The following is a 47,397-nucleotide window of genomic DNA, read 5'->3' as shown; positions in this document are numbered from 1 at the left end:
AACGTTTCGGGGTGTTTTCTTTTTGAAGCAAGCATTATTTTTGCAAGAATGCGTCCTGGACGATGACTCGGTCCTTCCCTGTTTCCTTAGCAATATACAGCGCTTTGTCTGCACGCTTAAAGAGTGCATGGTAATTCTCCTTCTTATGTCTCATCCAATAGGAGACCCCGCAGGAAATAGTCACAGGCGGGGCAGAGCTTTTCCTGACTTTTTCCACAAGTCTTTCTGCAATAGCAACCCCTACTTGGAGCGGAACTCTTGGCAAGTAGATTGCGAGCTCCTCACCGCCCCATCTTGCTCCAATATCTGTCGCTCGAATGTTTTCTAAGATGATATTAGCAACCTGAATAATAATTTCGTCACCGACTTGATGTCCATACGTATCATTAACTGCTTTAAAGTTATCAATATCAATGAGAATGAATGTACCTTCTGCATCCTCTACAAGGGACCTTTCTAGCTTTTCATCTAAGAAGCTTCTGGAATAAAGTTTTGTTAGATGATCTGTGACGACCATCTTTTCTAGCTCTTCTCTAAGCATAGAATTAGTCAGTGCTAATGTAGAATGATGGATAAGTGATTGCAGCAGCTTAAAAGTATCAAATGAAAAATGATACGGCTTTTGATGCATCACGATAGAAAAACCTTTTAAAATGCCTGTTTGCATCATCGGCACTGCCATAATCGATTTGAAAACAGCATCCTCTTCGGCAGGCATACTGAAATCTCCTAAAAACAAAGAGTCTTTTTCTTGTTTAATCTTTTCTTTAAAATACTGGATATAACTTTCAGCAGCTTTTGAGCAGAAAAAGTCCGTGCTTCCGTTTAAGACAGTCACTGTATTTGATTCAGCGGAAAATAAAATAAATCCTACCTCTTCAGCCTCAAAGCTTGTTGATATTCGATTCGACATATATGTCATCATTTCATTAAGCCTTAGATTAGCGTTTAACCGATGGGACGCTTCATTAATAAGCTGAAGATCAGACACCAGTTTTTTCGACTGCTGATACAGCTGTGCGTTTTCAAGTGCACCACCCGCAGTATTAGCAAGCAGAGAAATGAACTCTACTTCTTTTTTAGGGAACTTAACCGAGTTTTCAGCAATTACTTGCAAAACACCGTATACCCCTTGCTTTCCTTTCAAAGGAGCATATAGTATCGAATTTCTGCCCTCTTGAAGATACTCAAACTGGATCTCACCAGTTACGTAGGCTTCCATCGCAGCAAGGTTTGAGCTGTCATATTCCAAATCCTTAATGAGCAGATCTCCATGTGTGTTATTATCATGAGACAATAACAGATAATAGCCGAGCGATGGATAGATATCCTTTAAAGTATTGATAATCGCCCGCAAAACCCCTTCTGTATTCATGGAGGAGTGGAATTTTTCGGTTACCTTGAAGAGTTTTTTATATCTTTTCTCCTCTGCAACCACTTCCAGTAAATTTTGAACCTTTATTATATAGTAACTAAATTCTTCACTTATCAGCTTATACAGACAGTCATCACCAAGTGATTTGCTTTGTTCGGATTCATTTAATCTCACAACAAAAAAATTATAAAAGCCATCTTTATTTTTTAAAGGAATTAACAAATCATACTCTTCTAATTCATCAATACCAATTGGCTTTTTGCTGACTGCTCTTGTCAGCAGCCTGTTTTTTATATCTACTGTATACGGAAGGATGGATGCTGCAACTGTTGGGTTTGTTGACGCCTCCACAGCCCATTCATCGTTCCACTCATTAGCACTATAGTAAGTCACTTCTGCAGCATGCAAAAAATTTTTAATAATATAAAGCATTTCTCGCAGAATTATTTCGTAATTAAAGCTTTTACTTTCTATATCAAAGAGATCAAAGAAACGACTTTTTAGCTTTACTATTGATTGGTGGTCAAGCATATCCATCTAATTATCACCTATTCATCTAACTATTCATTGTATTTTTCCCAATTTATCCAAAGATATTGCCGCTGTCTTCTATTTAATTTTATAATGACAAGACTTAGTGCTAGACTAAAGTTAGCAACATCCAGTCCTATATAAACAACAGATACTTTTCGCCTAATCCAAAAGTAGGAATTTTATATACTTAAATTATCGGACAATTCTTATAGTAAAGTAAAACAATTATATCACAAGGCGCTGTAATGAGAATACAAGAGCATAAAATTTTCCTGCTCCTATAAAGGTAAATTTCTACTAGCATAAAATTAATAAATCTTAGCTTGACTTTTAGGCAGTTGAAATCATATAATATTCTTTGTGTAAAATATTGCAGCATATGCAAATCACTTTGTTGCTTTATTTTGTTCCTCAAAAGCTTTTTTGATGGTGTATTGTGTAACCCTTAGCTGCTAGGGCGAAGGTACATGAAGACAAAATAAACATAAAGGCTAGTTGCATCTGTTTTTATTTTACAAAATAAAAACATGAAGGAGGAGTCATCAATGGCTCGTTATACAGGTCCAAGTTGGAAACTTTCTCGTCGTCTTGGAATTTCTTTAAGCGGTACTGGCAAAGAGTTAGATAAACGCCCTTACGCTCCAGGACAACATGGTCCAAACCAACGCAAAAAATTATCAGAATACGGTTTACAATTACAGGAAAAGCAAAAATTACGTCATATGTATGGTGTAAATGAGCGTCAATTCCGTAATTTATTCGATATTGCTGGCAAAATGAAAGGTAAACACGGTGAAAACTTCATGGCGCTTCTAGAATCTCGCCTTGATAACGTTGTTTATCGTTTAGGTCTTGCTCGTACACGTCGTCAAGCACGTCAGCTTGTTAACCACGGTCACGTTATCGTTGATGGTGGACGTGTTGATATCCCATCATACCGTCTAAAAGCAGGTCAAACAATCACATTGCGTGAAAAATCACGTAATCTTGATATTGTTAAAGAAGCAGTTGAAGTGAACAACTTCGTACCTGATTTCTTGACTTTCGATGCTGATAAATTAGAAGGTACATTCACTCGTTTACCAGAACGTTCTGAATTGCCAGCTGAAATTAACGAAGCTCTTATCGTTGAGTTCTACTCTCGTTAATAGATTTGCTAATACAGCATTATCAAACCCTAGAAACCGCGTTGTATCAACGCTTTCTGGGGTTTTTTTATTACGCTTCGTAGAATGATGTATTGGGGCTTATATTGGGACTGAATTATTAGTGTGGACAGACACATCCTCTATATTTCAGTAAATAGTTTAACTTGAAAGCTAAAACCCTTCCCTTTACACCATTTCTCTAATTTGTTTTTCCTATCTTTAGTTGTTGTGAAAAATATCAATACTGGAACTGCATTTTTTATCAATGCATTAATTCTTTATATCGTTGTATCTTCTTTTTGTTATCGATCATGTTTTATCCACTTTGACTAAATGACTTGTATAATTAATAGGTACATTATTGTAACAGAAAGCTAATTTTGCCTAATAATTTTTTAGAAGTCACATTCTCCTTATTAGGTAACTTCTTGCTGTTTGTTCATTTCAAGAAATTATTAGCTTTTAAAAAAGAACATAAAAAGACCTTCACAACTTTTGTGAAGGCTTAAATCATGAATCCTTTATAAGAAAGTACAAATAATTCTGTTAATAAAGCATCTAAAAGACCCAGAAATTACTGCAATTTCTGAGGCTTTTTTGTCATCTTCTTTGATACTGCCCAATGTTTAATTCCGAAAAATACGGCTATAAGTCTAATAAGGAGCAAAGGCGTTTTAGCGATCCCCAATTTTCTCACCACTGCCTTTGCTCCTTCCCCATAAAAAAAAGACCCCCCCAGGTCTTCTGCATTCCAATTATTTTATCAAGCCTATCGCTATAGTCTCGATTAATGTCCTCACAGAAGCATTTCGTTTTCTGATGGCTTTCATCATTGTCACAAGCTTCCTTATTTCATCCTTGGACTGTTCTTCTATCAGCCACTCAACTAGCTCTGTACTTTTAATTCGAAGCGGACCACCTTTAGCAGGAACCTTAAAATCTCTTTCCCGTTTCAATACATTTCTTACATATGCTTTGTCATAATCATATAATGTCATTAAGTTTTCTTGCAACGTTCATCTTCCTTCGATTTATTTTTTATATGTAAGCCTCAATTCAAGAAGCTGCTTCTCCTTTATGTATCATCATTTGTAAATTCATTAAATTATCTAATCTCTTACTAAGTAAAATTGTTTCTTTAGAAGTGAACCCCTTTGCCATTCCTGTTGAAATCATATTCTCTCTCAGCATTTCAATTTGTTCATTTAAATGAATACTCATATGTAAACTACCCCTTTAATAATTTCCATAGAAATTTATTCTAACAAGGGTAAACGGATACAAAAAAGGATAATCTTTCTTCAAATGTCGACAATATATAACAAATTTTGACTGAATCTACCTGTAAATTCAAGCTGTTTAGATAACATCAGTTATAAAGAACTATAAATTTCCTCCTTCAATAGTTCTTAATTCCTACTATTCTTTTTGTAAGAATATTCTTTTATTTAATTCAAGGTCTTCAGCTATATAAAATATTAAAAAAGTTACATCCTTCTTCCATCCTTAAAAATAAAGGAAGGCAGGATGCTTCTCCTACCTTCCTTTATTTGCTTATTTTTTATGACCGTCATTTTGAAGGGGAATATCTTCTCCAGCGACATTTTCCATCACGCCGTCAATAGTGCCTTCTGTATAGGTATCTGATGATTGCTCATGGGTCTCAGCAAGCCCTTTTGAGACAACATCGTTCTTTTGATAGTCTTCTGTTTCGTAGGTTTTTCCCGCTACAGGAGCATTCTGTGTTTTTTTCATCGTAATTCCTCCATTTCTTCTATTTATTATTGTTGATACATGTTGTTAGAAGGATAGGAAGATGCTTTTGAATTAAGTGTTGAACAATCTGTCTGCATTGGTTTATTTGCTGCATTCCATTGATTGAGTTTTGCATCATTATCCTCCTAGAACTTCCGGCTTTGTGTTTTCTGTGATACAAAACATATTTTGCATGGATTTGAACAATCCATGCAGTCAATCGTCTGTTTACAAAAATTTACCTACTCAGAATAAAGCCTTATATGCTTGGTAAGCAAAATAAAGTCCGAAACCAATCATTGATAAAGATGACAAAACAGAAATTACATACAGCATATTAGAATGAAGCAGCCTTCTTGCAATGCCTGAAATGAGGGCCATTATGAGATCCCATAATAAAATCCCTGAGATAATAGCCAAGCTGCATAATATGAAGGACTTATTAGAAAAGCTCTCTGCTGATTTTGCCAATACAGAGCCATATATTCCAAGCCAGAAGAGAATGGTTAAAGGATTGGAAATAGACATTAAAAACCCAGAAAAAAACGACTTAAACAAAGAATTGTCCTGTTTATTCCTTTCTGTCACATTAATTTTGGCTGTATTAATCAAGCTTTCTATTCCGGTATACGTCAGTACGAAGAAACCGAACAAATACAAAAAGGTTTTCATAAATGGTGTGTTTATAAACTGACTTACTCCAAAATAAACCATCATCATATAAATGACATCAGCCGCCAATGCACCAAGCCCGAACACCCAGGCATGAAAGAAACCATTTCTGATTCCCTTGTCCAATTGTGCAGCGTTAACAGGACCAACAGGTGCCGCCAATGAAACACCTAATAATATATAAGGAAAAAAAGTACCCATAAATCCCTCCGCATATGTATATTTACTTCTAATGTATTCAGCGGCAGGGACTTGTACCACAGAAAATTATTTTCTATTTAGAGAATAAGTCGGCACTATAAAAAAGCTTCTTGGACAAACAGTCCAAGAAGCTTTCATTTATTAATATTGAATTAAGTAGTATTTCTTTTTCCCTCTTCTAATAACGGTGAACTGTCCTTCAATACGATCCTCTTCACCTAAAACATAGTCCAAATCCTGCTTTCGCTCACCATTGACGTACACAGCACCATTTGTTATGTCCTCACGAGCTTGCCTTTTCGATGATACAATGCCAGCAGCTACTAACAGGTCAACTAGAACTGCATCACCTTCTTCATGCTTGTATGTTGGAACATCCTTAAAGCCTTGCTTAATCTCAGATGCTGTCAGGTTTTTAATGTCTCCGCTGAAAAGTGCTTCCGTAATTTTCATGGCCTGCTCTAACGCTGCTTCGCCGTGAATCATTTTTGTCATTTCTTCAGCTAGAGCTTTTTGCGCCTTTCTTAAATGAGCTTCAGCCTGTAATGATTGCTCCAATTCTTCAATTGTTTCTTTTGAAAGGAATGTAAAGAATTTCAAGTATTTAATCACATCAGCATCTGCTGTATTAATCCAGAATTGGTAGAACTCATATGGTGTAGTCTTTTCCGGATCAAGCCAAATAGCACCACTTTCTGTTTTACCAAATTTAGTTCCATCAGCTTTCGTTACAAGCGGGATCGTTAATCCGTAAGCTTTTGCACCTTCTGCACTATTTTTACGGATAAGCTCTAATCCTGTCGTAATATTTCCCCATTGGTCACTGCCGCCAATTTGCAGCTTACAGTTATGGTTTTCGTAAAGATGCAAGAAATCAAGGGCCTGTAAGATTGTGTAAGTAAATTCTGTAAAGGAAATACCTGTTTCCAATCTTGAGGAGATTGTGTCTTTTGCCAGCATGTAATTGATGCCGATATGCTTGCCGTAATCTCTTAGGAATGTAACGATATCCATCTTGCCAGCCCAGTCATAGTTATTAACCATCACCGCACCATTATCGCCACCGAAATCAAATATTTTCTCGAGCTGTTTTTGCAGACATTTAACGTTATGTCCGATTGCATCTAGTGTTTGCAGATTTCTTTCTTCGCTCTTTCCGCTCGGATCACCAATAAGACCTGTTGCTCCGCCGACAAGCACGATTGGTGTATGTCCTGCATTTTGGAAGCGTCTCAATGTCAAAAACGGCAGCAAGTGTCCGATATGCATGCTGTCTGCAGTCGGGTCCACCCCGCAGTATAAGCTGATTTTTTCGTCAGCTAAAACATCTTTTAAGCCCTCTTCATCTGTTTGCTGGTAAACGATGCCTCTCCAATGTAAATCCTCAAGTAAATTCACTATAATTCCTCCATTCGTTATTCCTTTTGATTGTTATTAACAGCGCGTGCTTTTTGTGCGGCTCTTTTTTTCTGGAACAAAAAAAAGCGTCCCTGCATGAATATGCAGGGACGCTTTTTTAGCGCGGTACCACCCTAATTGAGAAAAGAAAACTTCTCTCCACTTAAAAAAGATAACGGCTCACAACCGTCTGCTGCTACTAACCCATATGAGGATTTCCCAACAGAAGCTACGGGAGGTAATTCATCCTTTTATATATGCCATTTCACACCAACCAATGGCTCTCTTAGTATAGTGATAAAAGAACTACTTATTCCCATCAACGCAATAACGAATCAATATTAGTTTGAGTTATTTTTACCATAAAAGAACGTAGCATGTCAAATGCTTTTGCGAAAAAGGTTGGAAATTATCGAACATTGTCCATATTGCCCATTGCTTTATGCTATAATGTATGTGATTTTAGGGGGAATGATACCATATGAATGAAAGCCCGAAGTGGAAAAACTATCTCCATGGTTTCCTAAGCTTCTTCACCAATAAAAAAACCGCCAAAAGAGCTCGTATCACTTATGAAGTCTCTTGGAATATTATATTGATATTCATTATTCTACTGATAGTCGGCGGTGCTTTTGCTGGAGGAATCGGTGCAGGCTATTTTGCTTCTCTTGTTAAGGAGGAACCTATCCGCTCCTACAAGACGATGCAAAAGGACATTTATAATTATGAAGAAACGTCCGAACTGTATTTTGCCGATAACGTTTATTTAGGAAAACTGCCGACAGATTTAGAACGAGAAGAAGTGCAAATAGAGGATGTATCACCATATTTAGTGGATGCGATCGTTGCCACAGAGGACGAGAACTTCTATAAGCATGATGGTGTAGTTCCTAAAGCGATAATGAGAGCATTGGTTCAGGAAGTTTCTAACAGCTCCACACAGTCTGGAGGAAGCACCTTAACACAACAGCTTATCAAAAACCAGATTTTAACGAATGAAGTTTCCTTTGAACGAAAAGCAAAGGAAATATTACTCGCATTAAGGCTGGAGAAATTTTTCTCTAAAGAGGAGATTCTTCAAGCATACTTAAATGTGTCTACTTTCGGCAGAAATGCCTCTGGCAGAAATATTGCCGGTGTACAGTCTGCTGCAAAAGGAATCTTTGGGGTGGAAGCAAAAGATCTTACATTGCCGCAGGCAGCATTTATCGCTGGACTGCCGCAAAGTCCGTTCGGCTATACTCCGTTCACCCAAGATGGAACAGTCAAAAAGAATTTAGAACCTGGTTTGGAAAGACTGCAGACGGTTCTGACAAGAATGTACAACCAGCATAAAATTACAAAAGAAGAGTACGAAAAAGCATCTGCCTATGATATAACAAAGGATTTCGCGAGCCCTGAGGCAAGTCCGACTGAAAAATATCCTTGGGTTACTTACGAAATTGAAAATAGAGCGACCCAAATCATCGCTGAAATGCTTGCAAAAGAAGACGGCTATAATGCGAAGGATTTAGAGGAAGATGAAGTTCTGGAAGAGCAGTATTATGAGCTGGCTGATCGCCAAATCCATCAGAACGGCTATGAAATTCACAGTACAATCAATAAAAAAATGTATGATAAATTTCAGGATGTAGTAGCTAAATACCCATATTACGGTCCTGATAAACCACAAACTGTTACAAACAGCGAAACAGGAGAAAAGAAAACTATCATGGAGCCTGTAGAAACAGGTGCGGTGCTGATTGATAATAAGACTGGTGCTATTATCAGCTTTGTCGGAGGAAGAGATTATGACAGAGAAGCTACAAACCATAGCACAGCCCCAAGACCGAACGGTTCCACAATGAAGCCGCTGCTCGTATACGGTCCTGCCATTGAATTAGGAACACTTTCACCTGGAACAGTTCTTCCTGATGTACCTTTGGCTCTGGACCCAGCAAGACCTGGGACAGTCTGGCCGAACAACTATGACTTCCAGTTTCATGGTCTTGTAACAGCAAGGGTTGCACTCGCTAAATCTTATAACGTCCCTGCGGTAAAGGCTTATGCTCAAATTCTGCCGCAAAAGCCTGCTACCTACTTAGAAAAAATGGGCTTTTCAACATTAACAGATGCCGATTATTCTAACAGAGCAACCTCTATTGGGGGAATAACAAACGGCGTCTCTGTTGAGGAAAATACGAATGCCTTTGCAACATTTGCAAATGGCGGAGAGTTCGTTGATGCTTATATGATTGATAAAATTGTTGATAAAGACGGAAAAGTTATCTATAAGCATAAAGCAGACAAAGTGAAAGTATTCAGCCCGCAAACATCTTATTTAACTATCGATATGATGCGGGATGTTATTAATCAAGGAACCGCTACGGCAGTTAAAAGCCGCTTGAAGTTCAGCTCTGACTGGGCTGGAAAAACAGGAACAACACAGGAATTTAAGGATTCCTGGTTTGTGGCTACTAACCCGAATGTTTCCTTCGGGGTATGGACAGGTTATGACACACCTAAATCACTCCAGAGTTCCGGGACGATGAGCTACAGCATGCGTAATAACTATTTATGGGCAGATTTAATGAATGCTGCTTACGATGTCGATTCGAAGCTTGTAGACCCGTCTGAAAGCTTTACAATGCCAGGCGGAATTGTCAGACGATCTGTCTGCTCCCTTTCTGGTTTGCTTGCCTCAGAGGGATGTTCAAAAGCGGGACTTGTTACAACAGATTTATTTAAAGCAAATGCTGTTCCGAACAAGACAGATGACAGTATCGTTGCAGGGAAATATGTGCAGATTGGCGATACGAAATATATGGCTTTAGACTCCACACCAAGTGAATTTGCTGAAAATGGAGTTATATTAAATCCTGACTATATTGAAAAACTGTTTGGAATTACTGTAACGGATCCTAGTACCTTGATTCAAAATAACACAGCGCTGAAAAATGTCGTTGTTCCATCAAATAAAATAACGGACAACGGAAAAGCTCCAGGAGCTCCAAAAATCAGCAGCAGCGGTAACACGATCACCTGGTCAAGATCCGGGGAAAAAGATGTTATCGGCTATCGTGTGTATCAAAACGGCAAAAAGGTCGCAAGCATTAAAGCGAGTGACAGTCTCTCCTATAGAGCTGGCAGCGGGGCTTATATTGTGAAAGCAGTTGATATTGCTGGTAAAGAATCTTCTAACTCTAATAAGATAGAAGTCGGCAATAAGACAAGCGCTAAAAAAGATGAAAACTCTAAAGCGAAAGCAGATACGGCGAAAAACACAGAGAAAAAGGAAGAGAATAAAACAGAAGCTTCGAACGAGGATAAAAACAAGCAAGAACAGACAAATGATGAATCAACTGATTCAGATAAAGAAGACTCTAACGCTGCAAGTGAGGAAGAAAAAAGCGATAATACTTGATCTTGCTGCAAAAAAGACGTTCCGTTTAACGGAACGTCTTTTTTTATTTTAATACTGTTATATATTTAGCAGAAACATAGCCGGTCTTTGAGCCTGATTTCACCTTATACCATGTCCCTTGCTGTGAAAGAATGATAACTGTTTGCTTTTTCTTTAGTTTTGTCATCACTTTTGAAGAGGTGCTTGGCTTTTGTCTTACATTTAGCACTGATGCCTTAACACTGCCTTTTTTCTCTTTAGCAGGCTTTGAAATCGTTACTTTTTGTTTAATGGTTTTCTTATATCCGTCCAAGTTTGCTGCCGTGATTTCAGCAGTATAATTGCCATTTGCTATTTTGCTGATATTCCAATCAGCATAAATAGAGCCAGATTTCACTGCTTTATTATTGGCTAATGTGGAGATCGTCTTTCCTTTTGAGTCTTTCATTATAATGGTCGTTTTGCCAGCTTTATTAATCTTCATGGACAGCTTAACTGTATTCTTCTTGTAATCGGTATTAGCTTTAAAGCTTGAAATAACAGGTGCAACAGTATCTTTCTTTACTGTTTTGTTAGTTGATGTGTTCGAGTTACTGCTTGCATTACTATATTCCTTAACAAGAGTGGTACGGGGATAATAGAACTGTAGTATTTGTTTATAATTGTGTCCAGCCTCTGCTCTGTTTTTGGCGCCATACTGACTAAGGCCTACACCGTGACCATTTCCGCGGCCTTTAATAAAAATTATTCCGTTCTTTAATTCAGAAACATCAATTAAATAGCTTGGCATTTTGTCGATGCCAACCATCGCCCGAATCTTTGATGCTGGAACACCATTTAATTCTAGTGTTTTCTTTTCAGCAGTCTTGCCATCAGCTTTTATCAGCAGATATTCAACCTTTACAGATCCTTTAGAAACTCTCCCACCAGCTGACAATGCTTTTAAATCGAGTTCCAGCTTTGAAATTGTGGAGATTTTTATCTTGTTAACATCACTTGTATAGCCTTCTGTTTTCAACCAGGTTTTCATATTTTTCAGCACTTGCTGGTCTGCATCTGCTTCCTTCACAGATGTCCACCATGTGTCAGCCGCATCCAAATCCAGCTTGTCTGTCACCTGCTGCTGTTTTAGTTGGATTACCCAAGGGAACTTTTCCTTTGTAGATGGGTGAAAATCATACGCATCCTCTTCTACTGCAAAATAAGGAACTGCATTTCCTCCCCAAACACTGCTGTTTAGTTCTGTTTTGCCCCCATTGCTTGCAGAAAATACTGCATCTATTAACGTATTATTGTATTTCAGGACAAGCCCTTCTGTTTCCTTGACAGCTGTATCGCTGCGAGAATGACTTCCTGTAATCCCCCCATACACTTGCTTTGCAATAGTATCCACCATATTTGCATCATTTATATGTTTTAAGGCGTATGTTCTTGCTGCTACTGTTTGCGCCTTTAACGCTTCCATGGTCCACAGTGCTGGCATTTCTTGCGGAACGACACCCCTTAAATATGTTTCTATATCAATTTTATTGATTGGACGAATATACAATTTATTATTCTTCGTGTCTTTTTCTAATACAAATTGGAAGGACCCATAATAGCTGCGGCCATTTAATGCTAGAGAGCTATCTGTTTTCAATGGAGTTGCTGTGATTGTTCCATTCTCTAGAAGAACCTGTCCTTTGCTTGTAGACAGTTTTAACGCATTGTTAACAATACTCATGACAGTCTCTGTTCCTGCACTGACTTTTTTACCGTTGGAAAGGGTATATTCTCCATTAAAAACAACCGTAATGGAAGAATTATTGCCGAGATAATTGACAAGCTTCACTTCTAACATTGGGACTGTTTCCGCCTTTATTTGTGGTGAAAGGACAGAAATTACAACAGCACAAATAAGCAACATACACATTATCTTTTTCATCTATTTCCCCCTATTACCCATGACTATCTATCTATTAGTTATAAAAATAGTAAAATAACAATATAATACTTCTTCATTTTATAAATCTAAAGACATGATTACTAGGTGTAATTAATGGGAAATAAGACATGCAAAACAAAAAAAGATGGCATCTACCAAAGCCATCTTTTTTTGAAAAATTATTATTTTGTTGATCCTCTAGACTCAATACGGTGAGGCAATACAACGATGCCATCTTCCACTGTTTCTTTGTTCATATACTTAGTCAACAACCTCATTGCCACTGCGCCAATATCATAAAGCGGCTGAACAACAGTTGTTAATTGCGGTCTTACCATTAGTGTAAGCTTTGTATTGTCAGAACTGATAATTTCAAAATCGTCTGGAACCTTAAAGCCTTTATCTTCTGCACAGTGGATAACGCCGATTGCCATTTCATCTGATCCAACGAAGATAGCAGTAGGCTTTTCAGCCAATTCCATTAGTTTGTCAAATGATTCCATACCAGATTCGTATGTGTAATCTCCTTCTACAACAAGATCTTCATTAAAGGCAATGCCTGCATCCGCCAATGCTCGCTTATATCCTTCAAGCTTATGCAACTTGTTAATAGGCTCTTCTAATGAACCCAGCACTAGTGCAATAACCTTATGTCCTTTTTCTACAAAAGAAGTAACAGCATCATAAGTTGCTTGCGCATAATCAATATTAACAGAAGCAATCTTTTTGCTTGATTCAACGCTTGCTGCAAGTACAATCGGCACTGGAGACTTTTCAAATTCCTGAACATGCTCCTCTGTAATGTTACCGCCCATGAATACAATCCCGTCAACTTGTTTTCCAAGCATTGTATTCAGAAGGTGAAGCTCTTTATCTTTATTTTGATCTGAGTTGCTCAAAATAATATTATATTTGTACATTGTTGCAATATCTTCAATCCCTCTAGCAAGCTCTGCATAGAAAGTGCTTGAAATATCAGGTATAACGACACCTACAGTCGTTGTCTTTTTACTTGCTAAACCGCGCGCTACAGCATTAGGTCTGTATCCTAAACGGTCAATTACCTCAAGGACCTTCTTCCTTGTTGCAGGTTTCACATTCGGGTTTCCGTTTACAACACGGGAAACAGTAGCCATTGATACACTCGCTTCCCTAGCGACATCATATATTGTAATATTCATGTTCTACACTCCTTTTAAACGTACATTCACTATATTTATTTTACGGCAAGTAGCTAGAACCTAAACATTGTTTGTTTCAATTTAGCTAATCTTGTCTGATTATGTATTTAATCATACGATAACGTTGCAAATGCCGCAATGACAAGCTTTCATTTTTTTTCAAAAAAGCTGTTTTTTTTAATTAATTAAGGTTAGCCCTGTTGTCAGAGCGTTTTCATTTCTAAATATTCTAACATATATGAATCTAAAATGCCCGTGATACCTATTATCACTACTCATTTTATAGACATTTTCCAACAAACTTATACCTAATGAAAGAGCAAACAAAAAAGCAGATGGTATCATCCATCTGCTTTTTTCAAAAAATTATGCTCTTACGTATGGTGACTCAAGAATTGATTTGTAGAACTCATCGAATTGCGGAATATCCATTTGCTGTGCAGAATCTGACAGAGCAACTGCAGGATCCGGGTGAACCTCAGCCATAACGCCGTCTGCTCCGATTGCAAGTGCTGCTTTAGCACAAGGCAACAGCAAATCTTTTCTTCCAGTTGAGTGTGTTACATCAACAAATACAGGAAGATGTGTTTCTTGTTTTAAGATTGGTACTGCAGAGATATCAAGGGTATTTCTTGTAGCACGTTCGTATGTGCGGATACCGCGTTCACAAAGCATGATTTGGTCATTACCTTGAGAAATAATATATTCAGCTGCGTTAATGAACTCCTCAATTGTGGCAGCAAGTCCTCTTTTTAGCAATACAGGCTTCTTCACACTACCAGCTGCTTTTAATAACTCGAAGTTTTGCATGTTACGAGCACCGATTTGAATAACATCAATGTAATCCAATGCTTCTTCAATATGCTGTGGGCTTACGATTTCACTGATTACACGAAGATCGTATTCATCAGCAACACGCTTTAGGATTTTTAGACCTTCTACACCAAGACCTTGGAAATCATAAGGAGATGTTCTTGGTTTAAACGCTCCTCCACGAAGCAATGTTAAACCTTTTGCTTTTACACTTTCAGCAACTTTTGCAACTTGCTCATATGACTCAACTGAACATGGACCAAAGACGAATTTAGGTACTCCATCGCCAATTTTTGTTCCTCTAATATCAACAATTGTATCTTCCGGTTTCTTTTTACGGGAAACAAGAAGTGCTTTGCTGTCATCTTCTTGCTGCAGCTGCAGACCAGCTTTGAAGATTTGTTTGAACAAGTGGGCAATCGTTGCATTATCGAACGGCCCGTCGTTTTTAGCTAAAATATCGTCAAGCATTTTGCGTTCCCTTACAGGGTCATAGCGATGTGCTCCATGTGTCACTTTTGTTTGTGCGATTTTTTGGACTAAGTTAGCTCTCTCGTTAATCTTCTCTAAAATTTCTAAGTTTAACTCATCAATTCTGTCACGAAGCATTTCCAATTCTTTATTGCTCACTATCTCCATCATCCCTTCTATCAATAATCCAAATCAGTATTTTCTATAACCTGTTTGGACAACTGCCGATTATTCTTTATACCAACTAAAAAATATGTTACATTTCTTTTAATTGGGTTTATTATAAAACAACTTTATTCGGTTGTCACTACTTTTCTTTATTAATTAAACGCTTTTAAGCACTAAAGCGTTTTTATTCATATTTTTTCTGTAAATATAAGTTAAACAATAACATTTATTATGTACACAATAAACCCATTTTTTATCATTTTCATTAAAAGAAGGTGTATTTTTTGCAAAATAAAGAAAAATTATTTGCATTAGATATTGGTACACGATCCGTAGTTGGCATTATCATTGAAGCTGATAGTGATAATTATCATGTTTCAGATATTCTTTCCATTGAGCATAAAGAAAGAGCAATGCTAGACGGACAAATACATGATGTCCTTGCAGTAGCTAAAATCATTCAGGAAATTAAAACTAAAATGGAAGAAAAACATGGTCCTCTCCGCAAAGTCAGTGTAGCTGCAGCAGGGAGAGCACTAAAAACAGAAAAAGCTGCTTATACGGTAGAAATCGCAAGAAAACCAATGATGACTAAGCAGGATATTCTACATATGGAGCTTGCGGCCGTCCAGCAGGCACAAAGTGCGGTTGCTGAAAAAAACAGTCGCGAAAACAGTCAATTTTATTATTGTGTTGGTTATTCTGTGCTTCGTTACACACTTGATGAACAAGAAATGGGGAGCTTGATTGACCAGCAGGGGAATGTTGCAAAGGTAGAGATCATTGCTACTTTTCTGCCAAAGGTTGTCGTAGAATCATTGATTGCCGCATTGCACAGGGCAGATTTGGAAATGGAGGCTTTGACACTTGAACCGATTGCCGCCATTAATGTATTGATTCCTCCATCTATGAGAAGATTAAATGTCGCTCTTGTAGATATTGGAGCAGGAACATCCGATATTGCTATTACTGATGAAGGCACTGTTATCGCTTATGGCATGGTTCCTGTCGCTGGGGATGAAATAACAGAAGCAATCAGCGATCAATATTTATTGGATTTTCCATTAGCAGAAGCAGCCAAAAAACAGCTCTCTGAACTGGAGCAAATAACGATTACTGATATTCTTGGCTTTTCTACAGACATAAGCAGAGCAGAAGTTATCAAGCAAATATCTCCTGCATTAGATAAGCTTGCAGACGCCATTTGCCGGGAAATACTGCTCCTGAATAACCATCAGTCACCAAAGGCTGTCATGCTTGTCGGCGGAGGTAGCCAAACACCTGCACTTCAAGAAAAAATAGCAGAGCTGTTAAATTTGCCTGCGAACCGAGTTGCAATTAGAGGCATTGATGCTATTAATAACTTAACCTTTGAGGATTCGGCTATTAAAGGACCTGAGCTTGTTACACCAGCAGGCATTGCGATAGCGGCAGGTCAATCTCCTGTGCAATATAAAACTGTTTATGTGAACGAACAGCCTATCAGGCTGTTTGAAGTAAATAAGCTGACAATTGGAGACTGTCTGCTTGCCTCTGGCCTCTCCGTATCTAAACTGTACGGCAAGCCGGGAATAGCAAAAATCATTTCTTTAAATGGGCAAAAAATTACTATCCCAGGAAGCCATGGGGAAGGACCTGTCATTACAAGAGATGGGGAAATTTGTTCATTAGATGATTTAGTCGAAAACGGGCAAAGTCTGAAAGTGGTAAAAGGCAAGGATGGAGAGCAGACACAAGTACAGATTAAGAGCTTGCTAGATTCAGATACTGGCAGAAGTGTGCGCATTAATGGCAAGGATTACACAATTTGTGACAGAGTTTTCTGCAACGGGCAAGCAGCCTCTCTCGATAAATGGATAGAAGATCGTGATGTAATTGATGTAGTAACAGTCTATACCATTCAAGAGCTCTTGGAAGGTCTTGAATTATACGATATTTTGGAGGAATTGCGTCCTTTCCAAATAAAAATCAATGAAAAGGATACTGTCATTCCAGCTTTTTCCGGAAAGCTTTATCGAAACGGACTGCCCTCCAAGCTAAATCACAGCTTTGATACTAACGATGAAATCATGATTGAAAAAAGGCAGATTCCAACAGTCTCAGAATTGGCGGAAAGAAGACAGGTGCTGTTTGTTCAAGTGCTCCCTGTCACCTTTAATGGAAAGAAATTGACCCTCTCCAAACAGCTAGCTCAAGTTTCAAGAAATGGGCAAGCATTAAACCTAGAGGATAAAATTTATCCTAACGAAAAAATTCAAATTGAACAGAAACCTTTTGAAGGCTTCTTATTCCAAGATTTATTTGCATATGTGCAAATAGATATGCCAAAAAGTAACCAAGGAAGCTTTGAACTGATGAAAAATGGGGAAAAAGCAACCTTTTTAACACCTATCGACAAAGGTGACGACCTTTCCATTGTCTGGAAGGTTGCTGCAACATAAAAAAAAGATGGCATGGGGAGTATCCCGTTGCCATCTTTTTTTATGCTTGTGCACTTGCTTCTTGAAGAGAGTCGACTGTAATTCCACCGTGTGATGCATTCCATACAACAGAACGGTCAGAGAACAACAAAGCTTGCGGCGATTCATGTCTAACTCCGAATGTTTCAGCAATATAGTTAGATAGCGGTCTAGCCTCCTGTACAGCCAAATAATAGGTATCGATATCTTTATTTGTGTCTGCATATTGGTTATATTCGTCAAATGCTGCCGCACTAATCGGACATGTTAAACTATGCTTCACAACGAATGCTTTCTTGCTGCTGTTCAAAACCTCTTCCAATTGTTCTACTGTCTCAATTTTTTTCATGGATTTCCCTCCAGTTTTTGTATTTACATAAAAAGGCAGCCCCATTAGCTGGGGCACCTTATTATTGGTTATATCTGCTTTCTGTTTCATCAAACGCTTTTTTTGTTTCTTCCAGTTTCTTTTGGATTTCATCATACTCGCCCTTGAAAGGGTCGTCAGTTTCCGTACCTGCAGCAGCTTCTGCATTATCTGTCTGCTGTTCGTCTTTCCCTCGATTTTTTACTTTCTCCATTAAACCATTGGAATGCTTCGTTACCGTATTGCCTAAGCTGCCTGTCTTATCTTTAGCAATGCTGATATACTCAGTTCCTTTATCCTTAACTGTGCCAGAGAGCTCAATTCCTTTTTCTTTCAGAAGTCCTGCCTGCTGATTCAAATCCTGAATCAGTTCCTTACCAGGCTTTGGAGCAAGGAATAGAGCTGTCGCTGCTCCAACAATTCCGCCTACAATGGCACCTAGCAGAAAGTCTTTTCCGTTTGAGCTTTCATTTTCTACAACTGTTGTTTCGTATTCCCTTGTCATCATTACCCCTCCTAAAAAATTAATGAGCTTTTACTTTTATGTTACTCTCAGCAGCTTTGCGAGCTTTCCACTGATCTCTGATGTTAAAGAACATCTTGCTGTATTGAAGTACTTGGGCAATCTTGTCCTGATTGTGGACAAGCTTTTGCTCCACATTTTGATTGATGTTTTGAATAGAATCATTAAATCCTTTAACTGAAGTGCCAATACCTTTAACAGCATCGACAACACTGTTGAGGCTTTCTGATTTTTGCTGAATATCCTCTGCCAAAACATTTGTCTTATGCAGTAAAATGGTCGTTTCCTTCGTGACACCATCAAGCTGTCTTTCAAGGCCAACTAATGTTTTGGAGACACTATCAAGTGTGATATGTAACGATTTCAATGTTCTGGCAACATAAATTACCAAAATAGTGAAAGCAATGGCAATCAATGCAACACTGCAATATAAAATAATAATCATTTACTATACACCTCCGCTTTTTCAATGTTTTTCCCAATTTGGCGAATGCCTAAACCTTTCTTCTATTATAGTTGGAAAAACAGTCAGAAACAAATAAAACAGGTAAATTCATCCTATAACTTTTGTGTCAAAAGACTCCCCTAGTTTAGGTTATTTCAGACAATATTATTTAAGAAAAATATTTTTTAGGGTACAATAATATAGTTGACCACATAATCGGGGGTTCGACGTATCTACATACAAAGAAGAGTCGAAATTTTTTAATAATATAGGAGGCATTTTATGAAAGATCCACGTATTGAGCTGTTAGCTAAAAACTTAATTAATTACTCTATTCGATTGCAAAAAGGAGAAAAAGTACTTATTGAAAACTTCGGTTTGCAAAAGGAGCTAGTCAAAGCTCTTGTGAAGGAAGCATATGCTGCAGGCGGATACCCATTTGTTTCATTAAAGGATAATGATGTGAACAGATCATTGCTATTAGGTGCCCAAGAAGAACAATATGAAATGATGGCTGCCTTTGAAGCGAATGTAATGAGCCAAATGGATGCTTATATTGGACTTCGTGCAGGTGACAATATTAATGAACATGCAGATGTTCCTGCTGAAAAAATGAAAATCGAAGGCTCTACAATCGGAAAGAAAGTCCACAGGGAAATTCGTGTTCCGAAGACAAAATGGGTTGTGCTTCGTTACCCAAGTCCATCTATGGCCCAGCTTGCAAAAATGAGCACAGATGGATTTGAAGATTTCTACTTTAATGTCTGCAATCTAGACTATGGCAAAATGGATAAAGCAATGGATAGTCTTGTTGATCTAATGAACAAAACGGATGAAGTAAAAATTACTGGCCCTGGAACTGATTTGACTTTCTCTATTAAAGATATTCCTGCCATCAAGTGCTCTGGCCAAATGAATATACCTGACGGGGAAGTTTATACTGCTCCTGTGCGCAATTCTGTAAACGGAACGCTTACCTATAATACACCATCTCCATACCAAGGATTCACGTTTGAGCAGGTTAAGCTTACATTCAAGGATGGCAAAATCATTGAAGCAACTTCTAATGATACAGAACGCTTGAACGCAATCCTTGATACAGATGAGGGCGCAAGATTTATTGGGGAGTTTGCGATTGGGGTAAATCCATATATTCTTCATCCAATGCAGGATATTCTGTTTGACGAAAAAATTGATGGAAGCTTCCACTTCACACCAGGACAATGCTATGATGATGCATTCAATGACAATCATTCTAATATTCATTGGGATATGGTCAATATTCAAAGACCTGATTATGGCGGAGGAGAAATTTATTTCGACGGTGTGCTTATTCGTAAGGATGGAAGATTTGTTATACCTGAACTGGAGTCATTGAATCCAGAAAACCTTAAATAAAATGACAAAAAAAAGATGCTGCTTTTAGCAGCATCTTTTTTATACTATTTACACAAGCGATTTTTCATACGCCTCTTGGAATTTCTGAACATCTCCAGCACCCATAAATAGGATAACACTCTTTTCGTGTGCTTTCAGTGCTTCAATTTTTTCTTCTGAAATGACTTTGCTGCCTGGAATTTTCTCTGCCAAGTCTTCAATGCTAAGCTTGCCATGGTTTTCTCTTGCAGATCCGAATATTTCACACAAATAAGTGGAATCAGCCAAGCTTAAGCTTTCAGCAAATTCATTTAAGAAAGTTTGCGTACGTGAGAATGTGTGCGGCTGGAATACTGCCACAATCTCTCTGTCCGGATACTTCTGTCTTGCAGCTTCAACCGTCGCTTTGATTTCCGTTGGATGATGTGCATAATCATCAATGATTACTTGATCTCCGATTTGTTTTTCAGAGAATCTGCGTTTTACACCTTCAAATGACATTAAGCGTTCCTGCACAATGCTTGCATCCAAATCTTCGTAATGACTTAAAGCAATAACAGAAAGTGCATTTAAAATATTATGGTTGCCAAATGTCGGAATTGAGAATGTATTATAGTAAGTATTTCTTACATATACTTCAAACGTCGTACCTTCTGTTGACTTTACAACATTTCTTGCTTGGAAATCATTTTCATCGTCAAATCCGTAGAACACAACAGGCACTTTTGCTTGAATTTTTTGAAGCTGTTCATCATCACCACAAGCAAAGATTCCTTTGTTCACTTGCCAAGCCATTTCCTGGAAGGCAGAAAATACATCATCAACATTCGCAAAATAATCAGGATGATCAAAATCAATATTCGTCATGATGGCATAATCTGGGAAGTAAGATAAGAAGTGTCTTCTGTACTCACATGCTTCAAATGCAAAGTACTCCGCATTCTCCGTACCTCTTCCTGTTCCATCCCCAATTAAATATGCTGTCGGCTTCGCGCCTTTTATCACATGAGCAAGCAGCCCTGTTGTGGATGTTTTACCATGGGCGCCTGTCACAGCCACACTCGTGAACTGCTTCATAAAGTCGCCTAAAAAACGGTGGTAGCGGACAACTGGAAGACCCAGTGCGTTTGCTTCCACAACTTCTTCATGCGTATCAGGGAAAGCATTGCCCACAATGACATTCATTCCCGGCTGAATATTTTCCTTTGAGAAAGGAAGAATTTTAATTCCTGACTGTTCTAAAGCCACCTGTGTAAAAAATCTCTTTTCTACATCTGAACCTTGAACTTTTAATCCCATATCATGCAGGATTTGTGCAAGTGCACTCATCCCTGACCCTTTAATACCTACGAAGTGGTAAATAGTCATATAAAGAACCTCCAACTATCGTATATCTTTTACACAGTATATGAAATGAACCTATAATTTGCTCATAGCATAAATTTCGCCACTATGGGCCTCATAAAGGGATATTACCTTTTTAAAGAAAATGCTAAAACAAGGTAATATCCAATCAGGCCAGATTTAACTTTTTTTTCCTTTTTTCACTCACATTTATTCATTATACCATCTTTTATGGAGAAAAACTATGTATCAATCATATTCCCTACTGAAAGGATTTATATTAGTGATACAGACAGTTTATGAAAAATTAATGTTGTTCCGTGTCATGAAGCTGCAAAAATTCCATTTCCGTAATGAGTACATCTCTTGGTTTTGTGCCTTTTGCCTCTGAAATATACCCGTGTTTCTCCATCATGTCAATAAGTCTTGCTGCACGATTATAGCCGATTTTGAAGTTTCTTTGCAGGCTTGAAGTTGAAGCACCGCCTTGCTCAATCACAAATTCGCATGCCTCATAAAACAGCTCATCTTCCTCTTCAGACATCTGGACTTTTTTAAGAAGCTCTTCTTGCTCAAACAAGTATTCCGGTTTTCTTTCTCTTCTAGCATGTGCAACAACCTGATCAATTTCCTCATCTGAAACAAATGTCCCTTGTAAGCGGACTGGCTTTGATGTCCCGTTTTCTAAGAAAAGCATATCCCCTTTACCGAGGAGCTTTTCTGCACCGCTTATATCAATGACTGTTCTTGAGTCGATTTGAGACGATACAGAGAATGCGATTCTTGTCGGTACATTTGCCTTAATCAGTCCTGTAATAACATCAACAGACGGCCTTTGTGTCGCGATTAACAAATGGATACCGCATGCTCTTGCTTTTTGGGCAATCCTGCTGATGGCTTCCTCTACATCTGCAGGGGCCATCATCATTAAATCTGCAAGCTCATCAATAATGATAACAATGTACGGCAGCTTATCCGCATATTGTTTATGCTCCTCTGCAAGCTGGTTAAATTTAGTTATATCCCTTACACCTGCATGTGCAAGCAGCTCATATCTCCGCTCCATCTCCTCAACGGCCCATTTTAAGGCAGCTGTTGCTGTTTTAACATCTGTTATAACAGGGCTTGCCAGATGAGGAATGTAATTATATGGAGCAAGCTCCACCATCTTAGGATCAATCAGCAATAGTTTAAGCTCTTCTGGCTTCGCCTTATACAGCAGACTTACTAACATTGTGTTAATACAAACACTTTTACCAGAACCAGTTGCTCCTGCAATTAATCCATGCGGCATTTTGCGCAAATCAGTAACAATCGGCTTACCTGAAATATCGAGACCTAACGCAACTGTCAGTGGAGACGCAGACTCTTTAAATTCATTGCTATTAAGAATCTCACTTAACAATACAGGTCTGCTTGTCCGGTTTGGAACTTCAATCCCAATCGTATGCTTGCCAGGAATCGGCGCTTCAATTCGAATATCCTTTGCAGCAAGGCTGAGCTTTAAGTCATCTGAAAGATTGGTGATCTTGCTGACTTTCACACCAGGCTCTGGCTGTACCTCATATCTTGTAACAGACGGCCCTTGTGTGACATTAACAACTCTCGCATGAACATTAAAGTTCTTAAATGTATGATTCAAGAGCTCAGTCTGTTCTTCGATCCAGCCGTCATGCTCCACATCGAAAATCGGCGGGTTTAATAAATTCTCTTCAGGAAAGACATAGTACGGCAGCTCTTCCTGCACCGCAACAGACTCAAGTGAAGCTGCTGTTTCTTCTGTCACAGGTTCTTCTGCCACATCGTTAACAGGCTCAGGCTGAGGCACTGGTTTGCTTATTGGCTGTTTTCTTTTATTTTCAAGAGATTTCCGATCAGTATTTAGCATTAACACATTAAAAGGAAGAGCCTTTTTCTTGGCAGGCGGAGCTTGGTCAGCCTCGTTAGCCTGCTTATCTCCCACTTCCTGTTCCTGCTGTCCATGTTTGGCTGTCTCTTGCTCACTTGAAGAGTTTTCATCTAACCTAACAGCTTCTGAATGATTAGAAGCCTTATTTTCAGCAGCATTTAGAACAACAGGTTCCACCTCTTCTGGAACGCTTGCCACTTTTTCCATTTCAAGTAATATTGTCTGCTCTGCTGGCTGAATTGCATTTGCCTCTCGCAATTGTTCGCTTACTGGGTTGGAAATACTCAGCTCTTCTGCCTCCATGACAGGTTCTTCGGCCCTTTCGGTAACTACTGCTTCTGCCTCCATTACTTCCTCTGCCTCTAGTGCAGACTGAACTTCCGACTCAATTGTGTACGGCTCCACCTGGACAACTGATTCTTTCGCCATTTCGACAACAGCGGCTTCTTCCTCTGGTGCAGTCTGAACTTCTGTCGCTACTGTATCCGACTCCTCTGCCTGCATGAATGGTTCTTCCACCATTTCGACAACTGCTGTTATTTCTGCTTCAACCACTTCTTCCTCTGGCGCAGATTGGATTTCCGACTCAGCTGTGTACGGCTCTTCCGCCTGCATGACTGGTTTTGCCGCCATTTCGACAACTGCTGTTATTTCTGCTTCAACTTCATCTTCCTCTGGCGCAGATTGGATTTCCGACTCAGCTGTGTACGGCTCTTCCGCCTGCATGACTGATTTTGCCGCCATTTCGACAACTGCTGTTATTTCTGCTTCAACCACTTCTTCCTCTGGCACAGGCTGAACTTCTGTCTCAACTGCATACGGCTCCTCTGCCTGCATGACAGGGTCTTCTCCATTTTCAATAACTGCTGTTATTTCTGCTTCAATCACTTCTTCCTCTAGCACCTGCTGGATTCGAGCGTCTAAAGTATCCGGCGCTTCTACCTGAAGGTTTGTTTCCTCTATCAGCTCCACAACGAAAGGCATTTCTGCTTCTGCCTCTTTTGACTCCTGCATTGCTATGCTTACTTCCTGTTGTTCTTCATGAGGAATTGGTTGCTCCGCAAGCTCTAAGGTTGCAGCGGATTCGATTTGCTGTTTTTCTTCTGGGAGAAGTGCTGTCTCTGCAGCATATATTACTTCTTGTTCTTTTGCTTTGTTTCTTTCTGTTACTTCTGTAAGAAGATGTTCGGCTTTTTTCTCTATTGCTTCAGGGGTGAGTTCAGCTTTCGTTTCCTCACCACTGTTTGGGCGCACTAATGATTCTTTATCCAGCAATGAGCTCTCGATTGGCTCTTCTTTCTGCTGTGCTCGTAAGGCTGCTTGTTCCGCCTCTTTTCTTCGCATAATAGATGTCAGAAAATCGCTGCTGTCCATAACGGGACGGACCGATTTTGGTTCCATCTTTGGTTTAGCTTGAACTGCCGGCCGATTATATCCATAAATAGGAGACGGTATTTCTGTCGGTTTAAACGGCATTTTTGACTGATAGCTCTTCGGACTGCTTTCTGGTATTTCCCGTGGCTTTGTTCTGTTATGTAAGGCATCGGAGCTTGGTTTTGTTTCAGCAGGCTCCTGCCTATTTGAAACAGCAGACTTCCTTCTGCCTTGTTGAAATTCAGATCTTTCCTTACCTGCTGAACCATACTGTCTTCTTTCTAGCGGGCGCTCTTGTTTGCCTGCATTGGCTGCCCCTTGCAGGGTTCTTTCACCTGGCTTCTCAAACCTGCCTGCAGTAAATGCATTTTCTTCGGGCGGTGTTTGCCTGCCTGTAAAAGCTGGTGTGCTTTGCTTTTCCTCTTCCGGCGGTGATTGCCTTTTAGCATAGGCTGAACCACTCTGCCTTCGTTCAGCTGCGTTCTCCTGTCTGGCTGGTCTGCCGGAAATGCCTATTTCATCATCTGATATAACAGGAAAACGAAACTTCCCCTTTGGATATTGATAAATAATCTTTGAATCTACTTCTTTTTTCCACTCATTATTCCAATCGTTTTGTACATGCGGTGCTTCGCTTTTTTCTTCTGCAGCTTCAAATTGGTCCGTTTCTTCTTGGTCCTCTTTAATAAACTGCTTTATTACTTTCTTGAACCAACTCACTGTAAATCACTCTTTCCATCTTTCTCTCTACTATTTTAACAGTTTATTAATAAAATCGAGATAAAAATCGCTATTATCCCTGCTTTTTCTATTATATTTTACAAAATTTTAATTGCAAGAAGGCAAAACATTTATTCGCATCTATTATTTACCAAATATCCTATTGAAAAAGGGCAGTTGCTTGTTAATAAGACCCTCTTAGTCTTAATCAACACGCACACTACCCTTATTGTAGATAACGAATATTACATCCTGTTTTCATTCAGGCAATATTATCAAATCAAATTGATTAAGTTTTGCATACAAAGCACTTAATATTATTGCTCTTTTTTCTTATTTTTACCTAATATAAAAACAGGCTCAAGGCTGCCGTCTTCATACAAGAAGGACAACGCAGTGATTGGCACTCTGCCGCTGGCAAAGAAACTCATCGTCATCTGTGCCAAAATATCATAACCAGTCTCATTTTCAATATCCGCTATAATTAATACGTCTTGATGAGGTACTGCAACTGCCATCGTCCCCTTCACTGTCTCGCTCATTTCCTTCAGGAAAGAGTCATTAAGGATGCGGCTAGCATCATATCCGTCATTTGTATTTAGGAAATAAAAAGTGTTGCCTGCTACAACATCTTTTTTAAGGGCCGTGCTTAAAGAGCGAGCATTAAACAAGGCTACTTCCTTAATTCTGCTATGTTTCCAGTTTTCCTTCGCCATGATTTTCTCATCAATGAGTCTATACGTATTTCCCATATCCAAGGCATAATATATTCTTGTTTCTGCTGTATGTTCATCTACTACAAAGGGTATTTCTTCATTCGTTTGAACTGGAAACGAAGTGGAACGAATAACAGGGTAAATATTTTTTTCTTTCCCCTCAAGTGTAGGGTCATCCACTAATGCTGTTAAACCATTTTCAATATAGTATACAACCTCGTCAACAGCCTTTTCCTTTTCCAGCTCCCATTTTGCAATAATTCCTGGCAGAGAAACGGTTACACCCTTTCCTGTATCCTTGCTTTCTATTCGAAGTTGATCCTTTTTAGAATCAAACGTAAATACTCTTCCTTCGGCTTTAAGCCTGTCCTGTAAGAGATTTTTCATTTTTTTGCTATCCATCTTCATTAATGCTTTTTCCCCCTTTAAGAGTGGGTAATGATCTATGCTGTTCCTATTATAATAGCAGTTGACCGTCTTTTCAAAGAATGTAGAATTTTGTTGTGCAGAAAAAAACAGCGTTTTTACAGAGACACGCTGTTTTTCATTTTTCTCTTATATGATTATAACGACTCAATAAACTGCTCAATTTCCTCTTGCGTTTTACGATCTTTGCTGACAAAACGGCCTAGCTCTTTCCCGTTTTCAAATGCGATAAAGCTTGGAATTCCAAATACATCTAACTCAATGCAAGTATCGATGAACTTATCGCGGTCAATGTGAATAAATGTATACTCACTGTATTTTTGCTCTACTTCTGGCATGAATGGTTCAATGAAGCGACAGTCTCCGCACCAGTTAGCAGAAAATAGGAAAACATGTTTATTGCTGCTGTTTTTCAACTCATTAAATTCTTCTTGTGACTGTAGATCTCTCATCGTCTTAATCCCCCTGATTAAAGCTTTTTATTAATTGATACTAACAAAATCTCTGCTGTTTCACTACTATTATGCTTACTCTTTATTATGAACGTGACTTAGCATCATATTCGTATTGCCCAACCAATGATTCGATAACATGTGCAAACATTTTTTGTCTCGTAATTCTGCCGTTCGTAAATACGCCAATAGCACCTTCATGATGACGGACATTCTTTTTGTTTGCATAACGATCCATTACAGGACCAAGCTCTTCCCCTTCCAACAGAGCATCTGCCACTTCCGTGGGCAAAGGAATGCTCGCACCTCCGCCAATATAGGTTCTGCCGTCGCGAAGTACAAGGGCTCCCCAGTTGCAGACGAACAGGCCGTGTTCTGTTTGCTTCACACCGCCTTCAAGACCAATGCCAATGTCGCCTTTTCCAGCAGCTAAAGCATTTTTTGCACGATTAATTGCCCCAGTCATTGTTTCTTCATCAGAGAATGGCTGGGCACTTACCTCTGAAGAGACATCTATTTCTATGAACTCTACGTCTGTCATTGTGCTGAATCCTTCTTTAACAGCACTTGTTTTTGCTGGGTTTCTTGTTCCGATGCAAACAATCATTTCCATCCGCCTCTCTTTAAAAACCTTTTTCTTCATGGAAAAAGAGACAGTCTAATTGTCTGCCTCTTGTTACTCTCCTCATACATTTGCTTTAATTGAATCCACCATTGCTTTATCTGTCGCTTTTACAAGCTTCACAACCAGTTCCTTTGCAGCTGCATAGTCATCAATATGAATGATGGATGCACTTGTATGGATATATCGTGAGCAGATGCCGATTACAGCACTAGGCACTCCATCATTTGCTGTATGCACTCTTCCTGCATCTGTACCGCCAGGGGAGATGAAGTATTGATACGCAATATTATTGCTTTCAGCTGTATCGAGGATAAATTCTCTCATGCCTCTATGCGTTACCATTGTCCGATCGTAGATGCGAAGCAAAGCACCTTTACCTAATTGGCCAAACTGGTTTTTATCACCAGAAGTATCATTTGCAGGACTCGCGTCTAATGCATAAAAAATATCTGGCTGAATCATATTGGCAGCTGTTTGCGCGCCGCGCAAGCCAACCTCTTCTTGAACAGTTGCACCAGAATACAAAGTATTTGGCAGCACTTCTCCTTGCAGCTCCTTCAGCAGCTCAATTGCAAGACCGCAGCCATAGCGGTTATCCCAAGCCTTGGCCATAATTTTCTTTTTATTAGCCATTGGAGTAAAAGGACAAATTGGAACAATAGGCTGCCCTGGCTTGATGCCGATTGAAACAGCATCTGCTTTGTCGTCAGCACCGATATCAATAAGCATGTTTTTAATATCCATCGGTTTATTACGCTGTGCGTCATCAAGTAAATGTGGAGGAATTGAAGCTATTACACCGATAACTGGACCGTTGTCTGTCATTACCTGAACTCTCTGGGCAAGCAAGACTTGGCTCCACCAACCTCCCAGCGGCTGAAAACGCAGCATTCCGTTTTCTGTGATAGAAGTAACCATAAAGCCAACTTCATCCATATGTCCTGCAACCATTACTTTAGGACCATCAGTACTTCCTTTTTTCACACCAAAAATGCTGCCAAGATTGTCTTGAATGATTTCATCGCTGTAAAGGGCAAGCTCCTTACGCATAAAATCACGTACTTCATGCTCATTTCCTGCAACACCGCGTAGCTCAGTCAGTGTACGGAATAATTCCAATGTTTGCTCATTCATCGTATTGCTCCTCTTTTTTTAAAAATTATGTATATATTTATTTTATCGAAATATTAATTTCCTTGCCACCATTAAACATATTGCTCGCTAAATAGATTATTATTAATATAACCAAAATAGGTTTATTACTGGTTTTTTTGGTTTTATTTCACTTATCTCTAATATTTTGGCTATAATAAGAACGAAAGAAAGGAGCTAAAATCATGAACTGGAAAACGATAGTTGCAGGAGCAGCTGTAGGATTTGCAGCAAGCTATGCAGTAAAGGAAGCTGTTTCCAGAAATTATTCCCTGTCAAGTGACCGCGTTCTAAAAATAGTTAAGGCTGTTTTTAAAGAGCAAGGACCTATTACAGGCAGCTGGATCAACATGCAAAAAGAACCCTATGAAACAGCCGGTACAACACAGCTCATTTATCGCGGTGGAATCACGAGAGATAATGATGGCAAAAATGAGTCTTTCGAATTTCTAGCAGACAGCAAAACAGGAAATTTGCTTGATATATATGAGCTTTAAAGATACATAAGTCCATTGCGATACTTGCAATGGACATTTTTACTAATCCCGCTTTATTGCTTCTGTTATTTCTCCTGCTTCATTCCATTTAACACTTCGGTATAATGCATCATGATAAAATGTAAACCAGGCATTTTTGTCTGCTCCCCATTTAAACCATTTTTGTTTTTCTGATATGGATGTCATCGGGTAATCATCATATGCTGTCACCCACAGAACATTTTGATGTGCATGTGTTGGCAATAAATCTGCCATATGGATGGCTGTCTCGCCTCCGTCTTCGATAAGAAGAATAGAATGACCATCACTATGGCCTCCCGTATGAATAAGCTTTAACGGACCCATGCTCCATTCTGTTTCAAAGGTTTTGACTTGTGCTTCAATCGGCTGCCAATTTTGTTCCCAATATGTATTTCTAGAGCGGATATTCGGGTTTTTCATTTCCTGCCACTCCGTTTCTGAAGTAATGATTTCTGCATTCGGAAAAATAGACACCAATTTGTCATTTTCTAACTTAGATAGTCCGCAAGCATGATCAAAATGCATATGTGTCATCAGCACATAATCAATTTCTGTTGGAGAAACCCCAAGTGCTTGTAAATCTCTTTCAAGAAAAGATTCTTCATCAACACCATAATTGCGCATTTGCTTTTTCGTAAGCTTCCCATTTCCAATTCCTGCATCAATCAGTATTCGTTTTCCATCCCACTCAAGAAACATCGGGTCTGAAGGAAGTGTTACTTGATTTACCTCATTGCACTCATACTTTTTGGACCATAATGGCTTTGGTACAACACCAAAAATGGCACCACCATCCATTTTTGTAACACCACCATTTAGCCATGTCACCGTAATTTCACCAATCTTTAAACTGTTCATTCAAGCTAGCCTCCTAATCATTATTCTTACCAAAATTATAGTTGATTTTTCTTTAGACAACAAAAAAAGAGACTAGCTTTAGCATTAGTCTCTTTGTCTTATCATCTGAATTGGGTTTCACTGCGGTAAATTCTGCTGCCACGCTCAGAGAATTTCTCTTCATATTCAGTCATTATATTACCTTCATAATCGCTGTTATGAAGATCAAGGCTGACATACTTCAGCAGCATGCCATACTCAGAGAAGCTGCGAAGAGAATATTCAAATAACCCTTGGTTATCTGTCTTAAAGTGAATTTCACCGTTCGGGATAAGGACTTCCTCATATGACTTTAGGAAATTCTTATAAGTTAGCCTTCTCTTCTCATGTCTAGTTTTTGGCCATGGATCAGAGAAATTCAAATAAACGCGCTCTACTTCCCCTTTAAGGAAATAGTCAGTCAGCTTAGATGCATCGAGATTCATCAGCTTTAGATTCGGAATTTCCGCCTCAATCACTCTGTCTAAAGCGGAAACGATGACACTTTCTTGCAGTTCAATCCCGATATAGTTAATATCTGGATTAGCTTTTGCCATCTCTGTAATAAATCTGCCTTTTCCTGTACCTACCTCTATATGAATGGGTCCTTTAACGCTGAAAGCTTGATCCCATTTTCCTTTCCATTCCTCCGGATGCTGCACTGCATATTGGGGATATGCCAGCAGCTTGTCCTTTGCCCACGGTTTATGTCTTAATCGCATTGTGACACTCCTTCTTTACGTATATATCCATCAACAAACAATACCATTCTTGCGGCTATCATGCAATACTCTTTTCTTTTCCATAACACGCTACAATTATGTCAAAAAATACAGGGTAATTTTACAAATGCAAATATCGTATAAAGAAAAAAAAGAATTCACAACCTATTAGTGAATTCCTTTACTGGTATTTGACCATTTTTTATAAAAGAGACCTGAAGAAAGGGTGCAACTAGATGCCAATTACACATGAACATCAATTAGGTATACTAAAGGATATTTTAAACAACCATCAAGAGGACTGCTGTGGTTCTGTTTCTGAATGTGAACAACTTGAACGTCTTGTTACTTCCTTAAAGGTCAATGGCAATATCGACCAAAACATTCTTCCGATTTTAGAAGAAATAAGCCAGTACAGCCAAAGAGGAATTCAGGCAAACAATTTAAACAATCATATCCAATCCTCTCAAGAGCAGCTGTCCCAATGGGTCGATGGAATAAATGACTTTTCAGGCTAAATCCTGGTCATTTAGGAATTGTATCCACTTTTCCATCTCATGATAGCGGGATTTCTTTTTATACCATTGGATAGAATTTAGGGTTTGGGCTACCACATACCACTTCATGCGCAGCATCAGGTTGTCAGTCAGCTCAAATCCATATTTTTCAAGCCATTCTTTCCAATCTGATTTTGGGATATACCAGTGAAGAAGCATTCCTAAATCGATTGCCGGATCTGCAATCATTGCGCCATCCCAATCGATTAAATACAACTGGTTGTCTTCTGATAGCAGCCAGTTGTTATGATTTACATCACAATGGCAGACAACTTCTTCCTCCGTTTTTATCGATGGAAGATTCTGTTCTAAAAAGGCAATTGAATTCGTGATGGTTGTATTCCCCGTCAGTTCTTCATCCAGTTCTGCTTTAATAACAGCAAGGATCATATTTGGCATCAAGGTTGTTTTTCCAAGCCTTTTCAGCATTTCCAATAACGGTTTAGATGTATGGATTTTTTTCAGCAGCATCACAACCCTGTCATCTGTCATATCAGATTGGCTGAATTCCCTGCCGATAAGCCACTGCTGCGCAGTAAATACATCTCCGTTTTCAAATCTTTTTGTCCAAACAAGTTTTGGGACAATTCCTTCTGCAGACAAAACAGCTAAAAAAGGCGAAGAGTTTCTTTTCAGAAACAGCTTCTGGCCATTATTCTGGGCGAAAAAGGCCTCGCCTGTTTCCCCGCCTGCAGGGGTTATTTCCCAATCTTGTCCTAATAAATGTTCCAACATTGTTCACCTACTATATATATTGCTCCATGATTTTAGGATGAGTCATTCTTGTTTGAACCTTTTTTATCCCTTGTAGGAAGAACAAACAGATTGATTCGTTCTAACTAATAAAAAACTCTTTATTCTTAGCGTTCTACGCATTTAAGTGCAATATTAATCATCATAAATAGAAAAGGACATAGTACCCCAAAAAACATACTATGCTAATGAAAAAAATCAATGTATCAAGAATAATTTATTGTTATAAAAAAAGAGAGCTATTACAATCAGTAACTGACAACAATAGCTATCACATTAAATATTATCTCTTATTTGGTTTTTTAGTCAAGTCTATCTGCAATATAATATTATTTTTCAAAAATTAAATTTCTGCCTATTCAGTTTGTCTCTTTTCGCTTTCCAATAATTGTTATGCCAATCGGGTTTATATCGATGGTTTTTTCCACATCAGGAAGATCATGGAGATACACTTCTTCTCCCTTTAACAGCAGCTTCCAATTTCCTTCTTCGACAGCTGCCCTTTGTGAATCGTCATCAGCGTTGATATAGATAATAAGTGTTTCCCAATCACCATAGTCTTCAATATTGTTCAGTTTGTATTCTACGAATAAAGGGGAATGTGATTGAATAGTGACATGCTTTCTAATAGCTTCAGCGCTTGTCAGCCGCAGTGCAGCGGTTGATTTGCGCAAAGATATAAGGTCTTTTATAAATTGGACATTATCAAGAAATGTATCTCTTCTATCCCAGTCAAGTCTGTTAATTTCATCAGGCGATTTATAGCTGTTTTCTACACCGTATTTCGTTCGGAAAAACTCCTGACCGCTGTGAAGAAATGGTATGCCTTGGCTGAGTAAGACGATGGATGTGGCAAGTCGATGTTTTTTACGTTTCAAGCTCATCTCCAAGTCAGGAAAGCACGCCTCAATTTTATCCCAAAGCGTATGGTTATCATGCGATTCTACATAATTGATTGTCTGATTCGGCTCTGTAAATATTCCTGCGTTTTGTTCTGCTAATCCAATGCTGCCAGAGAGAAGCTCATGCACTGCTGGCTGACTCCCATTCCCTAATGCAAAGCCTGTATGTTCCAAATCAAATGTACTTCCCTTTATTTGATCGCGGAATTGATCATTGAACTGGCCGATTCGAGGCATTTTATGTTGATTGCTAATTATCGCCTTGAGATCATCTGGTAGAGGTGTCTGCAGATTCCACCCCTCTCCAAAGGTTAAAATAGACGGATCTTTACTGTCACAAATCTCCCGAACCCCCTGCATTGTCTCTACATCCAATATGCCCATCAAATCAAAACGGAAGCCGTCAATCTGGTATTCCTCCAGCCAGAAGCGAACGGAGTCCAGAATATATCTTCTTACCATCAGACGCTCAGAGGCAATATCATTGCCTACACCTGTACCGTTAGAAGGCATTCCGTGAATGTCATAGCGGAAGAAGTAGCCTGGGAGAATCTTCTCAAACGGCGAGTCTTCTTTTTTGTACACATGGTTATAAACAACATCCATAATGACCCTTATTCCTTGCTCATGAATTGCTTGGATAAGCTGTTTTAATTCTTTAATCCTTGCGTATGGGTCAGTCGGATTTGTTGAATAACTGCCTTCAGGGACATTGAAATGTGATGGATTATAACCCCAGTTATATCGTTTAAAAACATTTAATTCATCCACTTCTTCGAAATCATGGACAGGCAGAAGTTCAAGATGAGTCACGCCGAGTTCTTTCACATACGAAAGTCCGGTCCATTCTCCAGTTGGGGTTTTCGTGTTCAGCTGGGCAGCACCTAAGTACGTCCCTTTCTTATCTGCTCCACTGTTCGGATGGATAGTAAAGTCACGGATATGGGTTTCATAAATAATGCTGTCAACAGGGGAGGCAAGTGCTGGCAGTTTAGGTTTCACCGTTTTTGTTTTTCCTAAATCAACGATGACACCCTTTTCACCATTGACGCTAACAGCAACTGCATACGGATCAACCGCTTCTCTCCACTCAAGATTAATAAGAACTAAATAAGTATAGTGAAAGCCGTCTACATCCTGCTCTACCTCAGCTGTCCACACACCCTTTTCTTGTCTTGCCATCGGGATTTCCATACGGCGCTCAGAATGTATAGGATCTTGAAGAACGAGCTTTACTTGTTGAGCTGTTGGAGCCCATAAGAAAAAATGGCTTTTCTCAGCGCTGTATTGCACACCTAACGGACCTTCATAAAAATAACGCATATCAAACTCTTTCGTTCTTATGACTGCACCAATCTGCAAATCAGTGCTGCCATTGTGGTTATCAATAATGGTATAGCTTTTGCCTGCATCCAGCAATTCAGAAGAGATGCAAGTATATTTAACATATTGCTGCATCGTTTCCTTTTTCTTAATGGTTAATGGTACAGAGTATTCTCCCTGTACTGTAAAGGCATCCGCTTCACCGCCATGATACATATAAGGCAGCAGTATAGTAATAACAGACAGCTCATCTAAATAAGCATAATAGTCCCTTTTAATAGATAGCATCATTCCCCACTCCTTCTCTTGTTACCTAAACACTATTCGTTTATGATTCCTCCTCCTCTGGAGCATCCCAATCATATCTTCGAACAGAAGTTGTTAAACAATATTGCAGCAAACTTTCTGCCGCTTTCAGCTGGATAGCCTTGATAGGTGATTGCTGGGTTCTCATCATACGGAACCACTCATCATAATTTCTTTTTTCAATAATCTTTAAATCATATGGTATCGTTGGATAATCAATATAGCCATTCCTTGTCAGGATAGCCTTTTGAATAGGCAGTGCAACATCATGCCTGTCGAGAATTCCGCGGACAATTTTTTCTGTCCTGTTTAAAGCAATCAACGGGCTTAACGTCTTTTTTTCTTTGTCATTATATTTCTTTACCCAAAATTTTTCATTTGAACCTAGGTAAACAGCGGAATCTTCCTCTTCTAGGATAGTGATGCACCACACAGCAGTTGGTGTCACCATCATGACTTCCAGATCAATAGGAGCATTTTTTAACAAGAAAACTGGTTTGTATAGCACTAAATATGTATCAGGAAATCGTTGCAAAAAATATTTCAAGTGCTCATCATAATAAAACGCCTTCTTAACAGTTGATTTTTCTGTAAGAGTAGAACTAGCCCATTTCAGCTGAAAACGAAAAAGCTGATTTAAAAATTGCAGCTTCAATTGTTCTTCTGATTGAGGCTCATTAAGAGCATTGGCTTTATAATCAAAGGAAAATATTTGCTCTTCTTTGTCTTCTTCTTTAACAGCTGCCGGAAATAAAAGGAGCTCTTCTTCCTTCGGCTTTTTATTCATCATTCCTCTGATTTTTAGAAAAAGAGATTCCTTTTCCTCTGTTATATCGTCTAAACTTTCATTATCCTCGTAGAATATTTTCATGTCTTGTGTATCAAATGCCTTTTTAACACCTTCCCATTTCTGCTTTTTTAAGCGGACATAACGGGACGGATACAGCAGTATATTTTGTTGGTAACGTGATATATAGTCTTTTAGCTTAATTAATTGTGCCAAAGCTTTTCCCCCTAAAAAAACCTGTACTTTTCTATTAAATAAATTTTTTTGTATATATTGCTTCATATTTTGGTTCTTTATTTAAATGTGTCTGAAATAAAGAAAATTGCTCTACTTGAAAGGAAGGTTTCGCATCACTGAATGGGTTTTGGGAATTCAGCATGTTCTGGCGAAATCTCTCTGTTCCTGCCCATTTCCTTGCAATCGTAATATGCGGATGATAGGGCCTAGTCTCTAAAGTAAAGCCTGCCTTTTTGCACTTAATATATATATTCTCTCTTAACTGGTGCAGCGATGGATGATCCTCCAATCCTAACCAGAAAATCCGTGGACTGTCCTGACTGCCGAATACTCCTAATTTGTCGATATTCAATGTAAAATGGTCTATATCGTAACTATCTTCATTTAGAATAGTGATAAGTTCGCTCTTTTGTTCTTCCGTTGCTGCTCCCAAAAAAGCTAAAGTAATATGGTAGTCTTGCGGATGCACCCATTTTTTAAAAGGAAATGCTTCTTTAAGCTTACCCCTTACAGCCTCTACTTCTAGCCGGACAGCTTCCGGCAAACCTATCGCAATAAAATAATGTGTATTCGTGTTCATAAAAGCATCCTTTTCTTGTTTATCCTATTAAAGGTAAATTATTTTTCTTTTATGGGCAATTATAGCTATAATACTATTAAACATTCGCAAAAAGTCCTTTTATGTAAAGAATATATTGTTATTATATATCCTTTTCCCTTGTTTTTAATCTTAATCTTCATGAATCTCACTTTAATTGAAAGAAATAGAAGACAAGGACATTCTTGTACCTTATCAGCAATCACCATCTATGTGAGATTTTATTCATATTTAGTAAAAAGAAAGTAGGAAATAACAATGAAATTGTATGGATCCGTATCTGAGCTTATTGGTGACACTCCATTAGTTCGTTTGAACTCTATTGGTGAAAAAAATGGTGCTGTCATTTACGCAAAACTGGAATATTTTAATCCTAGCAGAAGTGTAAAAGACAGGGCGGCATTCAATATGATTGAAGCCGCAGAAAAGGCAGGAAAGCTTGTTCCTGGTTCCACTATAATTGAACCAACAAGCGGCAACACAGGCATCTGCTTGGCAATGAATGCAGCTGCTAAAGGCTATCGCGCCATTCTTGTTATGCCAGACACGATGACAAAGGAAAGAATCAATATTTTAAAAGCATATGGAGCTGAGGTTGTGCTGACACCAGGTGACGAAAAAATGCCTGGAAGTATAAAAAAAGCATTGGAGCTGAAGGACGAAATTCCAAACTCTTTTGTACCCATGCAATTCAGCAACAGCCATAATCCTGAAGCGCACCGGAAAACAACTGCTCCAGAAATTATTAAAGCAATGGCTGAACTGAATAAGTCTTTGGCTGCATTCGTAGCAACAGCAGGGACTGGTGGAACAATAACTGGAACTGGCGAGGTACTAAAAGAGGTATTTCCAAATATACGCGTCCATGTCGCAGAACCAGCTGGATCTCCAGTTCTGTCTGGCGGTGCTCCTGGAAAGCATAAACTTGTCGGCACAAGCCCTGGCTTTATTCCAGATATATTAAACCAGAATGTTTATGATCAAATCCACTTAGTAACAGATGAAGCTGCATATGAGTATACAAGAAGACTTGCACTTGAAGAAGGAATACTGGCAGGACCATCCTCTGGTGCAGCCTGCTATGCTGCCGTCCAAGCAGCAAAACAATTGTCCGCTGATGATGTCGTCGTCTTTATTGTATGCGATACTGGTGAGAGATACTTATCAACAGATGTATTTGCACTAGATTAAGAAGAGTCCCTCTTATAGATAGAGGGACTCTTCTCATTTTCACAGAACATATTAAACTAATTGTCCACATTCACTTTCAATTGCATCCTTAAACAGTTTCTGCAAGTTTCTCGTAACAGGACCTATTTCACCGTTGCCAACAGGCACATTGTTTATGGATATAATCGGCATCACTTCAGCTGTTGTACTCGATAGAAATACCTCATCAGCATCTATCAGGTCCTCGATTGTAAAGGCTTCTTCTATTATCTCTATTTCGTTTTCCTTACATAACTGAATGATCTTCTGTCTTGTAATTCCATTTAAAATAAATTGGTTGGCTTCATGTGTTTTCACACTGTTATCCTTCATAATCCATATATTAGAGGAGCTTCCTTCTGTAACTGTCAGTTCCCGATATTGAATGCTTTCATAGCAGCCAGCTTCCGTCGCTTTCTGCTTGGCAATCACATTGCCAAGCAAATTCAAACTCTTAATATCACATCTCGACCAGCGGATATCTTCTACCGTAATGGCTTCCACACCGTTATCAAGCTGCTCATAAGGAATACTAACCTCTTTCGTATAAGCTATATAAGTCGGAGGAGTATCTTCTGCAGGGAATGCATGGTTCCTCGAACTGGTGCCTCTTGTGACCTGCATATAGATGATTCCTGTTTCCAGTTTGTTCTTTTCTACAAGCTGTTCCATTAACAGCTTGAGTTCTTCGACAGTATACTCTATCTTGATACTCAGCTTATCACCGCTGCCAAGCAAGCGTTCGAGATGCTCATTTGCAGTAAACAGCTTTCCATTATAAACTCTTATCACTTCATATATACCGTCACCAAACTGATAACCTCTGTCCTCAATATCAACCTTTGCTTCAGATCTATCAATAAAAGCTCCATTCATCCATACAATACTCATTTTCTCTCCCCCTTAACCATGTTAGTAATATTTATTTTGCTAGCTCATATATAGCTTGGGCATAAATTGCTGTTGCTTTAAGCAAATCCTCGATAAACATGTATTCATCCTTCTGATGAGCAATATCATCTCTGCCTGGAAACAGAGGGCCAAAGGCAACGCCATTTTCCAGAGATCTTGCGTATGTTCCGCCGCCGATTGAAATCAGTTTCGGCTCTTCACCTGTCTGTTCTAAATAAACCTTGCTTAATGTTTGAATCAGCTCAGAATCCTTGTTGACATGATGAGGCTTGGAGTCTGTAAAATTCTCAATCACAAATCCATGGCCAGCAAGCAATTTATCTAACACAGCCTTTGTCTTTTCCATTTCATTTGTGACCGGATAACGGCATGTTAATCCTATTTTGCCGCCGACTTGTTGATTATATTGCAGGATGCCTACATTCAATGTTAAGTCTCCCGTGATATCATCGTTATAAGCTACTCCTAATTTTTGACCTCTTGAGTCATCTTTGAAGTAACCGTTAACAAACTGAAAGTAATTCGCTGCCTTTTCATCAAGTGGCAAATCAGCTAGAAAGGACGCAAGCTTAAGACCGGCATTTACCCCATTATTGGGCTCCATTCCATGTGCGGAAACACCTTCAAGCTCTAATACTAGTTCACCTGCATCTACTGTATATTGACCTGTTAAATTGTCCCTGCTTAAATATTCCTGGAAGCGCTGAATGATTTCCGTCTGATCTGATAGAACATGCAGCCTCGCTTCCGCAAAATCTGGGACCATATTGTATCTTCTTCCAGAAGAAAAAGAAACTATGCCCACTTTTCCAGACTCATACTGGGCCATCTCGTCCAAAGACTGAACCATATCAAAATCAGATATTCCTTTTTCCGCATAAATGATCGGAAAATCCGCATCAGGTGCAAATCCCATCGTTGGCATTGGTTCTTCTTGGAAGTACGTTGTGACGCATCTCCAATCACTCTCTTCATCTGTTCCAATAATCATTTTAACTTCCTTTGTTAAAGGCAAATCCAATTCTTTAATTATTTTCATGGCATAATAAGCTGCCATCGTAGGACCTTTATCATCCAAGGCACCTCTTGCGAATATTTTCCCATCGCGAATTTCTGCGCTGTAAGGATCACTTGACCAGCCGTCTCCTTCTGGAACAACATCAACATGACAAAGGATTCCAATGCTTTCATCACCAGCTCCAAACTTCACATGTCCTGCTACGTTCTTAACATTCTTTTCTTCAAACCCGTCTCTTTTGCCAAGCTCCAGCATAAAGGTCAAGGCTTCTTTAACACCTTGTCCAAACGGAGCATCTTCTGTTGCATTTTCTTCATCCAGCACACTTTTTATTTGAAGTAAGCCTTGTAAATCTTGGATGAAATCATCTTTACGAATATGTACTTCTTTTAACCAATCCAGTGCTTTCACTAAACCAGCCTCCTTAACCTAATATTCCAATATGTTTTTCCTTTGCAGAATATCTTGCTTTAGCTTTATTCTTATGTTTTTTAGAATATATAAAAGTATTTTACCATAATCCCACCAATTCTTATCAATAAAAGACAAGCCCTGTATTGATTTTGTCTGTTTTTGGTTGCTTTTCTTATCATTCCCACACATAAAGGAATCATAAGACATTCAAAAATTTTCGGTTTTACGCTTCTTCCTGTAAAATATTAAAAAAAGGTTCTGAAAGGGTTGGCGTTATGGAATATATTAAGGAGCTGCGGCAAAAGGTTGGCAAGATGCCGTTAATACTCGTTGGTGCTGTTGTTATTATGGAGGATGCGGACAAAAGAGTGCTCTTGCAGGAAAGAACACATCCTCATAAAGTATGGGGGCTGCCTGGCGGTTTAATGGAATTGGCAGAGAGTACAGAAGAAACAGCTAAACGAGAGGTTTGGGAAGAAACTGGCTTGCAGGTAGAGGAGCTAAAGCTATTAAACATCTATTCTGGAAAAGAGTATTATACAGTTGCAGCAAACGGAGATCCCTTCTACTCCGTTACAGCAGCTTATTATACGAGGAAGTACAGCGGCCAAATGAAAGTTAACAAGGAAGAGGCCTTTCAACTGCAATTTTTTGATTTAGAGAAGTTGCCTGCAAATATGGTTGGCAGTCATCGGCGATTTTTGCAGGACTATTGCACCTTATAAAAAATAACAACAAGCGGCTGATGTATCAGCCGCTTGTCTCTTATTGATATATATAACTATCAAACAAATCTAAAATGTCTTGATAATTACTTTCTGTCGCATAATCATAGGCTGTATAGCCGTACGCATCTACTATGTTTATATCTGATCCATTATCAATTAAAAGCTGAATAAGCTCCATATCTGCACCTTGATAAACTGCATACATAAGCGGTGTCATTCCGTCTTCATCTTGAGAATTTGGATCTGCCCCACTATCAAGCAGCGTTTTCACTGTATCTATATCATTTTGATATGCTGCTTCATGAAGCTCCGTATAATAACCGTCATAATATAAATCTTCATCTTCTGGGTATGAAAACTCTGTTCCACCAGATTTTATGAATTCAGCAAAATCAGAATGTTGAATGAAGGATGTTATTCCAGCAACTGCAGCGCTAACTAACCCGATGAAAATAATAACACCAGCTACAAATACGGAAATACCTACCCACATGCCTCTCTTCGATTCCTTTAATGGCTTTAGGTCAATTTCATTATAAAAGGACTCAATTGCATAAACTCTTTTAGGCAAATGAGGATGTGTAGACAGCTTTTCATTGAACCATACGAAAAAGCCGCTCTCTTTTTCCAATTGCTCCATATATGCCTGTTTATTCACTTTATTGTATAAGGTTGTACCAATCCCAAGCATGGTCAAGGCATTCTTTGCTGCAGTAAATGATTGAACATAATAGGCTGCTGTTCTGTCACAGGTATATTCGCATGCACGTAAATAAGCATTTCCCAGGAAAGGAATATACAATGCCGGCAACAGGAAAAAACCGTAATGAACATGTTTACGTTTCAAATGGGTAAATTCATGAGCCATGATGAACATGACTTCTTTTTCCGCACCTCTGTCAACCATTTCAAAAATACTTGAATACAACACTACCATATTCCTGCGCACAAACTTGGTCGCAAATGCGTTAAGGATACCCTCTGATTCCAGTATATATATATCTGGGAGCTTGCTCAGCTCAAGATCTTTGGCGATACCAACCGCCTTTGCATAAAGCTCAGGAAATTGATCTTCTCCCAGTTTAACTCCATTTCTCCTAATGCCAGCCATCGAAAGTGCATGTAAAAACAGCATGACAGCAATTATTGCTGCATAGATAATAATACCAATAACCGAAAAAAGCAATAAAATAAGTGTGCCGATACTTACAAGCAGCACGAGTACAAAATAAATGTTCTCTCTAGGATGAACTAGCTGATCTTTTCTTATGTTTTCCAATCACATATCCTCCAAAAATGTTTATCGTTTTGATTATAATGGAAAAAAAGGTGTTAATAAACATTTTTATTGTACTTCATGCAATTTGTTATCATAAAGTTAATAGTTTGTACCATATGATATGGTAAGGAAAAAACCAGGGGGTGGTATATTTATACATTAATAATCAAATATTTTGTAAATTTGAGCAAATAATGTAGAATTAAAAAGTAAATAGGGATACAATATTTATAGAAGTTCATTTTTGTTCACTATAGCCATTTGAAAAGGAGTTGTCTGTAAAGAAGAAAATTACATACGCTTGAAGAATAAATCTTCAAATAAGCTGTCGGTCGCAGGAATTTGCCAAAGGTTTGAAAAAAGGATAGGGAGTGGTTTATTGAAACCTTCAACTAACCGGATGTTAAACCGTATCAAATCCGTCTACATGTTTATTAGTAAGCGTGGAACAGTAACAACACAAGAGCTAGTGGAGGAATTTGGTATTACTCCTCGAACGATTCAAAGAGATTTGAATGTTTTAGCTTATAACGATTTGGTGAAAAGTCCAAGTCGTGGAAAATGGACAACAACTAGAAAAAAAGTGAAAATGACGTCTTAAACCGTAGATTGATTATTGATAATATACTGCATATTTACATGCAATATAAAAAAACGCCAAAATTGGTTTGGCGTTTTTTTATGCTGCATGTTTTAATTTACTTCATAATCTTGAAGAAGTTGTATCTCCTCATCAGTGAGCTCTCTGTATTCCCCAAGCTCCAATGTTTCGTCAAGCGCAAGCGGTCCCATCGAAATTCGCTTCAGATAGATGACCTTCTTTCCTACACTCTCAAACATTCTTTTAACTTGATGAAATTTGCCTTCTGAAATCGCAAGCTCAATATCAGAGGTTTCGCCAGCCTTCAAGATAACAAGGTGCCCAGGTTTGGTTACATAACCGTCATCAAGGGTAACACCTTTTTTAAAGGATTCTATATCTTCGTCTGTAACGATTCCTTTTATGACCGCAAAATATGTTTTAGGAACATGCTTTTTCGGTGAAAGCAACCGGTGCGAAAGTTTGCCGTCATTTGTAAGCAGCAATAATCCCTCTGTATCCTTATCAAGGCGGCCGACAGGAAACGGATTGTAGACAGCATCCTCAATTTCCAGCAAATCAACAACTGTCTCCTCTCGGGCATCCTCAGTCGCTGAAATAACTCCTGGCGGCTTGTTCATCATCAGATAAATAAATTCCTTATATTCCACTATCTCCCCGTTTAATGTTATGACATCTTGCTCGGGGTCGACCTGCTGTTTAGCATCTTTAATTACTTCATCATTGACCTTAACTGCCTTGCTTTTCAGCAGCGACTTTACATCTTTTCTGCTGCCATATCCTAAATTGGCAAGCAGTTTATCAATTCTCATTTTTTTCATTTATCTTGCCATCCGTTTCATCTTTATTTATGTGTCTTCTATTTAAAATGGAAGTCTTAGCTTTCTTTTAATTGATTCAGCTCTCTCTCCCAGCAACATGTAAACAAGCTTAGAGCGGTATGCAAGGTAAGCGTATATCAGCCCTCCAGCCAGCGCGACAATCCCAACCATAAGAAGAGAGGAAATTAATGATTTCGGCTCCAAGAATAACCTGAGTAGTGTGTAGATAATTTCCGTACCAACAAACATTAGGAAAGTAAAACCAACGATTAACACACTTCTACGCAGGACTAGCCTGAATGGATACTTCGCAAAAACTTTTATCACAAAGATATTAATTACTATTGCAGCAGTATATCCTAATGCTGTTGCCAAAATGGCACCTTTCGCTTCCCATCTTTCAATAAGCGGCATGTTTAAGCTCAGTTTAACCAATAAACCTACTAAAAGACTTAAGACTGTAAAGCGCTGTTCGTTTATACCTTGCAAGATTGCGGCAGTAACAGCATACAGAGAAAATAGAATGGCAACTGGTGCATATAAACGCAGCACCTCTGTTCCTAAAGCTAAATCCACTGTCCCGTAAAACAGACGATATACCGGCTCAGCCAGCACGGATAATCCTATTGTTGCCGGTAATGTAATAAATAATAATATTTGAAATGCTTGATTTAAATTATGGTTTACAGACTTTTGATCTCCACTAACAAACGCTCTTGTTATCATCGGCACGAGTGTCATGGAAAAGGCAGTTGCCAAGGAAACTGGAATAATGACAATCTTATGTGTCTGATAGTTGAATGCATTCAGCTGCGTCTCTGAAATGGCACTTAAACCTGCAACAGCCATCGCACGGTTAAAGGTAATCGTATCGATAAACTGAAAGAGCGGGTTTGCTATTCCAACGAAAACAAATGGTGCTGCTGAGATAAGTATTTCCTTATACATGGAGCCTAAGGAAATGTCCGAAATTTGCTGCCTGTCTTCTAGGAGCATGGAGTTAAAATGATGTTTTCTTTTAAGCCAATAATAGATAAGTACTGCAAGTCCGCCAATCGCACCGACAAATGCTGCAAATGTCGAAATGCTGACTGCAGTTACAATATCGCCTTTGAGTACATACAACACAGCGGCAGCTCCGCCAAGCATGAAAACGATTCGTACAATCTGCTCTACTACTTGAGAAACAGCAGAAGGTCCCATTGACTCATGTCCCTGGAAGAAACCGCGAATCAAGCTCATGACAGGGACGACGATAACAGCAAAGCTTACTGCCCTAATTACAGTCGTAACATCCTTTACGCTGGAGTTAAGATCATCCTCAGGAATATTAATCTCTGCAAGAAATGGTGCGAGGAAATACATGGCAAGGAAACAGACGAATCCGGTACAGGTCATCACAACAAGCCCTGACTTAAAAAGCCGCCTGCTGACACCGTACTCTCCCATCGCATTATATTTAGAAATGAATTTGCTGACAGCAAGAGGAATACCTGCTGTTGCAATACTGATGACAATCGTATAAGCTACATATGAATATTGATAAAGGATAGTTCCTTCTTTTCCGACAATCATATTAAACGGGATTACATAGAACAATCCCAGTGCTTTTGATATCATAGTTCCGAGTGTTAGAATAAACGTACCTCTCAACAATTTTGACGACATATAATCCCTTCCTTAAATGAAGCTTAGCTGCAAACTAACATAACAAATTATTTTAACATGAAATGAATATGATACTAAGTGTAATAATGAGCATTTTTTATACACACTATTAGTAGTTTACCTTTTCTTGACTAGAAACGCTACTTTAGCTTTCAAATGAAGAAAATAGTCTATAATAATAGATCTCAATATAGGAAAAAGAAAGTAGGTTCATCTATGCAATATGAAGTAATTGTAATTGGCGGCGGTCCTTCTGGATTAATGGCAGCGATTGGTGCTGCTGAATCTGGTTCAAAGGTCCTGTTAATTGATAAAGGGGAAAAGCTTGGCCGCAAGCTTGCTATTTCAGGAGGCGGCAGATGCAATGTCACAAACAGGCTTCCTGTTGATGAAATTATTAAGCATATTCCAGGTAACGGACGTTTTCTTTACAGCGGGTTTTCGATTTTTAATAATGAAGATATTATTAATTTTTTCGAGAATTTAGGAATTGCTCTAAAGGAAGAGGATCATGGCAGAATGTTTCCTGTCTCTAACAAAGCTCAATCTGTTGTTGATGCCTTATTGCAGGAGCTCGACAGACTGAAGGTTGAAATCCGGACAAATACTCCTGTTAAAAAGGTATCCTATAATGAAGACGGCACTAAGACAATCTTTATGCAAAACGGAAAAGAGGCAGTCACGAAGTCTCTCATCATTGCTGTCGGCGGCAAATCTGTGCCCCATACAGGCTCAACTGGCGATGGATATGCTTGGGCAGAGAGTGCTGGACATACTATTACCGAGCTGTTTCCAACAGAAGTACCTGTCACTTCAAGCGAATCATTTATCAAGGAAAAAACATTACAAGGTTTGTCTTTAAGAGATGTTGCGCTGAGTGTATTAAACCAAAAAGGAAAACCTATTATCACACATAAGATGGATATGATTTTCACCCATTTTGGGATCAGCGGTCCAGCTGTATTGCGCTGCAGCCAGTTCGTCGTCAAAGAGCTGAAGAAAACCGGTTTAGCAGAAATTCCTGTTTCGATTGATTCATTTCCTGATAAAAAGGAAGAACCACTGTTCCAAGAAATAAGTAAACTCGTTAAGGACGAGCCTAAAAAAGCGGTGAAAAACATTTTAAAAGGTTTCTTAACAGAACGCTATTTACTGTTTTTACTTGAGCTTGCAGAAATTGATCCTGCAGCACAAGGAGCTACTGTCTCCCAAGATAAGCTAAAAAAATTCACCTCTCTTTGCAAAGGATTCTCTTTTAAAGTCAACGGTACAATGCCGCTTGAGAAAGCATTTGTTACAGGCGGAGGTGTCTCTATTAAAGAGATTTCTCCAAAAACAATGGAATCAAAGCTAATGCCAGGACTCTTCTTTTGTGGAGAGATATTGGACATCCATGGATATACAGGGGGATATAACATCACAAGTGCGTTTGTGACAGGAAGACTTGCTGGTGTAAATGCCGCTCTTGAAGCAAAAAATATGTTTATGTAAAAAGTTAGCTGAACGGTTTAATAGACTGTTCAGCTTTTATATATAATCATCGAGGAGAAACAATAAATCTGTTCTTCTTCCCCCTCTTGTAATGCTGCAACATTATACTTTATATCTAAAAGCTTCTTTTCATCAAGCTTCTCCAGGAACTTATTCATTTCCATTTCCAGATCTTTTTCATGCTCCTGGTCAAATAATTTAACCTTTATCATCATCCACACTCCTAAGTGATCAGAATATTCTATTAAAATAATAGCCAATTTATCGTCATTTTAGACAATATGAAAATAAAAAACCCTTCACAGCAAGCTGCGAAGGGTTCTTTAGATTAAACAGTTTCACCGTTCCAGTTAAGCATTCCACCAACCATGTTAACAACCTTGTAGCCTCGGTCTTCAAGGAAATAGCAGACGTTTTCGCTTCTTTTACCAGAGCGGCATATAAAAATATATTCTTTCTCTTTTGAGAAGTAGTCTAGCTTTTCAGGAATATCATTCATGCGAATATGCTTAGCCCCTGGAATCATGCCTTCTGCTACTTCATCATCTTCCCTAACATCAACAAGCTCCAGCTTTTCCCCTTTTTTCAGCTTGTCTTCTAATTCTTCTGTTGTAATTATCTTAATATCTTCCATTTATTGTTTCCTCCATTCTACCAGTACGAATCATGTTAACTTCCACTCATTGTAATATAGAACAATTAAAAAAAAGATGCAAATCACATGCCCACTGTTTTTATATAAAAAAAGTCCAGCCACACAGTAAAG

Annotated in this window: 41 protein-coding genes and 1 other annotated feature; of the genes, 10 read left to right on the top strand and 31 right to left on the bottom strand. The window is 38.7% G+C overall.

What is annotated here, in order from left to right:
- Positions 1-34: 34 nt before the first annotated feature.
- Positions 35-1,912, bottom strand: coding sequence for a sensor domain-containing diguanylate cyclase (locus ACLIJJ_RS25415; RefSeq protein WP_233317716.1), 1,878 nt, complete (start codon positions 1,910-1,912; stop codon positions 35-37).
- Positions 1,913-2,454: 542 nt separating this feature from the next.
- Between ACLIJJ_RS25415 and rpsD the strand changes: the two genes are divergently transcribed.
- Complete coding sequence (rpsD, locus tag ACLIJJ_RS25410) at positions 2,455-3,057, top strand: 30S ribosomal protein S4 (RefSeq protein WP_127736987.1); 603 nt, start codon at positions 2,455-2,457, stop codon at positions 3,055-3,057.
- Between the two features lie 755 nt (positions 3,058-3,812).
- Here the strand turns inward: rpsD and ACLIJJ_RS25405 are convergent.
- From ACLIJJ_RS25405 to tyrS, 5 genes are all read right to left on the bottom strand, one after another.
- Positions 3,813-4,070: a hypothetical protein gene (locus ACLIJJ_RS25405; protein ID WP_233317714.1), complete on the bottom strand. Its 258-nt coding sequence runs from the start codon at positions 4,068-4,070 to the stop codon at positions 3,813-3,815.
- Positions 4,071-4,113: 43 nt separating this feature from the next.
- Positions 4,114-4,278, bottom strand: a complete 165-nt coding sequence (locus ACLIJJ_RS25400; RefSeq protein WP_233317712.1) for an aspartyl-phosphate phosphatase Spo0E family protein — start codon at positions 4,276-4,278, stop codon at positions 4,114-4,116.
- 333 nt (positions 4,279-4,611) lie between these two features.
- The gene (locus tag ACLIJJ_RS25395) at positions 4,612-4,812 is read right to left on the bottom strand and encodes a YozQ family protein (protein WP_233317710.1); all 201 of its coding nucleotides are present in this window, start codon (positions 4,810-4,812) and stop codon (positions 4,612-4,614) included.
- Between the two features lie 246 nt (positions 4,813-5,058).
- Positions 5,059-5,685, bottom strand: a complete 627-nt coding sequence (locus ACLIJJ_RS25390; protein ID WP_233317708.1) for a LysE family transporter — start codon at positions 5,683-5,685, stop codon at positions 5,059-5,061.
- 141 nt (positions 5,686-5,826) lie between these two features.
- Positions 5,827-7,083, bottom strand: coding sequence for a tyrosine--tRNA ligase (tyrS, locus tag ACLIJJ_RS25385; RefSeq protein WP_237941808.1), 1,257 nt, complete (start codon positions 7,081-7,083; stop codon positions 5,827-5,829).
- A 103-nt stretch (positions 7,084-7,186) separates the two neighbouring features.
- Positions 7,187-7,415: a binding site (T-box leader), on the bottom strand.
- Positions 7,416-7,564: 149 nt separating this feature from the next.
- Here tyrS and ACLIJJ_RS25380 point away from each other — a divergent pair.
- Positions 7,565-10,486 (top strand): transglycosylase domain-containing protein, encoded by a 2,922-nt coding sequence (locus tag ACLIJJ_RS25380; protein ID WP_411411874.1) that lies wholly within the window; start codon positions 7,565-7,567, stop codon positions 10,484-10,486.
- Positions 10,487-10,529: 43 nt separating this feature from the next.
- Here ACLIJJ_RS25380 and ACLIJJ_RS25375 read toward each other — a convergent pair whose 3' ends face one another.
- The 3 genes from ACLIJJ_RS25375 to ACLIJJ_RS25365 form a co-directional block, all read right to left on the bottom strand.
- Entirely contained in the window at positions 10,530-12,389 is a 1,860-nt protein-coding gene (locus tag ACLIJJ_RS25375) for a SpoIID/LytB domain-containing protein (protein WP_411411873.1), read from the bottom strand.
- A gap of 182 nt (positions 12,390-12,571) precedes the next feature.
- Positions 12,572-13,570: a catabolite control protein A gene (ccpA, locus tag ACLIJJ_RS25370; protein WP_233317700.1), complete on the bottom strand. Its 999-nt coding sequence runs from the start codon at positions 13,568-13,570 to the stop codon at positions 12,572-12,574.
- Positions 13,571-13,936: 366 nt separating this feature from the next.
- Positions 13,937-15,013 (bottom strand): bifunctional 3-deoxy-7-phosphoheptulonate synthase/chorismate mutase, encoded by a 1,077-nt coding sequence (locus ACLIJJ_RS25365; RefSeq protein WP_233317698.1) that lies wholly within the window; start codon positions 15,011-15,013, stop codon positions 13,937-13,939.
- A gap of 293 nt (positions 15,014-15,306) precedes the next feature.
- On the opposite strand from ACLIJJ_RS25365, the gene pilM reads away from it, so the two are divergent.
- Positions 15,307-17,463 carry a cell division protein FtsA gene (gene pilM / locus ACLIJJ_RS25360; RefSeq protein ID WP_251646826.1) on the top strand — a complete coding sequence of 719 codons (2,157 nt, stop codon included), beginning with the start codon at positions 15,307-15,309 and terminating at the stop codon, positions 17,461-17,463.
- A 40-nt stretch (positions 17,464-17,503) separates the two neighbouring features.
- Here the strand turns inward: pilM and ytxJ are convergent, their stop codons facing one another.
- The 3 genes from ytxJ to ACLIJJ_RS25345 form a co-directional block, all read right to left on the bottom strand.
- The gene (gene ytxJ, locus ACLIJJ_RS25355) at positions 17,504-17,830 is read right to left on the bottom strand and encodes a bacillithiol system redox-active protein YtxJ (protein WP_233317694.1); all 327 of its coding nucleotides are present in this window, start codon (positions 17,828-17,830) and stop codon (positions 17,504-17,506) included.
- 61 nt (positions 17,831-17,891) lie between these two features.
- Positions 17,892-18,356, bottom strand: a complete 465-nt coding sequence (locus ACLIJJ_RS25350; protein ID WP_251646825.1) for a YtxH domain-containing protein — start codon at positions 18,354-18,356, stop codon at positions 17,892-17,894.
- Between the two features lie 16 nt (positions 18,357-18,372).
- Positions 18,373-18,816 (bottom strand): DUF948 domain-containing protein, encoded by a 444-nt coding sequence (locus ACLIJJ_RS25345; RefSeq protein ID WP_233317691.1) that lies wholly within the window; start codon positions 18,814-18,816, stop codon positions 18,373-18,375.
- Positions 18,817-19,098: 282 nt separating this feature from the next.
- On the opposite strand from ACLIJJ_RS25345, the gene ACLIJJ_RS25340 reads away from it, so the two are divergent.
- Positions 19,099-20,214: an aminopeptidase gene (locus tag ACLIJJ_RS25340; RefSeq protein WP_233317689.1), complete on the top strand. Its 1,116-nt coding sequence runs from the start codon at positions 19,099-19,101 to the stop codon at positions 20,212-20,214.
- 48 nt (positions 20,215-20,262) lie between these two features.
- Here ACLIJJ_RS25340 and murC read toward each other — a convergent pair whose 3' ends face one another.
- The 6 genes from murC to ACLIJJ_RS25310 all read right to left on the bottom strand — a co-directional run bounded on the left by murC (position 20,263) and on the right by ACLIJJ_RS25310 (position 28,893).
- Positions 20,263-21,561 carry a UDP-N-acetylmuramate--L-alanine ligase gene (gene murC, locus ACLIJJ_RS25335; protein ID WP_233317687.1) on the bottom strand — a complete coding sequence of 433 codons (1,299 nt, stop codon included), beginning with the start codon at positions 21,559-21,561 and terminating at the stop codon, positions 20,263-20,265.
- A gap of 283 nt (positions 21,562-21,844) precedes the next feature.
- Positions 21,845-25,540: a DNA translocase FtsK gene (locus tag ACLIJJ_RS25330; protein WP_411411872.1), complete on the bottom strand. Its 3,696-nt coding sequence runs from the start codon at positions 25,538-25,540 to the stop codon at positions 21,845-21,847.
- Between the two features lie 317 nt (positions 25,541-25,857).
- Entirely contained in the window at positions 25,858-26,658 is an 801-nt protein-coding gene (locus ACLIJJ_RS25325; protein WP_233317729.1) for a DUF1444 domain-containing protein, read from the bottom strand.
- A gap of 161 nt (positions 26,659-26,819) precedes the next feature.
- Positions 26,820-27,134: a thioredoxin family protein gene (locus tag ACLIJJ_RS25320; protein ID WP_233317682.1), complete on the bottom strand. Its 315-nt coding sequence runs from the start codon at positions 27,132-27,134 to the stop codon at positions 26,820-26,822.
- Positions 27,135-27,219: 85 nt separating this feature from the next.
- Positions 27,220-27,741, bottom strand: a complete 522-nt coding sequence (locus tag ACLIJJ_RS25315; RefSeq protein WP_233317680.1) for a DUF84 family protein — start codon at positions 27,739-27,741, stop codon at positions 27,220-27,222.
- A gap of 78 nt (positions 27,742-27,819) precedes the next feature.
- The gene (locus ACLIJJ_RS25310; RefSeq protein ID WP_233317678.1) at positions 27,820-28,893 is read right to left on the bottom strand and encodes a M42 family metallopeptidase; all 1,074 of its coding nucleotides are present in this window, start codon (positions 28,891-28,893) and stop codon (positions 27,820-27,822) included.
- A 203-nt stretch (positions 28,894-29,096) separates the two neighbouring features.
- On the opposite strand from ACLIJJ_RS25310, the gene ACLIJJ_RS25305 reads away from it, so the two are divergent.
- Positions 29,097-29,408: a PepSY domain-containing protein gene (locus ACLIJJ_RS25305; RefSeq protein ID WP_233317677.1), complete on the top strand. Its 312-nt coding sequence runs from the start codon at positions 29,097-29,099 to the stop codon at positions 29,406-29,408.
- A gap of 42 nt (positions 29,409-29,450) precedes the next feature.
- Here the strand turns inward: ACLIJJ_RS25305 and ACLIJJ_RS25300 are convergent, their stop codons facing one another.
- Both ACLIJJ_RS25300 and trmB read right to left on the bottom strand, forming a co-directional pair.
- Positions 29,451-30,287 carry a YtnP family quorum-quenching lactonase gene (locus ACLIJJ_RS25300; RefSeq protein ID WP_237941814.1) on the bottom strand — a complete coding sequence of 279 codons (837 nt, stop codon included), beginning with the start codon at positions 30,285-30,287 and terminating at the stop codon, positions 29,451-29,453.
- 101 nt (positions 30,288-30,388) lie between these two features.
- A complete protein-coding gene (gene trmB, locus ACLIJJ_RS25295) occupies positions 30,389-31,027 on the bottom strand; it encodes a tRNA (guanosine(46)-N7)-methyltransferase TrmB (protein WP_233317656.1) in 639 nt (212 codons plus the stop codon).
- Between the two features lie 236 nt (positions 31,028-31,263).
- On the opposite strand from trmB, the gene ACLIJJ_RS25290 reads away from it, so the two are divergent.
- The gene (locus ACLIJJ_RS25290; protein ID WP_233317654.1) at positions 31,264-31,545 is read left to right on the top strand and encodes a YtzH-like family protein; all 282 of its coding nucleotides are present in this window, start codon (positions 31,264-31,266) and stop codon (positions 31,543-31,545) included.
- On the opposite strand, the gene ACLIJJ_RS25285 is transcribed toward ACLIJJ_RS25290, so the two are convergent.
- The 4 genes from ACLIJJ_RS25285 to thpR form a co-directional block, all read right to left on the bottom strand.
- On the bottom strand, positions 31,537-32,316 hold the full coding sequence (locus ACLIJJ_RS25285) for a phosphotransferase family protein (RefSeq protein ID WP_233317727.1): 780 nt from the start codon (positions 32,314-32,316) through the stop codon (positions 31,537-31,539). The genes ACLIJJ_RS25290 and ACLIJJ_RS25285 overlap by 9 nt on opposite strands.
- Positions 32,317-32,696: 380 nt before the next feature.
- Entirely contained in the window at positions 32,697-34,850 is a 2,154-nt protein-coding gene (gene pulA, locus ACLIJJ_RS25280; protein ID WP_411411875.1) for a type I pullulanase, read from the bottom strand.
- Between the two features lie 40 nt (positions 34,851-34,890).
- Positions 34,891-35,871: an NERD domain-containing protein gene (locus ACLIJJ_RS25275; RefSeq protein ID WP_233317651.1), complete on the bottom strand. Its 981-nt coding sequence runs from the start codon at positions 35,869-35,871 to the stop codon at positions 34,891-34,893.
- A 34-nt stretch (positions 35,872-35,905) separates the two neighbouring features.
- On the bottom strand, positions 35,906-36,472 hold the full coding sequence (thpR, locus tag ACLIJJ_RS25270) for an RNA 2',3'-cyclic phosphodiesterase (protein ID WP_251646818.1): 567 nt from the start codon (positions 36,470-36,472) through the stop codon (positions 35,906-35,908).
- Positions 36,473-36,748: 276 nt separating this feature from the next.
- Here thpR and cysK point away from each other — a divergent pair, with 276 nt between their 5' ends.
- Positions 36,749-37,681, top strand: a complete 933-nt coding sequence (gene cysK, locus ACLIJJ_RS25265; RefSeq protein ID WP_411411871.1) for a cysteine synthase A — start codon at positions 36,749-36,751, stop codon at positions 37,679-37,681.
- Positions 37,682-37,732: 51 nt separating this feature from the next.
- Here the strand turns inward: cysK and dat are convergent, their stop codons facing one another.
- Both dat and pepV read right to left on the bottom strand, forming a co-directional pair.
- Positions 37,733-38,590 (bottom strand): D-amino-acid transaminase, encoded by an 858-nt coding sequence (dat, locus tag ACLIJJ_RS25260; RefSeq protein ID WP_411230172.1) that lies wholly within the window; start codon positions 38,588-38,590, stop codon positions 37,733-37,735.
- Between the two features lie 31 nt (positions 38,591-38,621).
- Positions 38,622-40,040 carry a dipeptidase PepV gene (gene pepV / locus ACLIJJ_RS25255; protein ID WP_233317643.1) on the bottom strand — a complete coding sequence of 473 codons (1,419 nt, stop codon included), beginning with the start codon at positions 40,038-40,040 and terminating at the stop codon, positions 38,622-38,624.
- Positions 40,041-40,318: 278 nt separating this feature from the next.
- Between pepV and ACLIJJ_RS25250 the strand changes: the two genes are divergently transcribed.
- Complete coding sequence (locus ACLIJJ_RS25250) at positions 40,319-40,768, top strand: NUDIX hydrolase (RefSeq protein ID WP_233317641.1); 450 nt, start codon at positions 40,319-40,321, stop codon at positions 40,766-40,768.
- A gap of 40 nt (positions 40,769-40,808) precedes the next feature.
- On the opposite strand, the gene ACLIJJ_RS25245 is transcribed toward ACLIJJ_RS25250, so the two are convergent.
- Complete coding sequence (locus ACLIJJ_RS25245; protein ID WP_233317638.1) at positions 40,809-42,050, bottom strand: M48 family metallopeptidase; 1,242 nt, start codon at positions 42,048-42,050, stop codon at positions 40,809-40,811.
- A gap of 379 nt (positions 42,051-42,429) precedes the next feature.
- Between ACLIJJ_RS25245 and ACLIJJ_RS25240 the strand changes: the two genes are divergently transcribed.
- The gene (locus tag ACLIJJ_RS25240) at positions 42,430-42,651 is read left to right on the top strand and encodes a DeoR family transcriptional regulator (protein WP_127736905.1); all 222 of its coding nucleotides are present in this window, start codon (positions 42,430-42,432) and stop codon (positions 42,649-42,651) included.
- A 92-nt stretch (positions 42,652-42,743) separates the two neighbouring features.
- On the opposite strand, the gene ACLIJJ_RS25235 is transcribed toward ACLIJJ_RS25240, so the two are convergent.
- A complete protein-coding gene (locus ACLIJJ_RS25235) occupies positions 42,744-43,463 on the bottom strand; it encodes a pseudouridine synthase (RefSeq protein WP_411411870.1) in 720 nt (239 codons plus the stop codon).
- Positions 43,464-43,514: 51 nt separating this feature from the next.
- Complete coding sequence (locus ACLIJJ_RS25230; RefSeq protein ID WP_233317636.1) at positions 43,515-45,140, bottom strand: putative polysaccharide biosynthesis protein; 1,626 nt, start codon at positions 45,138-45,140, stop codon at positions 43,515-43,517.
- A 216-nt stretch (positions 45,141-45,356) separates the two neighbouring features.
- On the opposite strand from ACLIJJ_RS25230, the gene ACLIJJ_RS25225 reads away from it, so the two are divergent.
- Entirely contained in the window at positions 45,357-46,631 is a 1,275-nt protein-coding gene (locus tag ACLIJJ_RS25225) for a BaiN/RdsA family NAD(P)/FAD-dependent oxidoreductase (protein ID WP_233317633.1), read from the top strand.
- Positions 46,632-46,660: 29 nt separating this feature from the next.
- Here the strand turns inward: ACLIJJ_RS25225 and ACLIJJ_RS25220 are convergent, their stop codons facing one another.
- Both ACLIJJ_RS25220 and ACLIJJ_RS25215 read right to left on the bottom strand, forming a co-directional pair.
- Positions 46,661-46,843 (bottom strand): sporulation protein Cse60, encoded by a 183-nt coding sequence (locus tag ACLIJJ_RS25220; RefSeq protein WP_233317723.1) that lies wholly within the window; start codon positions 46,841-46,843, stop codon positions 46,661-46,663.
- Between the two features lie 116 nt (positions 46,844-46,959).
- Entirely contained in the window at positions 46,960-47,265 is a 306-nt protein-coding gene (locus ACLIJJ_RS25215; protein ID WP_233317631.1) for a rhodanese-like domain-containing protein, read from the bottom strand.
- Positions 47,266-47,397: the final 132 nt, after the last annotated feature.

This window comes from Niallia laureatilytica, from assembly GCF_046613985.1.
Taxonomy (GTDB): domain Bacteria; phylum Bacillota; class Bacilli; order Bacillales; family Cytobacillaceae; genus Niallia.
This window is presented reverse-complemented; position numbering and strand designations above follow the sequence as displayed.

What these genes read in the sequence shown, in the direction of transcription:
- ACLIJJ_RS25415 (WP_233317716.1), bottom strand. Translation starts at nt 1,912, where the DNA reads ATGGATATGCTTGACCACCAATCAATAGTAAAGCTAAAAAGTCGTTTC.
- rpsD (WP_127736987.1), top strand. Translation starts at nt 2,455, where the DNA reads ATGGCTCGTTATACAGGTCCAAGTTGGAAACTTTCTCGTCGTCTTGGA.
- ACLIJJ_RS25400 (WP_233317712.1), bottom strand. Translation starts at nt 4,278, where the DNA reads ATGAGTATTCATTTAAATGAACAAATTGAAATGCTGAGAGAGAATATG.
- ACLIJJ_RS25395 (WP_233317710.1), bottom strand. Translation starts at nt 4,812, where the DNA reads ATGAAAAAAACACAGAATGCTCCTGTAGCGGGAAAAACCTACGAAACA.
- ACLIJJ_RS25390 (WP_233317708.1), bottom strand. Translation starts at nt 5,685, where the DNA reads ATGGGTACTTTTTTTCCTTATATATTATTAGGTGTTTCATTGGCGGCA.
- ACLIJJ_RS25380 (WP_411411874.1), top strand. Translation starts at nt 7,565, where the DNA reads ATGAATGAAAGCCCGAAGTGGAAAAACTATCTCCATGGTTTCCTAAGC.
- ACLIJJ_RS25375 (WP_411411873.1), bottom strand. Translation starts at nt 12,389, where the DNA reads ATGAAAAAGATAATGTGTATGTTGCTTATTTGTGCTGTTGTAATTTCT.
- ccpA (WP_233317700.1), bottom strand. Translation starts at nt 13,570, where the DNA reads ATGAATATTACAATATATGATGTCGCTAGGGAAGCGAGTGTATCAATG.
- ytxJ (WP_233317694.1), bottom strand. Translation starts at nt 17,830, where the DNA reads ATGAAAAAAATTGAGACAGTAGAACAATTGGAAGAGGTTTTGAACAGC.
- ACLIJJ_RS25350 (WP_251646825.1), bottom strand. Translation starts at nt 18,356, where the DNA reads ATGATGACAAGGGAATACGAAACAACAGTTGTAGAAAATGAAAGCTCA.
- ACLIJJ_RS25345 (WP_233317691.1), bottom strand. Translation starts at nt 18,816, where the DNA reads ATGATTATTATTTTATATTGCAGTGTTGCATTGATTGCCATTGCTTTC.
- ACLIJJ_RS25340 (WP_233317689.1), top strand. Translation starts at nt 19,099, where the DNA reads ATGAAAGATCCACGTATTGAGCTGTTAGCTAAAAACTTAATTAATTAC.
- murC (WP_233317687.1), bottom strand. Translation starts at nt 21,561, where the DNA reads ATGACTATTTACCACTTCGTAGGTATTAAAGGGTCAGGGATGAGTGCA.
- ACLIJJ_RS25325 (WP_233317729.1), bottom strand. Translation starts at nt 26,658, where the DNA reads ATGGATAGCAAAAAAATGAAAAATCTCTTACAGGACAGGCTTAAAGCC.
- ACLIJJ_RS25320 (WP_233317682.1), bottom strand. Translation starts at nt 27,134, where the DNA reads ATGAGAGATCTACAGTCACAAGAAGAATTTAATGAGTTGAAAAACAGC.
- ACLIJJ_RS25315 (WP_233317680.1), bottom strand. Translation starts at nt 27,741, where the DNA reads ATGATTGTTTGCATCGGAACAAGAAACCCAGCAAAAACAAGTGCTGTT.
- ACLIJJ_RS25310 (WP_233317678.1), bottom strand. Translation starts at nt 28,893, where the DNA reads ATGAATGAGCAAACATTGGAATTATTCCGTACACTGACTGAGCTACGC.
- ACLIJJ_RS25305 (WP_233317677.1), top strand. Translation starts at nt 29,097, where the DNA reads ATGAACTGGAAAACGATAGTTGCAGGAGCAGCTGTAGGATTTGCAGCA.
- ACLIJJ_RS25300 (WP_237941814.1), bottom strand. Translation starts at nt 30,287, where the DNA reads ATGAACAGTTTAAAGATTGGTGAAATTACGGTGACATGGCTAAATGGT.
- trmB (WP_233317656.1), bottom strand. Translation starts at nt 31,027, where the DNA reads ATGCGATTAAGACATAAACCGTGGGCAAAGGACAAGCTGCTGGCATAT.
- ACLIJJ_RS25290 (WP_233317654.1), top strand. Translation starts at nt 31,264, where the DNA reads ATGCCAATTACACATGAACATCAATTAGGTATACTAAAGGATATTTTA.
- pulA (WP_411411875.1), bottom strand. Translation starts at nt 34,850, where the DNA reads ATGCTATCTATTAAAAGGGACTATTATGCTTATTTAGATGAGCTGTCT.
- thpR (WP_251646818.1), bottom strand. Translation starts at nt 36,472, where the DNA reads ATGAACACGAATACACATTATTTTATTGCGATAGGTTTGCCGGAAGCT.
- cysK (WP_411411871.1), top strand. Translation starts at nt 36,749, where the DNA reads ATGAAATTGTATGGATCCGTATCTGAGCTTATTGGTGACACTCCATTA.
- dat (WP_411230172.1), bottom strand. Translation starts at nt 38,590, where the DNA reads ATGAGTATTGTATGGATGAATGGAGCTTTTATTGATAGATCTGAAGCA.
- ACLIJJ_RS25250 (WP_233317641.1), top strand. Translation starts at nt 40,319, where the DNA reads ATGGAATATATTAAGGAGCTGCGGCAAAAGGTTGGCAAGATGCCGTTA.
- ACLIJJ_RS25235 (WP_411411870.1), bottom strand. Translation starts at nt 43,463, where the DNA reads ATGAGAATTGATAAACTGCTTGCCAATTTAGGATATGGCAGCAGAAAA.
- ACLIJJ_RS25230 (WP_233317636.1), bottom strand. Translation starts at nt 45,140, where the DNA reads ATGTCGTCAAAATTGTTGAGAGGTACGTTTATTCTAACACTCGGAACT.
- ACLIJJ_RS25225 (WP_233317633.1), top strand. Translation starts at nt 45,357, where the DNA reads ATGCAATATGAAGTAATTGTAATTGGCGGCGGTCCTTCTGGATTAATG.
- ACLIJJ_RS25220 (WP_233317723.1), bottom strand. Translation starts at nt 46,843, where the DNA reads ATGATAAAGGTTAAATTATTTGACCAGGAGCATGAAAAAGATCTGGAA.
- ACLIJJ_RS25215 (WP_233317631.1), bottom strand. Translation starts at nt 47,265, where the DNA reads ATGGAAGATATTAAGATAATTACAACAGAAGAATTAGAAGACAAGCTG.